Genomic DNA, 56,218 nt, shown 5'->3' on the forward strand with positions numbered 1-56,218 from the left:
GGATAAAACCGCCGGTCGGGCGGGTCATCTGGGTGCCTTCGGGAAAATACTGCTGCACGGCCAGCTGGAACGCGCTGAGGTTCTTGCGGTACTCCTGGCGGATATAGCGCAGGTGGCGGTCGTAACCGCCATTCTCCAGGTACGCCGCCGTGCCCATCTGGGTCACGCTGCAGGCCGAATGGGTGCTGAACATTTGCAGGCGCTGGATTTCCTGCTGGTACTTGCCGGCAATCATCCAGCCAATGCGAATGCCCGGTGACAGGGTCTTCGAGAAACTCGAGCAATAGATGACCCGGTCCAGACGGTCGTAGGCTTTCAGGGCCTTGGTGCGGCCCAGTTCGAACATCAGTTCGCCATAGATATCGTCCTCGACCACCTGGATATCGAAATCCGAGGCCAGGCGCAGCAACTGTTTCTGCCGCTCTTCGGGCATGGTGCCGCCCAGGGGATTGCTCAGGCGCGTGGTCAGCACCAGGGCCTTGATCGACCATTGGTTGGCTGCCAGTTGCAGGGCTTCCAGGCTCATGCCGGTGGCCGGGTCGCTGGGGATTTCGATGACCTTCAGGCCCAGCAGATCCGCCAGTTGCAGCAAGCCGTAATAGGTCGGTGATTCGGCGGCGATCAGGTCGCCGGGGCGGGTCAGCACCCGCAGCGACATCTGCAATGCATCGACACACCCATGGGTGATCACCACTTCGGAGGGGTCGACCACCACCCCGGCATCGCGCATACGGATCGCCACCTGGCGCCGCAGCGGCTCGAAACCCGGGCTGAACATGTAACTGAACGCCCGCGGGCTCTGGAAACGCGTGACCTTGGCCAGTTGCTGATGCAGCGCGCGCACAGGCAGGTAGTCGACACTCGGCACGGCGGCGCCCAGCGGGAACACGCCTTCGCGACGGGATTCCACCAACACCTGTTGAATGATGCTGCTGCGGGTGACCAACCCTGGACGCTCGACCCGTGCGATGTCCGGCGTGGGCGCAGTGAGCGCCGGCGTCTGGTGCACGTAATACCCGGACTGCGGCCGCGCGCGAATCAAACCCTGGTCTTCCAGGTTCGCGTAGGCCTGCAACACGGTGGCGTGGCTGACGTTGAGCTGGGAGCTCATTTTGCGTACCGAAGGCACGCGCTCGCCCGGTTGATAGACACCGCGGCGGATATCCTCAGCCAGCTGCTGGGCGATACGTTGGTAGAGCAACAGATTGGTCATGACGCAGCACTCGATTTCACGGGTATTTTATTTTTGTGTGAAACATACCGGCACAGTTTAGAAGTGTACGGGGACAGTTGCCACAATAGTCGAGCGCGGGCGGCAGTGATAGAAAAAACTGTAAGGGTTGCGAACTGAATCGCGGGCATAAAAAACCCGATCATTGATCGGGCTTATGTGGGAGCTGTCGAGCTTCAGCGAGGCTGCGATGCAGGCGCTGCGGTCTCGCAGGTGCACCGAGGCGATCCTGTCGCAGCCTCGCTGGGGCTCGACAGCTCCCACAGGAATCAGCTTTCACCTTGAGAATCAGGTTCAGCGAGCAGCGCCCAACTGGCCTTTTTCGTCGGAGAACACAATTTCTACCCGACGGTTCTGCGCCCTGCCCCGCTCAGACGCGTTGGCCTCGACCGGATACTGATCGCCGTAGCCTTCGACCTGAATGCGTTTTTCGTCGATCCCCAGGTCGCTCAGTACATCCGCAACCGCTTGAGCGCGGTCCCGGGACAGTTTGATATTTTCCTGTTCGCCGCCGGTATTGTCGGTGTAACCCTCGATGCGCACCACGCGCTTGGGGTTCAGTTGCAGGAACTGCACCACTTTGAGCACGGTGCGGTTGGCCGAGTTTTGCAGCTCTGCATCACCCGTATCGAACAGCACGTCACCCAGGGTCATCACCAGCCCGCGATCAGGCTGGACGGTGGTCAGGCTGGATATCTGCGCCTCAATCCATTTGCCCTGTTGCTGAACGCTGGAGAGCTTGGCTTCACGCAGGGCCAGTTGCAGGCGCTGGCGTTCCAGCTCCAGCTTGACCCCACGCTCCTGATTGAGTGCCTGCTCGGTGTGTTCCCGGGCAATCGCGCTGTAGCGCTGGCTCAGGTAGGCGTAATGCGCCACATCGGCGCCGCTGCCCCAGAAGCTGGAGAAACGGTCGGCACGGGCCAGGGACTCACCGGCGCGAATCACGTCCTTGGGTGCGATACGCAGCACATTCGAATCTTCCTTGACCTTCTGGAAGTCAGTGCTGGCCTGTTGCAAGGCGAGGTTACTGTCGGGGTGCGTCGCACAACCACCCAGCGCACTGCCCAGCAACACCACACAGCTCAACCCACGCATCAACGGGCTCATTGGGCGTCTCCCAACTGCAACTGCTTGCGCAGGCGGGTGATGCGGGTGTTGAGCACGTTCAGTTGCTCCTGGCTTTTGCGGGTCAGCACCCGCGCTTCCGCCAGGCGGGCGTCCAGCTCGGCTTCTTCAGCCTGCATGCGGGCGTCCTTGTAGGATTCATCGGCCATGTCGGCACGGGCCTGGGTGAACTTGTCTTCCGCCAGCTTCAGCTCGGGCGAATCGCTGGCAACGGCGCCCACGGCGCTGGCTTGTTCCAGGGCTTGCTGGGTCAGGCGCATCTGTTCATTCGGCGCAGGATCGGCTGCACATCCCGCCAGAGCTACAACGGCGAGGGCCGCGAAAAGAGGTCGAATAGTCACTGAAAATCCCTACTTTGTTGGGGTGCCGACGGGTTGCTGCAACTGCGCTTTCCAGCGCTCAAGATTGCTCTGCAGCGCGGTTTCCGCCAGACCGGACGCGGGCAATTCTGTCATCTTTTTGGCGAGCTGTCCGCGCAACCACGGATCGTTGCAGGCGGAGTTGTGGGAAATGGCCAGGTACAGGCCCGGCTGGTCGATGGGGATTTCGCGCGCCACCAGGTCGTTGCTCATGCCCAACGTCTGGGCCATGGCCATGCCGGAATAACGTCCGGCGAGCACGTAGTCCACTTCTCCCAATAGCAGTTTCTGGAACGCCGGGGTCAGGCTGGGCAGGCGCTGCAGGGTCAGTTGCTCACCGGCGAAGGTTTCAAAGTCGCGGCTCAGGCGCGCCCTTTCCGACACCGCGCCCTTGTGGCCCTGCAGGTCGCTGGCCTGGCTGTAGGCCAGGGAGGAATCCTTGCGGGTCCAGACCAGGTAATCGGTTTGCACCAATGCCGGGTGGATGTAGTCGAGGGAGTCCAGGGCGTCGAGGGTCAATGGCGCGTCGGCGAGGATGTCCATGCGCCCGCTGCGCACTTCTTCCAGCGCCAGGGAACGTTTGCCGCCGTACAGCAGGTCGATTTTCACCCCGAGGTCCTTGGCCACTTGCTGCAGCATGTCGGCGGTGGCGCCGATCAAGTGCGTGGGGTCCTGGGGATCACGCCACAGATAAGGCGGGGCGTCCGGGCTGCCGGTGATCACCAGGCGATCACATTTGCCCGCCGCCAGCGACACCGTCGGCAGCAGTGACAGGGCCAGCAGTACAGTCCAGGGACGCAATTCCATGGCAGGGTTCTCCAGTTGAAAAATTACCGGGCAAAAAAAAGCCCGGTCAAAAGACCGGGCTCTTTATAAGTGAAGCGGCTGGATTAGACCAGCTTCTCCAACTCGGGTACGGCTTCGAACAAGTCCGCCACCAGGCCGTAATCAGCCACCTGGAAGATCGGTGCTTCTTCGTCCTTGTTGATCGCAACGATCACCTTGGAGTCTTTCATACCGGCCAAATGCTGGATTGCGCCGGAGATACCGACGGCGATGTACAGCTGTGGCGCAACGATCTTGCCGGTCTGGCCGACCTGCATGTCGTTCGGTACAAAACCTGCGTCGACGGCAGCGCGGGAAGCGCCGACCGCAGCGCCCAGCTTGTCGGCCAGGGCGTACAGGTGCTTGAAGTTGTCACCGTTCTGCATGCCGCGGCCGCCGGAAACGACGATCTTGGCAGCGGTCAGTTCCGGACGATCGGACTTGGCCAGCTCTTCGCCAACGAAGCTGGAAGTGCCAGCGTCGTGGGCAGCGGCCACAGCTTCAACCGCAGCCGAACCACCTTCAGCAGCAACCGGGTCGAAACCGGTGGCACGCACGGTGATGACTTTTACCGACGCAGTGGACTGCACGGTAGCGATGGCGTTACCGGCATAGATCGGACGCTTGAATGTGTCGGCGCTTTCTACCGAAACGATCTCGGAGATCTGGTCAACGTCCAGTTGCGCAGCAACGCGCGGCAGGATGTTTTTGCCATTGGAGGTGGCGGCAGCCAGGATGTGGCTGTAGCCAGCGCCCAGCTCTGCAACCAGCGGCGCAACGTTTTCCGGCAATTGGTGAGCGTAGGCTGCGTTATCGGCAACCAGTACTTTGCTCACGCCAGCGATTTTGGCAGCGGCTTCAGCCACGGCGCCAACGTTTTGGCCGGCGACCAGCACGTGGATATCACCACCGATTTTGGCGGCGGCGGCAACAGTGTTCAGGGTGGCCGGAGCCACGACCTTGTTGTCGTGTTCTGCGATTACCAAGATAGTCATGGTTAGATTACCTTCGCTTCGTTTTTCAGTTTCTCGACCAGTTCAGCCACCGACTTGACCTTGATGCCCGCGCTGCGTGCAGCCGGCGCTTCGACTTTTACGGTCTTGTTGGTGGAGGCGGTGGAAACGCCCAAAGCATCCGGAGTCAGCACTTCGAGAGGCTTCTTCTTGGCTTTCATGATGTTTGGCAGGGACGCGTAGCGCGGCTCGTTCAAACGCAGGTCGGTGGTGACGATGGCTGGCAGTTTCAGGGAAACCGTTTGCGCGCCGCCGTCGATTTCGCGGGTCACGGCAACCTTGTCGCCGCTCACTTCGACTTTCGAGGCGAAGGTGCCCTGACCGTAACCGGTCAGTGCAGCCAGCATCTGGCCAGTCTGGTTGTTATCGCTGTCGATGGCTTGTTTGCCGAGGATCACCAGCGATGGCTGTTCCTTGTCGACAACGGCTTTCAACAACTTGGCAACGGCCAGGGAAGTCAGCTCTTCAGCGGATTCGACGAGGATGGCGCGATCGGCACCCAGCGCCAGGGCGGTACGCAGCTGCTCTTGAGCAGTGGTCGGACCGATGGAAACGACGACGATTTCAGTCGCAACGCCTTTCTCTTTCAGGCGTACGGCTTCTTCCACGGCGATTTCGCAGAAAGGGTTCATCGACATCTTGACGTTAGCGAGGTCGACGCCGGAATTGTCCGCCTTGACGCGAACTTTCACGTTGTAATCGACAACGCGTTTGACAGCTACAAGAACCTTCATGGATTCCTCGTTACTCTCCGGTGAAAAGAAAGTCGCCTAGGCGAACCTGGCGGTTTGATGCTCATCGGCACACAAGGGCACCTCCAAAAACACCGGCAATCGTCGGCGGGGGACCTTGCTCACGGGAGTGATGACCGTTCGTCAGCGGTGACTGAGAGGTCATTCATTATCGTGGCGTGTAAACTGCGCGCCATCGTGGCTCGCGCGTCACCCTTATTTGCCTTCAGCCTGTCTTTCGAGGTGGCCTTGAAACCCACAGTCTGCCTACGGGATGCGCAAAACCGACCGTATATTGACCGGAACGCCTATTCCGGTCAATACGCCAAAATGGTCAGTTATAAGCCGCGTTGCTTTGATTTACCTAGCTTGCGGGCAATTCAAACAAACGTTTGTATTGGACGCTGAGAGTGGTGTAGATATAATGCGCCACCTAGAGAGAAAGGTGGGTCGTCCCCTGCCCTTTGCATGAGATTGATGCAGGCATTGTGGGACGGATCACCGAACCTCCACCCATTAGAAAAAAAAGCCGTTGAGCCTTGAGTAGGAGATAGCCTGTGGAACGCGAATACATGGAATTCGACGTGGTCATCGTCGGCGCTGGCCCGGCAGGCCTGTCTGCCGCCTGCCGATTGAAGCAGAAGGCCGCCGAAGCCGGTAAGGAAATCAGCGTCTGCGTGGTCGAAAAAGGCTCCGAAGTCGGCGCTCATATCCTGTCCGGTGCCGTGTTTGAACCCCGTGCCCTGAACGAACTGTTCCCGGACTGGAAAGAACTCGGTGCACCGCTCAACACCCCTGTTGTGCGTGATGACATCTATGTACTGCGCTCCAGCGAAGCTTCCACCAAAGTGCCTGACTTCTTTGTGCCCAAGACCATGCACAACGAAGGCAACTACATTATTTCCCTGGGCAACCTGTGCCGCTGGCTCGCCCAGCAGGCCGAAAACCTGGGTGTGGAAGTCTACCCAGGCTTCGCCGCCCAGGAAGCGCTGTTCGACGAAAACGGCGTGGTGCGCGGGATCATCACCGGTGACCTGGGCGTCGACCGTGAAGGCAACCCGAAAGAAGGCGTCTACACCCCGGGCATGGAACTGCGTGGCAAGTACACGCTGTTCGCCGAAGGTTGCCGTGGCCACATCGGCAAGCAACTGATCCAGCGCTTCAACCTGGACAGCGACGCCGACGCCCAGCATTACGGCATCGGCCTGAAGGAAATCTGGGAAATCGACCCGGCCAAACACCAGCCAGGCCTGGTGGTGCACACCGCCGGTTGGCCGCTGGACATCATGAGCGCCGAGAACACCGGCGGTTCGTTCCTCTATCACCTGGAAAACAACCAGGTGGTCGTCGGCCTGATCGTCGACCTGTCCTACAGCAACACCTTCCTGTCGCCATTCGACGAGTTCCAGCGCCTCAAGCATCACCCCGTGCTGGCCCAGTACCTGGAAGGCGGCAAACGCATCAGCTACGGCGCCCGTGCCATCTGCAAAGGCGGCCTGAACTCGCTGCCGAAAATGGTGTTCAAGGGCGGCGCGCTGATCGGCTGCGACCTGGGCACCCTGAACTTCGCCAAGATCAAGGGCAGCCACACCGCGATGAAGTCCGGCATGCTCGCCGCTGACGCCGTGGCAGACCGCCTGTTCGCCGAATCCGAAGGCGGTGACGAACTGACCGCTTACGTCGACAGCTTCAAGAACAGCTGGCTCCACGAAGAACTGTTCGCCAGCCGCAACTTCGGCCCGGCGATGCACAAGTTCGGCCCGATCATTGGTGCCGGCTTCAACTGGTTCGACCAGAACATCCTCGGCGGCAAAATGCCGTTTACCCTGCACGATACCAAGCCGGACTACGCCTGCCTCAAGTTGGCCAAGGACAGCAAGAAAATCGACTACCCGAAACCCGACGGCAAGCTGAGCTTCGACAAGCTGAGTTCGGTGTTCATCTCCGGTACCAACCACGAAGAAGAACAACCGTGCCACCTGAAGCTGAAAGACCCGAGCATCCCGATCGGCACCAACCTGCCGCTCTACGATGAACCGGCGCAGCGCTACTGCCCGGCCGGCGTGTATGAAGTGATCACCAAGGAAGACGGCGAGAAGCGCTTCCAGATCAACGCCCAGAACTGCGTGCACTGCAAGACCTGTGACATCAAGGACCCTTCGCAGAACATTACGTGGGTGACGCCGGAAGGTGCGGGTGGGCCGACTTACCCGAATATGTAATCCGCTGCTTGAACAGAAGGCTCCCAAATGGGGGCCTTTTTTTGTAGCCCGGAAAAAGACCCATCGACTCGGTCAAATGTGGGAGCGGGCTTGCTCGCGAAAGCGGTGTATCAGTCACAGATGTTTTGGCTGAACCACCGCTTTCGCGAGCAAGCCCGCTCCCACCTTTTTGACCGAATTGTGCCTGGGAGAGTTATGCCGCCCGCTCATCCCCGGGGCTGCGCTCGAAGTAGCGCTTGTATTCCCGGCTGAACTGCGACGTGCTCTGATACCCCACACTGTGGGCCGCCTGCGCCACGCCCATGCCTTCCACCAGCAGCAACTGCTGTGCCTTGAGCAACCGCAGACGCTTGAGGTACTGCACCGGCGACAACAGCGTGCAGCGCTTGAAGTGTTCGTGGAAGGTCGACGCGCTCATGTGCGCATAACCCGCCAACGTCTCGATATTCAGCGGCTCGGCGTAATGGGCATGCAGGTGATTCAACGAAGTCGCCACCCGGGAAAACTGCCCCTGCTGCTCCACCAGCGCCCGCAGCACATCCGCCTGTGGCCCGCGCAATGCGGTGAACAATAACTCCCGCACCCGCGCCGGGCCCATGATCCGGCTCTCCAGCGGATCGTGCAGGCACTGCAACAGGCGTTCGACACAGCCGCGCATGGCGTCGTCCAGCACCACCGAACTCATCGACTCCAACGTCTGCGCCGCCGGCGGTGGCCCGCTCTGGATCCCCATCGCCATCACCAACTCACCCAGCACCACCCGATCAATGCCCACCGTCACACCCAACAGCGGTGCATTCGGCATGGCAAAAGTCTCGCATTCGAACGGCACCGGCATCGCCTGGATCAGGTAATGCCCCGCGCCGTACTCCAGGGTACGCGGGCCCAGGTACGCGACCTTGCTGCCCTGGGCGACGATCATCAGGCTCGGTTCATAAATCTGCGGGCCCCGCGCCACATCGCAACTGGCACGCAATACCTGCACGCCCGGCAGGTTCGTGGGCGAGAACCCATCACGGGGTGTCAGGGGTTCGATCAAGGCAACCAACGCGGCATTGGCATCGACATGGCGGGTCAACAACATGGCAAAAACTTCGCGAAAAAGGGGATGAGACCATCATCGCAGGTCTGGCGCCACAACGATCCAATCCAGGTGCACTCCCGGACGAATAGGCATGAGACTCGGAGCAATCGCCATGGCCGCACCCAGGCACGGCGCGGAGAATGCGCCACCTCACCTGTTACTGCACCTGCGAGGTTTCTCCATGTACACCGCCATCGGTTATGCCGCTCAATCGGCCACCACTCCCCTCGCCCCCATGTCCTTCGAACGCCGTAGCCCGCGCGCCGATGACGTGGCGATCGAAATTCTCTACTGCGGCGTCTGCCACTCCGACATCCACCAGGCACGCAACGAATGGGGCATCGCCGTGTACCCGCTGATGCCGGGCCACGAGATCGTCGGTAAGGTCACCGCTGTCGGCGCCAGCGTCACCGCGCACAAAGTCGGTGACCTGGTGGGTGTTGGCTGCATGGTCGACTCCTGCCGTCACTGCGACGCCTGCCACGCGGACCTCGAGCAATACTGCCTCGAAGGCCCGACCATGACCTACGCCACGCCAGACCGGGTCGATGGCAGCAACACCATGGGCGGCTACTCCGACAGCATCGTGGTCAGCGAGCACTTCGTGGTGAAGATCCCGGCCAAGCTCGACCTGGCCAGCGCCGCGCCGATCCTCTGCGCCGGCATCACCACTTACTCGCCGCTCAAGCATTACGGCGTGAAGGCTGGCGACAAGGTTGGCGTTCTGGGCATGGGCGGTTTGGGCCATATGGGCATCAAGTTCGCCAAGGCCATGGGCGCGGAAGTGACGCTGTTCACCCGCTCCGCGAGCAAGGCTGAAGAAGGCCGTCGCCAGGGCGCCGACCACGTGATCGTGTCCACCGACGAAGCCCAGATGAAAGCCGCTGCCGGGCATTTCGACTTCCTGCTGGACACCATTCCGGTGCAGCACGACTTGAATCCCTACCTCGACGTACTGCGCTTTGACGGCGTGCACATCCTGGTAGGTTTGATCGAGCCGGTCGACCCGCCCGTCAACGCTGCCAAGCTGGTGCTGGGCCGCAAAGTGCTGGCCGGTTCGTTGATCGGTGGGGTTGCCGAAACCCAGGAAGTCCTGGATTTCTGCGCCGAGCACGGCATCACCTGCGACATCGAGATGCTCGACATCCGCCAGATCAACGAAGCCTACACCCGCATGATTGCCGGTGATGTGAAGTACCGCTTCGTGATCGACATGGCGACCCTCAAGGCCTGACCAAGATCGTTCCCACGCTCTGCGTGGGAACGCATGCTGTGACGCTCTGCGTCACCGTTGCGCAGGGCTCAAGTGCTGGACGCGGAGCGTCCGAAGCGGCATTCCCACGCGGAGCGTGGGAACGATCACGGCCTGATCAGGCCTTCGCGCCCAACTCCGCTGACAGCCGTGCTGCGACCTGTTTGATCACAGGGATCAGCTCGGCCATTTTCTCCAGCGGCATGTAGGGCACGGTACTGGCGATGCTGATGCCGGCGACGATTCGCCGGCTGGCATCGCGCACCGGTGCCGCGACACAACGGATCGACGGTTCGTTGTCTTCCAGGTCGAACGCATAACCGCCCGCCACGTATTCCTGCATGCGCTGTTCAAACTGCGCCCAGGATTGTTCGGGGTGCTGCGGCCACTGCAGATTCTTCCCGCCCGTCGGCAGGCTGACCTGATACAGGCGCTGCCACTCTTCCACGCTGTCATCCAGCAACAACGCCTTGCCGATCCCGGTGCGCGCCAGCGGCATGCGATGGCCTACACGCGAGCGCATTTCCGGGCCGTTGCGGCCAGGGTTCTTGTGCAGGTACAGCACGTCATCGTATTCGCGAATAGCCAGGTGGATGGTATCGCCGGTCAACGCCGACAACTCGTCCAGATACGGCACTGCCAGGCTGACCAAAGGCAGTTCTTCACGGGCCTGGAAACCCAGCTCGATCAATTTGGGACCCAGCAGATAACCGACTTGCGGCACTACGCGCAGGTAGCGTTCTTCCACCAGGCAACTGGCCAGGCGGTGAGTGGTGCTGCGGGTGGTGCCGATGCGCTTGGCGATTTCCTTCAGATCCCGCGCACCGGCCGCCACTGCCTGCACCACGCCCAGGCCACGAAGCAGGGTTTGAGTGCCGGTGGGCGCGGCTTCTTTGACGGGAGTTTGGGCGTTTTCCTGCATATCGGGCCTATTGGGAAGTACGAAAACGGCGAGCATTATGGCAAATGCGGACCAGCAAAACAGAGGAGATCAAAATGTGGGAGCGGGCTTGCTCGCGAATGCGGTTTTCCAGTTAATGCATACGCTGACTGACACACCGTTTTCGCGAGCAAGCCCGCTCCCACATTGGTCGTGTGGCGCCCTTTTTATCGTTGTTTCATCCTGTCGATAATCACCGCCAGCAACAGGATCGAGCCGCGAATCACGTATTGGTAGAAGGTGTCGATGTTCTTCAGGTTCATCGCGTTTTCGATGATCGCCAGAATCAGCACCCCGGCAATCACATGCCGGATCATCCCGATCCCGCCGCTCAGCGACACCCCGCCCAGCACGCACGCCGAGATCACCGTCAACTCGAACCCCTGGCCAATCATCGGTTGCCCCGAGGTCATCCGCGACGCCAGGATCACCCCGGCCAACGCCCCGATTACCCCGTGCACGGCAAAGATGATGATCTTGGTGCGATCGACATTCACCCCGGCCAACAGCGCCGCTTCCTGGTTGCCACCGATGGCCATGGTGTTGCGCCCGTAGGTGGTGTAGTTCAGCAACCAGCCAAAAAACACAAAGCACAGCACGGTGATGACGATTGGCACCGGCACGCCAAACAGCTGGCCGTTACCAAAGACGAAGAAGTTTTCGTCCATCACGCCGACCGCCTTGCCGTTGGAAAAGATATACGCCAGCCCACGCACGATCTGCATCGTCGCCAGCGTCGTGATCAACGCGTTGATCCGCAGCTTGGCGATCACGATGCCGTTGATCAGCCCCACCACCAGGCCCATGGCCAACGCAGCCGACACGCCGAAGAACACGCTGTCGGTGTCGCGAATCACGATCCCCGCCACCACGCCCGAACAGGCGATCACCGAACCCACCGACAAGTCGAAGTGCCCCGACGCCAGGCAAAACAGCATGGTGCAGGCCGCAATCCCCACAGTGGAAATCGCCAGCCCCAGGCCACGCATGTTCAGCGGCGAGAGGAAGTTGTCGATGAAGATGGCGCTGAGCACAAAGATGCTCAAGGCCGCCAGCAGCATGACCCAATCATCGAGAAACTTGCGCTGGTTGAACCCCGGCCAGAAGCTTCTTGCAGTTTTTACCTGTGACATACCCACCTCGTATTCTTCAGTCCCGCGTACGCGGAAGAGCCAGTTGCAGCAGCCGTGCTTCGTCCGCTTGATCGCGGGTCAATTCGCCGGTCAGGGCGCCTTCGCTCATCACCAGGATGCGGTCGGAGATGCCCATCACTTCCATCAGGTCGCTGGACACCACGATCACCGCGATGCCACTGGCCGCCAGGTTATGAATGATCTGGTAGATCTCCGATTTCGCACCGATATCAATGCCGCGGGTCGGCTCGTCCAGCAGCAACACTTTCATCGGCATCGACAACCAGCGGCCGAGAATCGCCTTCTGCTGATTGCCGCCCGACAGGAACAGAATCGGCTGGTCCGCCGACGGCGTGCGCACGTTCAGCGCGCTGATCTGCCGCTGGGCGTTGGTGCGTTCCCAGCCGCCCTGGATCAGCCAGCCGAAGCGCGCATGGTCACGCCGCGCACTGATATTGATGTTCTCCGCAACACTCGCGCGGGGTACGATGCCTTCCTTCTTGCGGTCCTCGGGGCAGAGCAACACCCCCGCCGCAATCGCATCCCGTGGTGTCTTGAACGTCTGCGCCTGGCCATGCAGCACCAGAGTCCCCTGGGTGCTGCGGGACAGCCCGGCGAGCAGGCGCAACAACTCTGTGCGCCCGGCCCCCACCAGGCCGAACAGCCCGAGAATCTCGCCCTTGTTCACCTGCAGGCTCACCGGTTCCTGCAACCCCGGCCCGAGCAAACCTTCGACTCGCAGCGCTTCACCGCAGTGCTCGCGCGGCCTGTAGTCGTAGATATCCTGGATATCGCGCCCGACCATGCAGTTGACCAGTTGGTCGACGTTCAACTGCGTCATGTCCTCGAACGTGCGCACGAAGCGCCCGTCCTTGAACACCGTCACCGCATCGCAGATACGGAACACTTCTTCCATGCGGTGCGACACGTAGAGGATCACCCGGCCTTCATCCCGCAGTCGGGCGATGATCACCATCAGCCGCTCGATCTCACGGGCCGAGAGGCTGCTGGTGGGTTCGTCGAACGCAATCACATGGGCGTTGCGCGACATGGCCTTGGCGATTTCCACCAGTTGCCGCTGGCCGAGGGACAGGCTGCCCAGGCGCATGTTCGGATCGATTTCATCCGCCAGGCCCTTGAGCAGTTCCCGTGCCTTGCGCACCATCGCCCCGCGATTGACCACGCCAAAGCGCGACGGCATATGCCCCAGCAGCAGGTTCTCGGCGACGGTCATTTCCGGCACCAGTTGCAGCTCCTGGTGAATCACTGCGATGCCGCTGGCGATGCTGTCGGCCGCCGACTTGAAACTCACGCTGCGTTCGCCCAACTGCAAGCTGCCGCTGTTGGGCGGATAAAAACCGCCGAGGATTTTCAGCAAGGTCGACTTGCCCGCGCCGTTCTCGCCCATCAGCGCATGCACCGAATGGGGCCGCGCTTCGAAGCTGATCTGCGCCAGGGCCTTCACCCCGGGAAACTCCTTGCCGATGCCGTTGAAGCGCAGGCTCTCTGCAGCGGCGCTGTTCATTTCCACAGACCGATCTTGCTCAACTCTTCCTTGAAGTTGGCGCGGGTGATCAGGGTCACGTTATCCAGTGCGGTGAACTTGGCAGGCTCAGTGCCTTTGGTCACCCACTCGAACATCGAGGTCGCAGTTTTATAGCCGGACGCATCGGGGCTGAGCAGCATCGAGCCGTAGAAACCGGTGTCGGATTTCTTCAGTTCTTCGATGGCGTCGGTGCCGTTGATGCCCACGCCAATCACGTTTGTGGCCTTGAAGCCGGCGCTTTCGGTGGCGCGTACGCCGCCCAGTACGGTGCTGTCGTTCATGCCGCCAATCAGCAGGTTTTTCGCGCCACTGGGCAGTTTCACCAGGGCCGAGTTGGTGGAGTCCATGGCGCCCGGCACGTCGAGGGTTTTCTGTGCGGTAAACAGGATGTGGTCAACCGGCAGGCCGGCGGCCTTGAGGCCTTCTACCGAACCGTCGGTGCGCTTCTTGCCGGTTTCCAGCTCGTCGAAGGTATTGATGACGGCGTAGGTGTCCTTCCAGTCCCAGTTGCGATGCTTGGCTTCGGTGGCCATGGCCTCGCCTTGTTTCTGGCCGATCTTGTAGGCGTCCAGGCCGACGTAAGGCACGTCTTCCATGGGCTTGCCCTTGGCGTCGACGAAGCGGTCGTCTACCGCCAGCACTTTGAGGTTATTCAGCTTGGCCTTGGCCATGATCGCAGGGCCCAGGGACACGTCCGGCGGGCAGATCACGAAACCCTTGGCGCCGTTGGCGGCCAGGGTGTCGATGGCGGACAGGGTTTTCTCGCCGTCGGGCACGGCGATCTTGATCACGGTGAAACCATGGTCTTTGCCGGCTTTTTCAGCGAAGGCCCATTCGGTCTGGAACCAGGGCTCTTCCGCCTGCTTGACCAGGAAGCCGATCTTTACTTCTTCGGCAGAGGCCAGGCCGCTGAGCGCCATCGTGAGGGCAAGGGTGCCTAGTGTTTTCTTGAGCATGAACCACCTCTTCTTGTTATTTGGAAAAGTTTTAATCGTGGTACATCACCGACCGCCCACCATCGATCATCAGGCAGGTGGCATTGATAAAGGGCGCCTCATCGGTCGCAAGAAACAGTGCCGTCATCGCCACTTCAATCGGCTGGCCGATGCGCTTGGGCGGGTGCAGGTCGAAGGCACGCTGGCGCTCGGCGTGCGGGTCGGCAAAGCCGTTCCAGTAATCGACGTTGAGTTGGGTTTCGATATAGCCCGGCGCGATGGCATTTACGCGGATGCCCTTGGGCGCGTATTCGATACCCAGGGCGCGGGTCAGCCCGAGCAAGCCGTGCTTGGCCACCGGGTACGGGAAGCAGCCGGGAATGATGTGGCTGGAGTGGGTGGAGGCGATGTTGATGATGTTGCCGATGCCTTGCTCGATCATGTGCGGCAACACGGTACGGCAGCCGTACCAGGCGCCGTCGAGGTCGATGGCGAAGCAGCGGCGCCAGTCTTCGTCGGTCATTTCCAGCGGGTCGCGGAACACGTTGACGCCGGCGCAATTGACCAGCACATCGACGCGGCCAAAGCGTTCGATAGCTACGTCCACCAGGGCGCGCCATTGATCCTTGGAAGTGATGTCGACAGGTTGTGCGTAGATCTCGGCGCCGTGTTCGCGCCAGTGGGCGGCGACCTGCTCGACCTTCTCGCCCTGGATATCACCGATCACCAGGCGCGCCTGCTGAGCCTGGAAGCAGGCGACGATAGCCTCGCCAATGCCTTGGGCGGCACCGGTGATGACCACGACTTTGTTCTTCAGTCGCTCGCCGTAAGTCGGCTCGGGCACCGGAGGTAACGACAACGGTTGTGCCTGCATCGCTTCACCTGTTTTGTTTTTGGTAGTGAGTGCTGATGCGCAAGACTATAAACCCAGAAACCGGAACATCTCAATATATAAATTATCATCCCATATAGTGAGCAAATATATAAAAAAACCGGCTTTAAAAGCCGGTCCTTTATGCACACTTAACCCTGTGCGAAATCCCTGAGGGCGTCGCCTTCCATGCGGTAGCGTACCCACTCTTCCTGGGGCTGGGCACCGATGGATTTGTAGAACGCGATGGCCGGCTCGTTCCAGTCCAGCACGCTCCACTCGAAACGCCCGCAGCCGTTGTCACAGGCGATTTTCGCCAGGTGGCGCAGCAACTTCTTGCCCGCCCCGCCACCGCGTTGCTCGGGGTTGATGTACAGGTCTTCGAGGTACAGGCAGTTGCTGCCCAGCCACGTGGAATAGCTGAAAAAGAACACCGCAAAGCCGATCGGCAAACCGTCGCGCAGGCAGATCAGGCCGTGGGCGGTGGCACTTTCACTGAACAGGCTGCGCTCGATGTCCACCACGCTGGCGATCACTTCGTGCCGGGCTTTTTCATAGTCGGCAAGCTCGGTGATGAAGGTCAGGATCTGCGCAGCATCGCTGGGCACGGCGGGGCGAATCTCGATGGTCATGGGCAGGCCTTGTCAGGGAAAGAGAGCACACATACTAAGGCGCTTTAATGACCGATTGCAGTGCAATTTGATTCGCGGCTAACCTGCAGGCCATCGACCTTTGAGAATCCCCATGCCCTTCACGCCCTTGACCGACCTCGCCGCGACGTTATTGCCTCACGCCCTTGAGCCTTCGGAAGACGGCGCCCACGACCTGTCCCACTTGCAACGGGTGTGGCACAACGTGCGGTCGATCCAGGCAGAGGAAGGTGGCGATCTGGAGGTGCTGCTGGCGGCGGTGCTGCTCCATGACTGCGTCGCGGTGGAGAAGAATTCGCCGTTGCGTTCCAAGGCCTCAACATTGGCGGCGGACAAGGCCGGGCAGATTTTGCAGGGGTTGGCGTGGCAGCCCGAGACGATTGCAGCGGTGACCCACGCCATCGAGACCCACAGCTTTTCGGCGGGCCTGACGCCGGTGACGCTTGAAGCAAAGATTATGCAGGATGCCGACCGTTTGGACTCCCTGGGCATGATCGGCGTGGCCCGCACATTTTACATCGCCGGGCGCATGGGCAGCGGGCTGTATGACCCGGCTGACCCAACGGCGCAGCATCGCGAGTACGACGACAAGCGCTTTTGCCTCGACCATTTCCAGACCAAGCTGCTGCATCTGGCGGGCGGATTTCAGACGCCGACGGGGCAACGCATGGCCCTGGCGCGCCATGAGCGGTTGAAGGGTTTCATGAACCTGTTCATCGAAGAAATAGGCACGCCATACTCCGCTGCGGGCTAACGCAAGCGCCGCGAACCACAGAACAATCCCACGTGCCGTGCATGGTAAAAAGTTGGGCATAAATCCAACAGACGCAAGGCTCCCCCATGCACGCCTCACCTGCGGTCGGCGGAAAACTGTTCGCCCTTTTCTGCCTCGCCAGCTACCTGCTTTCCCTGTCCTATGGCTCGACATTCTTGCTGTCGCTGCTGATCCATTCGCGCGGCGGCAACGAACACGACGCGGGCAGCGTGATATCCATGGCGATGCTCAGCACCTTTGTGGCGGTGCTGGTTTCCGGGCATCTGGCCGACCTGCTGGGGGCTGCCAGGTCGATCGCCCTGCTCGGCGTATTGCTGGTGGTGGCGTGCGTGGGCTTTGCGCTGGCGCCGGGGTTCGGCGAGGGCTTGATGCTTTTTGGCTTGTCATTGGGGTTGGGCTGGGGCGTCTTCTATACGCTGGGGCCGATCATCGTCGCGATGCTGGTGGAACCGGCGCAACGGGCCAAGTATTTTGCCCTGCTGTCGGGCAGCATGATGACCGGAATCGGCTCCGGGCCACTGCTGGGGCGGGCGGCAAGTGCCCTGGATTTTTCGCTGACGGCGGCCTTTCATATAGCAGCGCTGGCGAGCCTGGTGGGTGTGCTGATTTTCTGGCGACTGGGTCGCGCGCTGAGTCAACACACCGCGCCGGTGGCGAAGATTTCCTGGTCGGCCACGCGCCAGGTGCTGTCATCGAAAGCGGTGTTCGCGATCATCATGGTGGGCCTCGGCGGTTGCGTGTTTGGCGGGCTGTCGAGTTTCCAGACCAGCTACGCGGCGTTGCACGGGCTGGACTATTCGCTGTTCTTCCTGGGCTTCATGAGTGCGGCGATTACCAGCCGCCTGCTGATCGCCGGCATCGTGGTCAAGCGTGATCCGTATTGGGCGGCGTGTGTGTTGTCGGGGTTGATGCTGGTGTCGATTTTCCTGTTCGGGTTCAGGGTCAGCGGCAACTACAGCTACCTGCTGGCAGCCGTCACCCTGGGCGTCGGTTACGGCCTGACGTATTCGGTGATCAATGGTTTGGCTGCGAACGAGGCTCCCGCCGGCACCACCTCCCAGGCGTTGCTGTTGTTCAGCCTGGCGTACTTTATCGGGGTGTTCGGTTTCCCGTTGCTGGCGGGCAAGGTCATCGTCGAATACGGCATGCCGACCCTGTTGATGAGCGTGCTGGCGGTGGCGCTGCTCAATTGGCTGATCACGGTGGCGCGGTTGATCTGGCGCCGAATTTCGTCACACAAAATCTTACAAGCGACCTAAGACCGTTCGTCGGTATCGAGGCACGAATCACAAACGAGGGCGGACCAATATCAGGTAAGGACATTAATCATATGGAGACACCATCATGACGACTTCCAAATTTGCCGCCCTCGCCCTCACCGGTTTGCTGTCTGCTGTTTCGCTGAGCAGCTTTGCCGCCTCCACAGGTTCCAGCACCGGCCCGACCGACCCTGTCGGTAGCCCGCCCAACCCGGCCGCCCAGGAGTCGAAGGACTCGATGGGTACCGGCATGGACACCAACGGCGGCGCCATCATCGACAACAGCAGGGACCCACGCACCCAGGGCGACGACACCAATCGCAACAGCGGTGCGGTGCCCAACGGCAAAATGGGACCAGGTGCCACTTCGCCCTCGATCAATAAAGGCGATGACTCCAACATCCCCGGCGCGCCAAAACAGCCAGCGCCTTAATGCGCAAGAAAGACGAACACCCAACCATTTCCCAGTGAAGAGGTATGCATGAACGTCGATCACAACCTTGAAAAAGAAGTCCTCACCCGTCTGCTCCACGCTCATCCCAGTGGGTTGGGCAAAGAAGTGCTGGACAACTACCGAGGTGAAAAAGTGGTGGCCAGCGCCTTGGCCACCTTGCAGGACCGCGGGTGGATCAAGGAAGGCCATGTGACCTGCAACGATGCCGGTGAACATTCGCTGAACCTGCCGATCAAGCTCACCGCGTCCGGCGTGGAAGCGGCTCGCAAGCTTGAAAGCGAAGCGAGCCAATAACACACCTTGCCTGGTCTGGCCCTTGTATCTTGTATGAGGGCCAGAAGGAGTATCGCAATGCCTCGTGGAAGCAAAGCCAAATACACCACCGAACAGAAGCGCAAGGCCGCCCATATCGAAGAGAGTTATGAGCACCAGGGCTTGTCGAAAGAAGAAGCCGAGGCGCGGGCCTGGGCCACCGTCAACAAGCAGTCTGGCGGCGGCGAAAAGGCCGGCGGTTCAGGCCAGCGCAAGGCGCCGGCAAAGAAGTCCCAGGACCGGCATGAGTCGGCCAAGCGGGCTGCTGCCAGCCGTGAGGGGCATCCGCGTAACAGCAGGGTTTCGCTGGGTACGCAGACCAAGGAAAGCTTGCTGAGAGAAGCGCGTGCCAAGGACATTCCCGGGCGCTCGACCATGCGCAAGGATGAGTTGATTGAGGCGCTGAAAAAGGCCGGTTAACGCGGAACAAAATGTGGGAGCGGGCTTGCTCGCGAAAGCGGTGTATCAGTGCCAGATTCATTGGCTGAGCCACCGCATTCGCGAGCAAGCCCGCTCCCACATTTTTGGTCGGGTTTTCACCCAAGGAATCAGCGGTGGGCGGCCACCAGTAGCATCATTGGGCGTTCAAGCTCTTCTGCCAGTGCGGGGCGGGCTTTCAGGTCCGCTTCGCTCGGGCCCCACTCGTCGACATGAGTCAGGGTAAACCCCGCCTGGATCAACAGCGTCAGCAACGTGCCCACGGTGCGATGTTGCTTGATCACACCCTCCGCCAGCCAGTTTGTCACCCGTGGTCCTTGCAACTGGTAGCTGTCCACCGGCCAGCTCTTGCGCCCTTGCTCATCAATCAGCCAGCCCGGCTGCCGGGGCGCCATGAAGATCGGATGCTCGATGGAAAATACCAACCGCCCGCCCGGGACCAACGCTTGATGGATACGCGCGAACAGGCCCTTAAGATCGACGATGTAATGGAACGCCAATGAGCTATAGGCCAGGTCGAAAGTGGCATCCGGAAGCTCGAGTTTTTCCAGGTCGGCAATGGCGTAGGTGATGGCCGAAGAGGACGTCATCTCCCTTGCCCGCGCCAGCATCTTTTGCGAGACATCCAGCCCCAGCACCTGTTCGGCGCCCTGCTCCTGCGCCCAGCGACTGAACCAGCCGTAGCCGCAACCCAGGTCCACCACTTTCAACCCCGGCACCGGCGGTAGCATGGCTTGCAAAGCCGGCCACTCCGGCGCGCCGGCGAGGCCTTCTACCGAGCGGCCCATTTTGCTGTAGCCCTCGAAGAAAACCTCGGTGTCGTAGATGTTCTGAGTCATGACGCTGCTCCGTGCTGAATGGCGACTATTCTGCCGAATCAGCCCTCGCTCAACAACGCATCCACTTCAGCCGTGCCCGGTGACGTGGCCGGCCCCCAGCGCGTGACCGCCAAGGCCGCCGCCGCGTTCGCGCGACGTGCCGCGACAGCTGGCGCCAAACCATTGGCCAGGCCAGCGATAAACACCCCGGCGTGAGCATCGCCGGCACCGTTGCTGTCCACCGCCTTGACCTTGAATCCCGGCACATGCTCGGCCTGGCCATTACGGCTGATCCAGCAGCCATTCGGTCCATCGCGCACCACCAGCAAGGTGTCGGCGGGCAAGTGCTCGTTGAGCTTGAGCAATGCCCCCGCCAGATCGCTCGCGCCGGTAAAGGCCAGCGCTTCCGGACCGTTGCTGGTCCAGATATCGATACGCGGCAACAGGGCGACCATCAAGGCCGAGTCCGGTGCCTTCACCAGCGGGCCCGGATCGAACACCACCGTGATCTGGCGCGGCAATGCCAATAGCCAATCGAGCAACGCCTGGGCCTTGCCTTCCAGCAGCAGGCTGTAGCCACTGACGTACACGTAGTCGTCGTCGCGTGGTACCGCATTGGCCAGGTCTTGCGCCAGCAAGTCACCCTCAGCGCCAATATGGGAAATGAAGGTGCGCTCGGTAGTGGCTTCGGTCAGGGACACACACAGGCCTGTGTCCTTGTCGTCGCTGGCGGCCAGGGCCATTTCAATGCCCTCGGCCTGCATCGCCGCGCGCGCCAGGTCGCCGAAGCGGCCGGTGCCATGGCGGCCCAGGTAGACCACCGGCAAGCCGTTGCGTCGGGCCGCGGCCATCACGTTGAAGCCACCGCCGGCTTCGAAGCTGGCGGAGTTGGCCAATACATCGCCACCGGTGGCAGGCAATGTGTCGAGGGACATGACCAGGTCAACGATGACCTGGCCGCTGTGCAGCAATCTAGACATTAGCGCTCTCTACCAAAGCCGGGCGACGATCAGCCGCGCCACCCAGTACCGCATAAATCCCGCCGGCCACCAGGAAGGTGACGATCCAGCCCAGGCCGTTGTGGCCCAGCCACGAATCGGACAGCGGACCGGCGAACCAGATGTTCTCGGCCGTGGTGCCGATGGTGGTGAAACTGAAGCCCAGCACGATCGCAATCGCCCAGGCGCCGAACGCACGCCATTCAACCCCGCCGCGATACCAGTAGGCGCTGCTTGGCGTTACGTCCAGCAGGTCTTTGGGGCTGTAGTAGTGACGATGAATCAGGTCGACCACAAAGATCCCGACCCAGGCGGTGATCGGTACCGCCAGCAGCGAGATGAAGGTGATGAACGGGCCGTAGAAACTGTCGGCGATCAGCATGAAGTAGATCGAACCGGCGAAGATCGCGACGATGTCGACGATCACCGCGTGTACGCGCTTGACCTTCAAACCGAGGGTCAAGGTAGTGAGGCCCGCCGAGTACACCGACAGGTTATTCGACAGCAACAGCCCGCCAAACGCGGTGATCAGGTACGGCACCGCCATCCACGTCGGCAGCATGTCGCGGATCGCGATGATCGGGTCAGTGGCCGACGCCAGGTCGTTGTTGCCCACCGACAGCAAGCCGCCGAGGGTGATCAACAGCACCAGCGGAATCCCCGCACCGAATGCCGCGGAGGCCACCAGGCGCACGGCCTTGACGCTGCGATGCTGGTAGCGCGACATGTCGGCACCGGCGTTGGCCCAGCCGATACCGGTACCGGCGGCCATGGTGCCGACGCCGATGATCATCGCGCTCAACGGCGCAGGCGTGGCGTTGAATACCGCGCTCCAGTCGATGGTGGCGCAGAGGAAACCGCCCACCAGGATATTCAGTGCGCCGAATACGTAGGTGGCCCACTTCTGGATCACCAGCAAGGTGGCATGGCCCAGGCCCGACACGGCGAGGGTCAGCAGCACGAAGATGCCGATGAACAGCAGGGTCAGTACCGGAGCGCTTTTGGCGGCAACCGGCGAGTTGAAGAGGATCGAGCACAACGACAACAGCACGAACGCAGCCGTAGTGGTGTTGACGGTTTCCCAGCCGAGGCGCGACATCAGCGACACCAGCGTCGGGCCGATATTGCCGCGTACGCCAAAGATCGCCCGGGACAGGGTCAGGCTCGGTGCACGGCCACGACGGCCGGCGATGGAGATGATGCCGACCACCGCAAACGAACCGGCAGCGCCGAGGATTGCGACGATGATCGCCTGCCAGATCGCCAGGCCGCGAAACGCCACGAGGGTCGCGCCCAGGGGCAAGCCGAGGATGCTGATGTTGGCCGCAAACCAGACCCAGAACAGTTGCAGCGGATGGCCGTTGCACTCGCCTTCCGGGACCGGCTCGATGCCGCGTGTTTCCAATTGCCCGGCGCTTTGGCCGGAAGAGGACGTACTCATGGTGGGGTGCTCCTGATGCCTGTTTTTTTGTGGTTGTGGCAGGTTGGCAAGTTGAATCTGTGTTTCGGTCTTCCTGACTCGACTGGATCAATGTGGGAGCTGGCTTGCCTGCGATAGCGTGGTGTCAGTCGATGATTCACCAACTGATCGACCGCTATCGCAGGCAAGCCAGCTCCCACATGTTTCGATCTGCGGTGCTCAGCGCAGCTCGAGCAGGCCTTGGACCAAGGGTTCCAGGTCCAGGCGGTTAACCTGCTTGACCTGTTCGATCATCGCCTCAGGCCAGCACTGCATCCCCAGGCACGCACCGAGCATCGCGCCGAGAATCGCGGCGATGGTGTCGGTGTCGCCGCCGAGGCTGGCGGCCATGCACAGGGCTTCGATGGCGTTCATTTCACCCACCGCGACTTGCTGCGCGAGGGCAAACGACACCACCACCGATTCCTGGGACGCCACGGAGGTGCCGATCAATTCGTAAAGCAGGTCGGTAAACAGCGCCTTGTCGCCGCTGTCGACACTCAAGGTGCGCGCCCAACTGATGCGGGTGGCGATGCGCCCGCCGGCAATCCAGTGGCCGTGGTTTTCCGCCTGCTGGGCGATCTGCGTGCCGATGTTCAGCGCTTCGCCCAGATCGACGCCGTTGATCCCTGCGGAAACCACCGCCGCCACCGCCGCCGCGCTGGAGATGCCCAGGTTGGTGTTGTGGGTGACCTGGCACGCCTGGATCACCGCCTGGATAAACTGCGCCGGGTCGTTGACGTCCGCCGCGATGCCCACCGGGGTGATACGCATGGCGGCGCCGTTGGTGGTGCCGTAGCGCCCGGACTCTTCCGGGGTATGGCCCGCCAGGATCATGTCGATCGCCCGTTTGGTTGACGGGCCCAGCAAATCCTGGGAACCCTTGGCGCGCATCACCGCTTCCCAGTCGATCAAACGTTGGGCGAGTTCGGTGGGTTCAATCCTGCCCTGCCCGTCCACCAGCAACTGGCCGACGAGGATGGCCTGTTCGGTGTCATCGGTGATCGAGCCCTTGGGCATGTTCGGCGCGATCGGCTGATCGGCGTCGGCATCTTCCAGGCCGGTGATCGCGCCGAAACGCGCCTTGACCTGCTCGCGGCTCAGGGACTGGGTGGGCATGCCCAACGCATCGCCCAGGGCCAGGCCGTAGAAGGCGCCGAGGGCGCGGGTGGTGGCGGTCATGTCGGTGTTCCAAATTGAAGGTGCAAGCGGAAATGCAGAGGGTCGAGCAAGCTTTCGACGGACTCCATGAAGCGGTCCTGGCGGTCGTAGGTGGTGCGCAGGGCCTTGAGGAACACCGTGCCCACCGGGCGCCCCAGGAGCTGGGCGTCTTCTTCGTTCAGAGGCTCGGCACCGATCCATTGGTTGCCGGTGGCGCCGACATAGCCATAGGCCGCCAGGGTGATGGTCAGGGAATTATCGATCAGGCCGACTTGCGGCAGGCTTTCGAGGCCACCCGAGGCCGGCATCAGCGAGCGCTCCAGGGACACGAACGTGCCGTCGGCAGCGCGACGGCGGCGGTCGAGGGCGATGAATTGGTCGCTGCCGTGACGGCTGAGCAGGTCCGGGCGGGTGACCGCTTCCAGGCGCAGGATTTCGGAGGTCACCACCGCGCCGGTGTCGGCCAGGGCTTGGGCCCAGCCGCTGCGCTGGTCGAGCACCATGCCGTCGAAGGTGACGATGGAGCCGACACCGCTTTGGGTGGCGATGTAGCTGCGGCGCTTGAGTTCGGCCAGGGCTTCACGCAGGGTGCCGCGGCTGACGGAAAACTCTTCGGCCAGTTGGTGCTCGCCCGGCAGCAGGACACCGTCAGCCATCACTCCACCCTCGATACGGCGGATCAGCTCGTCGACGACGCGTTTTTTCTTATCAAATCGGACATGTCTAATCATGTACAAATTGATAACCGAAAGCGCCCGGCTACAGCAAGCGATTTATTTCAGGGAGAGCGAGAAATCAGCCTCAGGGCTCCAGGCCGATGGGGAAAAATACCCCGCCGCTCCAGACGCCAAGCCAGTTCTTACCGTTGATCGGACGGGTCACCGCCAGCTCCACCAACTGGTAGAACGCATTGCGGTGAACCAGGGCTTCGAGGTTGGTGCGCACCCGCAGGTATGGCGAGGGTTCCTGGGTGTCCGGGTCGATCACCACCCGCAGCGGATGCTCGATACCGGCCTCGACCTGCTCATCCACGTTGGTGGTAAAGCGCAGGACCTGGCTTTCGCCCTGCCCTTCGACTTCCAGGGTCACGGCGACGAAGGGCGCGTCATCGACCTTGATCCCGACCTTTTCCACCGGGGTGATCAGGAAATAATCATCGCCATCGCGGCGGATGATGTTGGAGAACAGCTTGACCATCGGCTTGCGGCCAATCGGCGTGCCCATGTAGAACCAGGTGCCGTCACGGGCGATGCGCATGTCGATATCGCCGCAAAACGCCGGGTTCCACAGATGCACCGGCGCGGGCCCCTTGCCCTTGGGCAATTGCGCCAACAACTCATTGGCCTTGGCCGAATCGGTCATGCTGCTCTCCTTGTGTCTTACTGATCGCTCATGCCCAACAGGCTGCGCGCGTAGTGCGCCAGGGGCTTGCCGATCAGATCTTCAGGCTTGTTGTCGTGGAACGTCAGTAAACCGCCACGGCTATGGATGCGCACAGTATCAATCAAATATTGGGTACTGGTCTCGATCAACATGACCTGGATGGTTCCGGTGTCGATACCCAGGCGATCCACCGCCTCCTGGTCAGACCATTCATCGGCGTTGCCGATACGGTCATCCGCCTGGGCGAAGCGGCAGTACAGCAGGTAATGCGCACCCGCCGCGCGGGCTTCCGACATCGCCTGCTCGAGGCCTTCCGGCTTGCGGGCGCGGCGGACCATCGGGAAATATTCGACAAAGCCGTTGAAGGCTTCCTCGGCCACCACGTTAGGCCGTGGATAAGCACTGCCCGGCGGGGTGAAGGCGCCCTGGGCGATGAAGACGAAGGAGTCCGGCTGTATGCGGACCGAATTGACGCGGCGAGTATCGCTGTGGTCCAGCAGCCCGGCATCGCTCATCTGATAGCGCGTGCCTTCGGCCATATCACTGACGGTCATGCAGCCACCCAGCGCGAGTGACGCCAGCACCAAAACCAGACTACGCATCCTAATTCTCCAGAGGCCGGTGACGGAAAACCGGCGAATGGGCACGAGATGCAGATTTTGCGCCAGCTTGCGGGACTAGCCGCCGATGATCTTCATGATGGTGGCGCCGCCGGAGAAGGCCACTTCCTGCTTGTCACCCAAGGCCTTGACCAACAAGCGCTGCAAGGCCGGCAGGGCCTGGTGGCGGGGTTTGTCCAGCAGGTCGCCGACGTAGTGGCGGTTGCTCGACGACAGGCAGCCATGCAGCCAGCCGGTGGACGACAGGCGCAAACGCGAACAGGTCCGGCAGAACGGCACGCTTTCGTTGGCGATGACACCGAAGAAACCTTTGCCGGGCACTTCGTAGCGCACGGCAGTGGCGTCCACCGGGGCGTTGGCTTGCAGGTATTCGTACTGTTCGCCGATCAGGCTGAGCAATTGCTGGAGGCTGACGAATTGCTGCAGGAACGCGTTGGAATCGGTGGCCAGGTGGCCCATGCGCATCAATTCGATAAAGCGCAACTCGTAGCCACGCTCCAGGCAGTAGTCGAGCAGCGGCATCACCTGGTCGAGGTTCTGGCCGCGCAGCGGCACCATGTTGACCTTGATCTTGATTCCGGCGGCGCTCGCCTGGTCCATGCCATCGAGCACGGTGGCCAGGTCGCCACCGCGAGCGATGCTGCGGAAGGCGTCGGCGTCCAGGGTGTCGAGGGACACGTTGATCCGGCGAATCCCGGCGTCCACCAGCAGCGGCAGTTTGCGCGCCAGCAGTTGGCCGTTGGTGGTCAGGCTGATATCACTGAGCCCCATCTGCCCCACCGCGCCCATGAAGGCTTCCAGCTTGGGGCTGACCAACGGTTCACCGCCGGTAATCCGCAGGCGCTCGATGCCGGCGGCCTCGATCAGGTACTCGACACCCCGCGCCATCGCCTCGGCCGACAGTTCGTCCTGCGCAGCCACCAGCCGCTTGCCGTTGGGCACGCAGTAGGTACAGGCGTAATTGCAGGCTGAGGTCAGGCTGATCCGCAAATTGCGGAATCGCCTGCCTTGACGATCAACGATCATGGATCACTCCGGCAGAGGATAATTCGGGCGCACTAAAACCTGACTGAAAAATCAAGTTTTAGCAAGGTCCTTGCCTGAGTATATTCCTGGGTTACTGCGCTGGGCAGGAAATCATATCGCCATCACGCTGGCGAATGATTCAAGTGGCCGGCGTTTCGGCGTTCGGCAAATCAGTGCTGTGCTTGCGCTTGTTGCCCATGCGCACGCCGATGTCCATCAGGAACTGGAAGAAACCTTCCTGATCTTCCAGCACATTGCTCCAGAACGGCGAGTGGTACAACGCCACGGCGCCGTGCACCAACGCCCAGGCGGCGCAGTAGTGGAAATACGGTGGCACGTCTTCGAGCTTGCCTTCGCTGATACGGCCCTTGATCAGCAGGGTCAGGCGTTCGAAGTTCGAGGCACGGATCTTGTGCAGCTCCTCGACCATTTCCGGCACCTGATGGCCCTTCACCACTTTTTCTTCCAGGCGATCAAACAAGCGGTAGCGCTGCGGGTCACGCATTCGGAACTCGAAGTAGGCGCGGGACAGCGCTTCCTTGTCCTTGTCGACATCGGCCGAGTGCAGCAGCTCGTTCAGGTCGCGCTCGTAGTCGAGCATCAGGCGCAGGTAGATCTCGGCCTTGGACTTGAAGTGCTTGTAGATGGTGCCTTTGCCGATACCCACGGCATCCGCAATCATCTCGACGGTGACGCTGTCTTCACCCTGGTCGAGGAACAGCTTGAGTGCGGTGTCGAGAATTTCCTGCTCGCGGCGGCGAAACTCACGGACCTTGCGGGGTTCTTTGTGCATAAGAAAAAGGTCTGCAGAGATGGATATTGGAAGGGCGTTCGCTCCCCAAGCCGTGCTTGTCGGAACGTTTTACCCGGTGCGCGGGATTATCCCGACTGAACGGTCGTTGGGCAACGCCTATATGAACAACCTTTGCACTTAACTTACAGCACGCCAACGAATGTGCCGATTCGAGTCAGAAATAAAACAGGCGATTGGCGCGTGTGCATCGCATCCAATGAGAACTCAACCGAAGCGGGCGTATTCCAAATCTGTTTAAAAAACGATCAGATGTGGCTGGACTGAATCGGATACTGATCAATACTTGAAATGTCGGCGTGGCATCTCCCCCAAGTGACGCGTCGACCTGGGTACCGACGGACTGCGTACCCTTGTTTTACTCCTAATGGTCTTAGCCCGGATTCACCCCCCAGAACCCGGGTTTTTTTTGCCTGCGATTTAGTGGCTGACGTGGGCCAGCGGGAACAGGCGCTTGAAGTTCTCGGTGGTCTGTTCGGCAAAGCGCTCGTAGGACTCGCCCCGCAGCATCGCCAGGTAATCCGCCACATCCCGTACGTATTCCGGCAGGTTGGGTTTGCCGCGATGGGGAATTGGCGCCAGGTACGGCGAATCGGTTTCCACCAGCAGGCGGTCTGCCGGGACCTGGCGCGCGACATCGCGCAGGGCATCGGCGTTGCGGAAGGTCACGATGCCCGACAAGGAAATGTAGAAACCAAGGTCCAGCGCGGCCTTGGCCATGTCCCAGTCTTCAGTGAAGCAATGCAGCACACCAGCCTGGGGCAGCGCGGCTTCGCGCAGCAGGGTCAGGGTGTCGGCACGGGCGCCACGGGTGTGGACGATCACCGGCTTGCCAGTCTGCTGGGCGGCTTGCAGGTGCAGACGGAACGACGCCTGCTGCAACTCGGCAGCTTCCGGTTCGTAGTGGTAATCCAGGCCGGTCTCACCGATGGCCACCACGCGCGGGTGATTGAGTTCACCGAGCAGCCAGTCGAGGGCCGGGGCTTCGCCGGGCTTGAGGTCCAGCGGGTGAATGCCCACCGAGCAGTCGACATCGGCATAACGATCGGCCAGGGCTTTGACGTCGGCGGCGTTTTCCGCGCTGACGCCGATGCACAGGAAGTGCCCTACCCCGCGCTGGCGCGCAGCTTCAAGGGCGGCGTCGAGGGAGCCGCCGTGCTGGGCCAGGTCGAGGCGATCAAGGTGGCAATGGGAATCTACGAGCATAGGGATCTACAACTTGAGTCACGGAAAGTGTCTGGCCAACGATACACCCGTCGGCCACTGAAATTAACGGCGGCCGAGCAAACCGACCCACTGCACCAGCAAGGCCTCAAGCAACAGCACGCGATTGAGGTTGGCCTTGCCGAGGACCTTCTGGCGTTGGGCGAGGATCCAGTCCTGGATGTTCAGCACCTTGTCCTGGGCGCTCTTCTGCGCCAGGTATTGCACGACTTTGCGCATGTCCGGCAGCCCAAGGCCGTTTTCGTCCTGGGTCAGCTGGTAGCGCAGGATCAGGCTCGACCAGTCGCAAAACCAGTCGAACAGCAGCAGCAAGGGAATGTCTTTCCAGGCGCTTTCGGCCAGTTGCGTGGCCGACACTTCCTGCTTGAGCAGTTTCTTCACCCCGCCCACCACCAGCGCACGCTGTTCACGCACGCCCTGGGCCTGGAGCTTGACCGCCGCCAGAGGCGAACCGGCCGCCAGGGTCAGCAACTCGACGCGCTCTGCCTCGCCGCAGTCCGGCAACGCCTGCGCCAGCCACTGCAGGCTCATGGCTTCGCTCGGCAACGGGCAGGCCTGCTGCACGCAGCGGCTGCGAATGGTCGGCAGCAGGCGGCTGGACTGGTGGCTGACCAGCAGCAGCACGGTATCGCCGGACGGTTCTTCCAGGCTCTTGAGCAAGGCGTTGGCGGCGTTGATGTTCATCGACTCCACCGGTTCGATCAGCACCACCTTGCGCCCGCCCATCTGCGCGGTCTGCACCACGAAGCTGACCAGATCACGCACCTGGTCGACCTTGATCGCCTTGTCGGCCTCTTCCGGTTCCAGCAGATAGTTGTCCGGGTGGCTGCCGGCCTTGAGCAGCATGCAGGATTTACATTCGCCGCAGGCTTCCAGGCCGTTGGGCCGCTGGCACAACAAGCTGGCCATCAGCCGCTCGGCCAGGGCGCGCTTGCCGATGCCCACCGGGCCGTGGAGCAGGTAGGCGTGGGCGTGCTGGGCACGGCCCGCCAGTTGCTGCCAGAGGCTGTCCTGCCACGGGTAGGCTTCAGCCACGGACACGCTCCACAAGCTTCGGCAACAGGGCGTCAATGCACTGCTGAACCTGAGTCAACGGTTGTGCGGCGTCCAACAGGTAGTAACGGGCGGGGTCGGCTTCGGCGCGCTTGAGAAACGCGCCGCGCACAGCTTCAAAAAAGACTCGGGTTTCCAGTTCGAAACGATCGAGGCGACCCCGGGCGGAGGCACGGGCCATGCCGACTTCCACCGGGAGATCGAACACCAGGGTCAGGTCGGGCCGCAAATCGCCCTGGACGAAGGTTTCCAAGGCCGCAATGCGCTCCAGGGACAAGCCACGACCGCCGCCCTGATAGGCATAGGTGGAATCGGTAAACCGGTCACAAATCACCACGGCGCCCCGGGCCAGTGCCGGGCGAATGACTTCGGCCAGGTGCTGGGCGCGGGCGGCGAACACCAGCAACAGCTCGGTGTCGGGGTTCATCTGTTCGTCGCCCGGGGTCAGCAGCACTTCACGGATACGCTCGGCCAGTGGCGTGCCGCCAGGCTCACGGGTCAGCAGCACCTCGATACCTTCGGCGCGCAGGCGCTCGGCCAGGTATTCACGGTTGGTGCTCTTGCCGGCGCCTTCCGGGCCTTCCAGGGTAATAAACAAGCCAGTCACAGGCAGTCCTTAGTCAGAGTCATTGCGGGCTTTGCGGTGCGGCGTCATCGGGTGCCGGAGCCGGCTCGGCGGGCGTATCCAGCGGCGCGTCCGCAGGCTTTGCCGCCGGCGCCGGGCTGGAACGGTAATCGGCGCGACGCTTCATCTGGAACTCACGCACTGCTGCGTTATGCGCATCCAGGTTATCCGAGAAAATATGGCTGCCATCGCCGCGGGCAACGAAATACAGGCTGCTGCCCGCCACCGGGTTCAGCGCAGCATGAATCGCCTCCCGCCCGACCATGGCGATCGGCGTCGGCGGCAGGCCGGCGATCACGTAGGTGTTGTAGGGCGTGGCTTCCTTGAGGTGCGCGCGGGTCAGCTTGCCGGTGTAGCGCTCGCCGAGGCCGTAGATCACCGTCGGGTCGGTTTGCAGCAGCATGCCGATCTGCATGCGCCGCACGAATACCCCGGCGATCTGGCCGCGCTCTTCCGGCACGCCGGTTTCTTTCTCCACCAGCGAGGCCATGATCAGCGCTTGATAGGGGTCGGTGTACGGCGCATCGGCCGCGCGCTTGCTCCACTCCTGGGCGAGGACATCGTCCAGACGGTTGTAGGATTTTTTCAGTAGTTCAACGTCGCTCATGCCACGCACGAAGCGGTAGGTGTCCGGGAAGAAGCGCCCTTCAGGAAATACGCCCGGGTGGCCGAGTTTTTCCATCACCTCGCTGTCACTCAGGCCGGACAGGGTCTGCTCGATCTTTTCATGCTTGGCCAGGGCCGCGCGCACCTGGCGGAAGTTCCAGCCTTCCACCAGCGTAATGCTGTACTGCACCACTTCGCCACGCTGCCACAGGCCGATCAGGCCCTCGGCGGTGAGGCCCGGGGTCATGCGGTATTCGCCGCTGTGCAGCGGCTGGCCGTCGAGGTTGAAGCGCCAGTAGAGACGCAACCAGAACGCATCCTTGAGCACGCCGTCATTTTCCAGGCGATTGAAGGTGCCGGTGGGCGTCGCGCCAGCCGGTACGTCCAGCAATTGCTCCTGGGTCAGATTCAAGGGCTGTTCAAGGGCCGAGTTCAGCTTCCAGGCCGAAGCGCCCAGCAGCAAACCCGCCAGGACCAGACCGATCTCCAGCAACAATACAAATTTACGTCTCAAATCAAATATCCAATAGTGCGCGAACAATGCCCTGCAGTTTACGGGTGAGCGGCCCAACCGACCAGCTCATCGCAGCACATCCGCGCACCGGCCAAATGCCATATACGCTGTTGCACACCAAGACTTCATCGGCCTGTTGCAGCTGCTCAAGGCTGATATCGGCCACGCTCGTCGGAATGCCCAACGCCTGCGCCTGGGCCAACAGCTCGGCCCGCATGACGCCGGCGACGCCGCAGCGTTTCAGATCAGCGGTCAGCAACACGCCGTTACGCACCAGAAACAGGTTGCTGAAGACGCCTTCGATGACTCGACCGGACATATCCAGCATCAAACCTTCGGCGTGTTCGGCATCCTGCCATTCGGCGCGGGCGAACACCTGTTCCAGTCGATTGAGGTGCTTGAGGCCTGCGAGCAACGGTTGCTCGGACAAACGCGTGGTACACGCAAACAGGCGGATGCCTGACGCTGCATGTTCCGGGGGATAAGTGGCAGGTGGACTGCCTTGCAGAATGCGCCGCGCCGGAGCGCCAGCACTGATGCCATAACCGCGCTGGCTGTCGCCACGGGTCAGGATCAACTTGAGTACACCGTCACCGAGGGCGGCGGCGTAGGCCAGCAATTCGCTGCGGATCAGGGGTTGATCCGCAACAATCGCCAGCCGCCTGCAACCTTCTTCAAGGCGCTGCAGGTGGCGGTCAAGCAGCACGGGCTGCCCGGCCTTGACGGCAATGGTCTCGAACAGCCCATCACCGTATGCCAGGCCACGGTCTTTCAGGGGCACTGCGCCCGCCGGCTGACCGTCGACCCAGCTCTCCATCACTCGGCGAACCGGCGGAACACCAGGGAACCGTTGGTACCACCAAAACCGAACGAGTTGGACAGCACCACGTCGATCGGCATCTTCTGCGGCTCGTGAGGCACGAAGTTCAGGTCGCAGCCCTCATCCGGTTCATCGAGGTTGATGGTCGGCGGAGCGACCTGATCCTTGATGGCCAGCACGCTGAAGATTGCCTCGACCGCGCCCGCCGCACCCAACAGGTGCCCGGTCATGGACTTGGTGGAACTGACCGCCAGCTTGTAGGCATGCTCGCCGAACACCGACTTGATGGCCTCGGCTTCCGCCAGGTCGCCGGTCGGGGTCGAAGTGCCATGGGCATTGATGTACTGCACCTGGTCAACGTTGACCTTGGCATCACGCAACGCATTGGTGATGCAGCGTGCAGCACCCGCGCCGTCCGACGGAGGCGAGGTCATGTGGTACGCATCACCGCTCATGCCGAAACCAATCAGCTCGGCGTAGATAGTTGCGCCACGGGCCTTCGCGTGCTCCAGCTCTTCGAGTACCAGCGCACCGGCACCGTCGGCCAGAACAAAACCGTCGCGGCCCTTGTCCCACGGACGGCTGGCACGGGTCGGCTCGTCATTGCGGGTCGACAACGCACGGGACGCGCCGAAGCCGCCCATGCCCAAACCGCAGGCGGCCATCTCGGCACCGCCGGCGATCATCACGTCGGCCTCGTCATAGGCGATATTGCGCGCCGCCATGCCGATGCAGTGAGTGCCCGTGGTGCACGCCGTGGAAATGGCGTAGTTAGGCCCCTGGGCACCCAAGTGGATGGACAGGAAACCGGAAATCATGTTGATGATCGAGCCAGGCACGAAGAACGGTGAAATTCTGCGAGGGCCGGACTCATGCAGGGTGCGGCTGGTTTCTTCGATATTGGTCAGACCGCCAATACCCGAACCCATGGCCACGCCGATGCGCTCACGGTTGGCGTCGGTGACTTCCAGGCCGGCATTACGCACCGCCTGAAAACCGGCTGCCAGGCCGTATTGAATGAACAGGTCGAGTTTGCGGGACTCTTTGACCGAGAGATATTCCTCGACATTGAAGTCCTTTACCGAGCCGCCAAAACGGGTGGAATAGGCAGAAAGGTCCGTGTGTTCGATCAGACCAATACCACTGCGGCCAGCCAGAATGCCCTGCCAACTGCTCGGCACATCCGTACCCAGTGGCGACAACATACCCATACCGGTGACTACGACGCGTCTACGCGACACAGCACTCTCCTTTTTCTAATGACGACACTTTGCATCAGGCTTAAAGGAAAAAACCGCACGCCATAGGGCAGTGCGGTTTTTCCATCACAGCAAGCGACGATTACAAACTATTACGCCTGGTGGCTAGTAACGTAGTCGATAGCAGCTTGAACGGTAGTGATTTTTTCAGCTTCTTCGTCCGGGATTTCGGTCTCGAATTCCTCTTCCAGAGCCATCACCAGCTCAACGGTGTCAAGGGAGTCGGCACCCAGGTCTTCAACGAAGGAAGCGCTGTTGGTCACTTCTTCTTCTTTAACGCCCAGTTGCTCGGCAACGATTTTCTTGACGCGCTCTTCGATGGTGCTCATACCTTGTTTTCACTCCTAATGGACAAATTCAGGCAGCTGGCCAGTGGGTAAGTGTATAGAAAGACTTTTCAGCTTTTCAACTGAAAGCTTCACCCTCGTACCCTATTGGCCATCTGCCTATAAATAGATTGCAGCTTTATAACGGATTTTAGACAGCTCGTATGACATTTTTTTGAAGCGATCCGTCACAATTTAACTCATGTACATCCCGCCGTTCACCGGGATTGTAGCCCCAGTCACGTATGCCGCACCGTCGGATGCCAGGAAAGCGACCACATTCGCGATCTCTTGAGCCTGGCCCAGACGGCCCAGCGGAATCTGCGTCAGCAACGCTTCACGCTGCGCTTCAGGCAATTCGCGGGTCATATCGGTGTCGATGAACCCTGGGGCCACCGAGTTGACCGTAATCGACCGCGAGCCTACTTCACGCGCCAATGCACGGCTGAAACCTTCCAGACCGGCCTTGGCGGCTGCGTAGTTTACTTGGCCTGCGTTGCCCATGGCACCCACAACAGAGCCAATATTGATAATTCGACCCCAACGAGCCTTGGTCATGCCGCGCAAAACACCCTTGGACAGGCGAAACAGACTGTTCAGGTTGGTATCAACGACGTCATGCCACTCGTCGTCTTTCATACGCATCATCAGGTTATCGCGGGTAATACCGGCATTGTTCACCAGAATAGCCGGTGCACCGAATTGCGCCGTGATTTCAGCCAATACGGCCGCCACGGACTCATCGCTGGTCACGTTAAGCTCAAGACCGGTGCCCTGGACGCCGTTTTCCTTCAGCGTCGCGGCAATACGTTCAGCGCCGGCGGCGGAGGTTGCGGTACCGATGACCACAGCGCCCAGACGGCCCAGCTCCAGGGCGATCGCCTGGCCAATGCCACGGCTTGCGCCGGTGACCAGTGCAACTTTACCTTGCAGACTCATGCAGGCTTCTCCTAGGTTCGGAAATTAACGTCAGGCCAGGGCTGCGCGAGCGGCAGCGAAGGCATCCGGGGTATTGAGGTTGGAAGTCGACACGCCTTCGGCGCAACGCTTGTTCAGGCCGGCGAGGACTTTGCCCGGGCCGCACTCTACCAATTGGGTGGCGCCGTTGGCGGCCAGGGTCTGCACCGACTCAACCCAGCGAACCGGCTTGTACAGCTGTTCCAGCAGATCGCGCTTGAGGGTTTCCAGGTCAGAGGCCACGGCGGCACTGACGTTCTGCACCAACGGAATCTGCGGCGCCTGCCAGTTGATCGCAGCGATCGACTCGGCGAAACGCTCGGCAGCCGGGCGCATCAGTTCGCAGTGGGACGGCACGCTGACCGGCAACGGCAACGCACGCTTGGCGCCATGGGCCTTGCAGCCTTCGATGGCGCGCTCTACCGCCGCCTTGGCGCCGGCGATCACCACCTGGCCAGGGGAGTTGAAGTTCACGGCGCTGACCACTTCGCCCTGGGCCGCTTCGGCGCAGGCGGCAATCACGTCAGCATCTTCCAGGCCGAGAATGGCAGCCATGCCGCCCTGCCCGGCAGGAACCGCTTCCTGCATCAACTGGCCACGACGCTCCACCAGCTTGACCGCTTCACCGAGGGTCAGGCTGCCGGCAGCCACCAGGGCGCTGTATTCGCCCAGGCTATGACCGGCAACGTAGGCCGGACGTGCACCACCTTCAGCCAACCACAGGCGCCACAGGGCGATGGAGGCGGTGAGGATGGCGGGTTGGGTCTTGTCGGTTTGATTGAGCAGCTCTTCCGGCCCTTGCTGGGTCAGTGCCCACAGGTCGTAACCCAAGGCATCGGAGGCTTCCTTGAAAGTGTCCAGGACCAACTGATGTTCCGCGCCCAGCTCGGCCAACATGCCGAGGGACTGCGAACCCTGCCCTGGAAAGACGAATGCGAGGGATGTAGACATGTAACAAGCCCCTAATGATCTGGTCGTCGGAAATTGGCGCCCCACACGTGGGAGCGCAAGAAACTGACAGATTGGATGGTCAATTGAACTGGCCGGTCACATTTAAGCATTTCCGGCCCGATTCGCCTAAGGCAACAGATCCTCAAGGCGGCCGTGCAAGCGTTGCGGCAGGTTTTCCTGGATCTCGATCAAGGCGCGCTGGATGGCACTTTGAAAACCCTGCACCCCCGCCGAACCATGACTTTTCACCACGATGCCCTGCAACCCGAGGAAACTCGCACCATTGTGCCGCGCCGGAGCCAGGTCAGCCTGCAAGCGCCGCATCAAGGGCAGCGCCAAGGCGCCCACCAGGCGTGACGCCAGGTTGCGCTTGAACAAGGCCTCAATGCGCGCAGCAATCATCGTCGCCAGGCCCTCGCTGGACTTGAGCAGGATATTGCCGACAAAACCGTCGCACACCACCACGTCGGCTTCGCCGCGGTACAGACCGTCACCCTCGACAAAGCCGATGTAGTTCAGGCCTCGCGCGCTTTGCAACAGCGTCGCCGCCAGCTTGACCTGCTGGTTGCCCTTGATGTCTTCGGTGCCGATATTCAGCAGCGCCACCCGAGGCCGGGCCACGCCCAGCGCTTCGGCCGCCACCGAGCCCATCAGGGCAAAGTGCAGCAGATGCTCGGCACTGCAATCGACGTTCGCCCCCAGGTCCAGCAACTGGCAATAGCCCTGCTGGGTCGGAATAGCCGCAACCATCGCCGGCCGGTCAATGCCCGGCAGGGTCTTCAGCACATGCCGGGACAACGCCATCAACGCCCCGGTATTGCCGGCACTGACACAGGCCTGGGCCTTGCCGTCGCGTACCAGCTCAAGCGCCACCCGCATCGAAGAATCAGGCTTGCCGCGCAAGGCCTGCGCAGGCTTTTCATCCATGGTGATGGTTTCGCTGGCCGGTGTAATAGTCAGGCGCGCGCGATCCACCGCCGGATGGCTGGCAATCAGTTCTTCAAGTAAGGAGGGTTGACCGACGAGGGTCAGGTGCAGCGAGGGCGTGGCAGACAGGCAAGCAATGCAGGCCTGAACAATGCTGCGGGGACCGAAGTCCCCGCCCATTGCGTCAATCGCGATGACTTGAGCAGACAAGTGATTACTCGTCAGCGCCCTTGTCGATCACTTTACGGCCACGGTATACGCCTTCTGGCGATACGTGGTGACGCAGGTGAACTTCACCGGTGGTTTTTTCTACAGACAGAGTGCTTGCCGTCAGGGCGTCGTGCGAACGACGCATGTCACGGGCAGAGCGGGATTTTTTGTTCTGCTGAACAGCCATAATTGATTAACTCCTAAACGTTTGGGTCACGCTTTAACTGCGCCAATACACTGAACGGGTTGGACCGCGTTACCTCGTCCTCGCTCGGTTCGGGCTCATCGAGACCCGCCGGCTGCTGGCATTCTTCCGGATGATGAGCAGGCACAATGGGCAAGGCGAGCAAAAGCTCCTCCTCGATCAGTGACTGCAGATCCAAAGGATCTTCGCCCAGTTCCAGCACGTCATAACCTTTCGGCAACGACTGGGTATTCGCACCCTCTTTCACCACAGCATAACTGCATTCGCTGTGGATCGGCAGGGTGACCAGCTCAAGACAACGCTGGCAAACCATTTTGACTTCGGTGTCGATAAAGCTGTGGATTACCACAGACTTACGTTCATCTCGTTCAAAAACGAATTTAGCCTGCACCGTACCGACAGTGTCGGAAAGCGGGTCGCAGAGTCTCTCCAAATCGGCCAGGAGCAGCTCACCTTGAAGGGTGGTGCCACGATCAGCCAATTTGCGCGGGTCAACGTGAGGTGGAATCGGGTCATTCAACATAGGCGCAGCATTATAGGGATGCACCCGGCCATGTCAAAGGAAATTCAGCCCTGTCCGTCACCGGGCCTCCCCGCTAGAATCCGCGACTGCCTTGAGGAGACGCCCATGCTGCCTTTATTACTCGCTTCCAGCTCGGTTTATCGCCGGGAATTGTTGAACCGCCTGCACCTGCCGTTCATCTGCTGCTCGCCGGATATCGACGAAAGCCACCGCCGGGACGAGTCCGCTGTGGAGCTGGTCAAGCGCCTGGCCGAGGAAAAGGCCCGCGCCCTGGCTGACAGCCATCCGGGCCACCTGATCATCGGCTCGGACCAGGTCGCCGCGCTCGACGGCCAGATCATCGGCAAGCCCCACACCTTCGAGAAAGCCCGTGAGCAACTGCTGGCGGCCAGCGGCAAGCGCGTCAGCTTCCTCACCGGCCTGGCTGTACTGAACAGCGCCACCGGCCATTGCCAGGTCGACTGCATCCCCTTCACCGTACACATGCGCACGCTGGACGCCGCACGCATCGAACGCTACCTGCGCATCGAGCAGCCCTACGACTGCGCTGGCAGCTTCAAGGCCGAAGGCCTGGGGGTGAGCCTGTTTCAAAGCACCGAAGGGCCAGACGCCACCAGCCTGGTCGGACTGCCGCTGATCCGACTGGTGGACATGCTACTGGCCGAAGGCGTACAGATTCCCTGAGAACATCACAAACAAATGTGGGAGCTGGCTTGCCTGCGATGCAGACACCTCGGTACATCAGTTGCACCGAGGTGATGCTATCGCAGGCAAGCCAGCTCCCACATTTCGAGCCATGTCGCGCTCAAGCTCTCAGCGCAGGGTCGGACCCTGAAAGCCCATGTATAGCGCCAGCTTCTCAGCCACGCTGGCACCCAGCTTCTTGGAGAACCGGTCAAACGGCGATTCCTGAACAGTGAAGTCCACCAGTTCTTTCTCGCCAATCACGTCCCGCGCCACCGAACTGGCACTGCCCAGGCCATCGATCAAGCCCAATGGCAGCGCTTGCTCGCCAGACCAGACCAGACCGGAGAACAGCTCCGGATGCTCCTTATCCTTGAGCCGGTCACCGCGCCCCTGCTTCACACTGGCAATGAACTGCCGATGAGTGGTATCCAGCACACCCTGCCAGAACTGGGTTTCATCCGCCTTTTGCGGCTGGAACGGGTCCAGGAACGACTTGTGCTCACCTGACGTGTAGGTACGACGCTCAACCCCGAGCTTCTCCATGGTGCCGACAAAGCCATAACCGGCCGCCGTCACACCAATCGAACCCACCAGACTGGCCTTGTCGGCGTAGATCTGGTCGGCGGCACTGGCGATGTAATAGGCACCCGAGGCACCCAGGTCGGAAATCACTGCATACAGCTTGATGTCCGGGTGCAAGGCGCGCAGGCGACGAATCTCGTCATACACATAACCCGACTGCACCGGACTGCCGCCCGGGCTGTTGATGCGCAGGATCACAGCCTTGACCTTGGAGTCCTCGAAGGCCGCCCGCAGACTGCTGACGATGTTGTCTGCACTGGCAGACTCCTTGTCGGCAATCACTCCGCGCACTTCGATCAACGCCGTGTAATGACCGCTTCGGGTGGCGCTCTTCTCCATGTCCATCAGCGGACTGAACAGCACCAGCATGCCCAACAGATAAATAAAGGTCAGAAGCTTGAAAAAGATCCCCCAACGCCGGGAGCGGCGCTGCTCCTGAACACTGGCCAGCAAGGTCTTCTCCAGCAACTTCCAGCTTCTGTCATCGCCATTGTTATCGGCATTGGCCTTCTCAGGCGCTTTCCACTCATCGGTCATGCCATCTACCCCAGCAAAGACTTAATGGGCCCGGCTGAGCCAGGCCTGCAATTCAGAAAAACGGTCAATTGTCAGGCGCGGCTCGTAGGCCTGCAACGCCTGGGCAGATTGGGCGCCGTAGCTGACCGCCACGGAGTCCATGCCAGCATTACGCGCCATCATCAGGTCGAACGACGCATCACCCACCATCAACGCCTGCCGAGGCGACACGCCACATTGAGCGAGGATCTGCTCGAGCATCAGAGGGTGGGGCTTGCTGGCGGTTTCATCCGCCGCACGGGTGGCGTCGAAATAATCTTCCCAGCCATGGGCCTTGAGCACCCGATCCAGGCCGCGACGGGCCTTGCCGGTCGCGACCGCAAGGTGATAACCGTCGGCGCGAAATGCTTCCATGGCCTGCGCCACGCCTTCAAACAGCGGCGAAGGCTGGGCGTCGAGCGCCATGTAGTGATCGGCGTAGTGCTGACGAAACGCTATCAGCTCGTCATCACCAATCTCCGGGTACAGGGTGCGGATCGCTTCCGGCAGGCCCAGGCCAATAATGCCCTTGACCGCCAGGTCGTCGCACAATGCATAACCGGAACGGGTCGACGCAGCGTGCATCGACTCGACAATCCGACCAATGGAATTACACAACGTGCCATCCCAGTCAAAGATCAACAGCTTGTAGTCAGGGTGCGACACTCAGGCGCTCCACGGTCTTGGCCCACATTTCATCGACAGGCGCTTGCAGCTTCAATTCGCCACCATCGGGCAGCGGCACGGTCAGCATGTAGGCGTGCAGGAACAGGCGTTTGCCACCCAGGTCGCGGATTTCCTTGGAGAAATCTTCATCGCCGTATTTGGTATCGCCGGCAATGCAGTGCCCCGCATGCAGGGTGTGCACACGAATCTGGTGGGTACGGCCAGTGACCGGCTTGGCCTCGACCATGGTGGCAAAGTCACCAAAGCGGCGCAGCACCTTGAACAGGGTCAGCGCCTCCTTGCCCTCCTCGTCCACCTCGACCATGCGCTCGCCGGAGCGCAGGTTGCTCTTCTGCAACGGCGCGCGCACGCTCTTGATCGAGGTGGCCCAGTTGCCACGCACCAGCGCCATGTAGCGTTTGTCCACGCCATCACCGCGCAGGGCGGCATGCAGGTGGCGCAACATGCTGCGTTTCTTGGCGATCATCAACAGGCCGGAGGTGTCACGGTCCAGACGGTGGACCAGCTCCAGCTCCTTGGCATCCGGGCGCAACTGACGAAAGGCTTCGATCACCCCGTAGTTGAGGCCGCTGCCGCCATGAACCGCGATGCCACACGGCTTGTTGATCACGATCAGTGCCTTGTCTTCGAAGACAATCGACGCTTCAAGGCGCTGCAACAGGCCCTGGGCCAGTGGGACCGGTTCGTCACGCTCAGGCACCCGCACCGGCGGCACGCGGACGATGTCGCCCGCCTGCAGCTTGTACTCGGGCTTGATCCGGCCCTTGTTCACGCGCACTTCGCCTTTACGCAAAATGCGGTAAATCAAGGTCTTGGGCACGCCTTTGAGCCTGGCAAGAAGAAAGTTGTCGATGCGTTGGCCGGCATATTCCGGCGAGACCTCGAGCAGCTGGACGCTGGGGGTCTGGGGGGCGGTAGTCGTCATGGCGGCGATGATAACAATTTTTTATGGAATTGAAGCACTTAATCATTGCTGCTATAGTCGCGAACGCCGCCAAAAGCGGCCTGGACAGAGGACTAGCGGCAAACTGCCGGCCCTGACCATCGCAATTCATCAGGACGCGAGGCCGTCCTACGGGGCTTTCGCCACCCTGGAAGGCTCGAGATTGTAACAAGCGCAGGTGACATGAGGCCTGAAGCGAGTGCAAAAAGCAGAGTGATTACTCGCCTTTTGCGCCGATATTTACGGCCAGTTCACAAAGTGCAGTCAGTCTGGAGCCAGACCACGGCGAATGCTTCGGAAACAACGCCTGTTACGAGCTGAGTGAGAGCACAATCGCCCACACCCGGTCTTGTTTAGCCATGAGCGTGGACTCCCCATTGGAGAACACGGTAAATGCCAACCCGCTGCGGATTCTGCGCGCGGCAGCACCCGAATTATCAGGGATACGTGTAGGGTGGAGATGCACAACCGTCGGACTGTGTAGCACTAGGCTTATATTTAGACGCTTCATCTCGTCCACAGTCGCCGGTTGATTCCTCCTCCTGACTGAGTGCTTAAGTCACCACAGCAAGCAGGAAGCGTACGTCGCGATACCGCCCATTTTGGCGGGTATTGCTGGACACTGGAGTGGCCAACCACTCTTGACGCACCTGACACCGACCGTGAGAAGTCGTGTGTGCCGAACGCCGTTTCCGGCAGCCCGGAAACCGACGGTACAACATGAAAAGAATGCTGATTAACGCAACTCAACCCGAAGAGTTGCGTGTTGCACTGGTAGACGGCCAACGCCTCTACGACCTGGACATCGAGTCCGGTGCACGCGAGCAAAAGAAGGCCAACATCTATAAAGGCCGGATTACTCGCATCGAACCAAGCCTTGAGGCTGCCTTTGTCGATTTCGGCTCCGAGCGCCATGGCTTCCTGCCCCTCAAAGAAATCTCCCGCGAATACTTCAAGAAATCCCCTGAAGGCCGCGTGAACATCAAGGACGTCCTGAGCGAAGGCCAGGAAGTCATTGTTCAGGTAGAAAAAGAAGAACGTGGCAACAAGGGCGCCGCCCTGACCACCTTCATCAGCCTGGCTGGCCGCTATCTGGTCCTGATGCCGAACAACCCGCGTGCCGGCGGTATCTCCCGTCGCATCGAAGGCGAAGAGCGCAACGAACTGCGTGAAGCGCTGAACGGCTTGATCGCTCCGGCCGACATGGGCCTGATCGTGCGCACTGCCGGCCTGGGCCGCAGCAGCGAAGAAATGCAGTGGGACCTCGACTACCTGCTGCAGCTGTGGACCGCTATCAAGGAAGCGTCCCTGGATCGTTCCGCGCCATTCCTGATCTACCAGGAAAGCAACGTGATCATCCGCGCCATCCGCGATTACCTGCGCCAGGACATCGGCGAAGTGCTGATCGACAGCGTCGAAGCCCAGGACGAAGCCCTGACCTTCATCCGCCAGGTGATGCCGCAGTACGCCAGCAAGATCAAGCTGTACGAAGACAGCGTTCCGCTGTTCAACCGTTTCCAGATCGAAAGCCAGATCGAAACCGCTTTCCAGCGCGTCGTCGAACTGCCTTCCGGCGGCTCCATCGTGATCGACCCGACCGAAGCCCTGGTGTCCATCGACATCAACTCGGCGCGTGCCACCAAGGGTAGCGACATCGAAGAAACCGCCCTGCAGACCAACCTGGAAGCGGCTGAAGAAATCGCCCGCCAGCTGCGCCTGCGTGACATCGGCGGCCTGATCGTGATCGACTTCATCGACATGACCCCAGCCAAGAACCAGCGCGCCGTGGAAGAGAAAGTCCGCGAATGCCTGGAAGCTGACCGTGCCCGCGTACAGGTCGGCCGCATTTCGCGCTTCGGCCTGCTGGAAATGTCCCGTCAGCGCCTGCGTCCATCCCTGGGTGAAAGCAGCGGCATCGTCTGCCCGCGTTGCAACGGCACCGGCATCATCCGTGACGTTGAATCGCTGTCGCTGGCGATCCTGCGCCTGATCGAAGAAGAAGCCCTGAAAGACCGCACTGCCGAAGTGCGCGCCCAGGTGCCGATCCCGGTCGCTGCGTTCCTGCTCAACGAAAAACGCAACTCGATCACCAAGATCGAACTGCGCACCCGTGCCCGCATCGTCATCCTGCCGAACGATCACCTCGAGACACCGCACTTCGAAGTTCAGCGCCTGCGTGATGACAGCCCGGAAGCCCACGTCAACCAGTCCAGCTACGAAATCGCTGCTGCCGCTGCCGAAGTGGAAGAAGTCCAGCCAGCCGCTGCGACCCGCACCCTGGTTCGCCAGGAAGCCGCCGTCAAGACCGCGCCAGCCCGTGCCAACGCACCGGTTCCGGTCGAAGCTGCCGCGCCGGTTGCCGCACCAGCTGCCCTGCCTGAGCCAAGCCTGTTCAAAGGCCTGGTGAAGTCGCTGGTCAGCCTGTTCGCCACCAAGGAAGAGCCAGTGGCTCCAGTTGTGGTCGAGAAGCCTGTGACTGAACGCCCTGCACGCAATGAAGAGCGTCGCAACGGTCGCCAGCAGAGCCGCAATCGCAACGGTCGCCGTGACGAAGAGCGCAAGCCTCGTGAAGAACGTGCACCCCGCGAAGAACGCGCCCCACGTGAAGAGCGCCAACCGCGCGAAGCCCGTGAAGAAACACCAACCGTAGCCCGTGAAGAGCGTGCACCACGCGAAGAACGTGCACCGCGTGCTCCACGCGCTCCACGTGAAGACCGCAAGCCACGTGGCGAGCGTGAAGAACGCGTGCGTGAATTGCGCGAGCCGCTGGATGCCGCTCCAGCCGTAGCCGCTGCTGCTGCCACTACTGCCACTGCTGAAGAGCGTCCAGCTCGTCAGCCGCGTGAAGAACGTGCGCCACGCCCTCCTCGTGAAGAGCGTCAACCACGTGCCGAGCAAGCGGCTCCCGCCGGTGAAGAAGAAGAGCTGCTGTCCAACGAAGACCAGCAACAGGAAGACGGCCAGGACAACGCCGAAGGCGATCGTCCACGCCGCCGCTCCCGTGGCCAGCGTCGTCGCAGCAACCGTCGTGAGCGTCAACGTGATGCCAACGGCAACGAAATCGAAGGTTCGGAAGAGACCGGCGAAGCCAACGCAGCCGCTACCGGCGAACCGACTGGCGCCGAACTGGCTGCCGGCCTGGCCGTTACCGCGGCTGTCGCCAGCTCGGTCATCAGCGCACCTGCTGAAGCCCAGGCCAACGAGCAAGCTGAAGCAGCCACCGCTGCCATCCAGGAAACCCCTGCTGTAGAGACGCCAGCCGTCGAAGCACCTGTGGTTGAAGCGACGACGCCAGTCGAAGCCCCGGTTGTTCCGGAAGTGGAAGTAGCGCCAGCTCGTCAAGTTCGTGAAGTTCGCGAACCTAAGCCTGAAGCTGAAGTGGTTGCCGAGCCTGCCGCTGTTGTTGAACAACAGCCCGTGGTTGAAGCCGCCGTTGAAGCACCGGTTGCCGAGCCAACCCCTGAAGTGCGTGAAGTTCGCGAAGAACAGACCGCCTTCCAGTGGACTGCCGAACCTGCCCCAGTGGTCGAAGCGGTTGAAGCACCAGCGCCTGCTCCAGTGGTCGAAGAAGCTCCAGCGCCAGTCGCTGAAGTGGTCGTCGCCCCTGAACCTGTGGCCGTGGTTGCCGAGCGTGCTCCAGTGGTTGAAGCACCAGTGGTTGCCGAAGTGGCAGCCCCGGTGGTTGAAGCCGCTCCGGCCAGCGCCCTGACCGAAAATGGCCGTGCGCCGAACGACCCACGCGAAGTGCGTCGTCGTCGCAAGGAAGCTGAAGCGGCTGCCGCTGCTGCCAAGGCCGCTGCCGAAGCCGCTCCAGCCGTCGCTGAAGTTGCCGAGGCAGCCCCTGCTCCGGTCACCGAAGCCGTGGTTGAGCACAGTGCCCCTGCCATCGACGAGAACGTACGTTCCGTTGAAGAAGTGGTAGAGCACCACCCTAAGGCCCAGGAAGAAGAGCACGAGCCTAAACCCCTCGTCTGATTCCATCGGCCACTAAAAAGCCCCGCCTGAGTGATCAGGCGGGGCTTTTTTATGCCCGTTACATCAGTTAGCGGTAGTCCAACAACCCCGGCACATCGACGTCCCACAACACACCGGGATCATCGACTACGACTTCCTGCACCGAAGCCTTGGCAAATAACGGTTTTGCTCCGCGGTCTCCGGTCAGCGCGATCAAGGCCGGGCCGAATGAACGGCCAAACCCCACGGGGTGCCCGTACTGACCTGCATGCACCGGGGCGCTGATACCGTCTTCCTCCAGGCCTGCCATCACTTGCTCGATACTTGCCGGCAGGATAAACGGCATATCCCCCAACACCACCAGCCAACCAGCCGACGGCCCACTGGCCGCCACCGCTGCTGCGATGCTGTCACCCATGCCCGGCGAGCGCAAAAGCAATACTTCGCAACCGTGCACCTTAGCCAACCGAATCACTTCGGTGCGATCCGGTGACGTCACCAGCCAACGTCTCGTAGCCACAGGCGGCAAATTCACCAATACCTGCTCGATCACCGGCCGCGTGATGCCATCCCGGCCCACGCAGGGCGCCAGCAACTTGTCCTGATCGGCCCCCGCCACGGCCCGAAAACGACTGCCCTGCCCCGCCGCCAGGATGATTACGGCGATGCCCGTCAACTGACCGCTGCCTGCAACGGCTTTTTCTGCAGCAGATCGATCCCGTTCTTGATGGCGACGATTTCCGCCATCAACGACAAGGCGATTTCCGCCGGCGTATGGCTGCCGATATGCAGGCCAATCGGCCCATGCAGCCGCGCAATGGCGTCCGCACTGAGTCCCAGTGCCGCGAGGTTTTCCCGGCGCTTCTGGCTGTTGACCCGCGAACCCAGCGCGCCTATGTAGAACGCCCGGGAATTGAGGGCCGTCAGCAACGCCATGTCATCCAGGCGCGGGTCATGGGTGAGCGCGACAATGGCAGTGCGTTCATCGGTCTGGATATTCAACACCGCTTCATCCGGCATACCCGGCACAAAGCGCCCGTGCTGCTCCTCCCAGCCATAAACAAACTCCTGGCGCGGGTCGCAGATCAGCACTTCGAAATCCAGCAACCGAGCCATTTCCGCCACATAACGTGACAGCTGGCCCGCGCCGATCAGCAGCAGGCGCCAGCGAGGACCGTAGATCGCGCGCAAACGCTCGCCGTTGAAGCTGACCACATCGGTCTTGCTCGCACCGCTCAACACCACCTCGCCGGTGGCCAGGTCCAACTCACGGGCGACAATCTCGTGGGCCTCACAGCGCGCCAGCAGTTCAGCTACCCAACCCGGATCACTCACCCGCTCTTCGGTGAGACGCAGGGTGCCGCCACACGGCAGGCCAAAACGCGCCGCTTCGTCCCGGGTGACACCGTAGGTGACAAGCTGCACCGGCGGCCCGTCGTCAGGCAGCCGACCGTCCTGCAACCGGGCGATCAAGTCGTCCTCGATACAGCCGCCGGACACCGAGCCAATCACCACCCCGTCGCCGCGCAAGGCCAGCATCGCCCCCGGCGGACGCGGGGCGCTGCCCCAGGTCTGGACCACGCTGTACAGCACCACTCGCTGCCCGGCGAGGCGCCATTCCAGCACGCTGCGTAATACATTCAGATCAACACTGTCCATCAGGCTTTCGCCTCCCGCCAACCTTGCAACTGATTTTGATAAACAGCATCTATGGGTTGATCAAAAATATCGGTAGTCAGCTAAGTTAACTCACCGGCAATAAAAAAGCCCTGCAATGCAGGGCTTGGTGCGTCAAAAAACAAGCTTAGTTCAATAGCGATTCGGCTCCATTTCCAGCACCACCTTGAAGCGCTTTTCGATGTCCTGCTGGATACGCAGCGCGAGCCCGGCAATGTCCTGGCCGCTGGCCGCGCCGTAGTTCACCAATACCAGCGCCTGCAATCGATGCACGCCGGCATCGCCATCGCGAAAGCCTTTCCAGCCGGCCTTGTCGATCAGCCAGCCGGCGGCCAGTTTCATCTGCCCGTCGGCCTGGGGGTAAGCCACCAGGTCCGGGTATTGACGCTGCAACTCGGCAGCCAGTGCCTGGGACACCAGCGGGTTCTTGAAGAAACTCCCCGCATTGCCGAGCACCGCCGGGTCGGGCAGTTTCTCGCTACGAATGCTGCAAATCGCGCGGCTGACATCGCTGGGCGTGGCCTGCGCGATGCCTTGCTCGGTCAGGCGCTGTCGCACCGGCCCGTATTCAAGTTTCAGATGCACGGCGCGGCTCAGGGCAAAACGCACCCGCAGGATCAGCCAGCGCCCCACTTCGTGCTTGAACAGGCTGTCGCGGTAGGCAAAGTTGCACTCGGCCAGGCTGAAATCCCGCAGTTCGCCGGTCTGGCGATCAAGGGCGGTCAGGCCGCTGAATACATCCTTGATCTCTACACCGTAGGCGCCGATGTTCTGCATCGGTGCGGCGCCGACCGTGCCGGGAATCAGGCTGAGGTTTTCCAGGCCGGAAAAGCCCTGGGCCAGGGTCCACAGCACAAACGGATGCCAGGCTTCGCCCGCTTCGGCCTCAACCACGACCTGCACGCCATCGTCGTGCAACACCCGGATGCCCTGGCTGGCCATGCGCAGCACCAGTGCGTCAATATCCTGGGTCAACAGCAAGTTGCTGCCACCGCCAATCACCAGCAACGGCAGTTGTTGCTCGGCGGCACAGGCCAGGGCCTCACGCACGTCGGCGTCATTGTGGGCCTCGGCAAACAGCCGGGCACGCACGTCGATACCAAAGCTGTTGAACGGCTTGAGCGAAACCTGTGCCCGTACCTGCAAAGTCATAACCGGCCCTTCAATTCAATCACCAACAGGTCACAGGCGCGCTCGATCAGGTCGAGGACAGTTTCAAAGCCCTGGTCACCTTCGTAGTACGGGTCCGGCACTTCATCCACCACCGAGTCGTAGCGGCGCAGGAACAGGTCCAGGTCCGCCTTGCCCTGAGCCGGCTGCATGGCCTTGAGGTTGCGCAGGTTGCTCTGGTCCATGGCGAGGATCAGGTCGTAGCGGGAAAAGTCGGCACGCGACACCTGTTGTGCACGCTGGGCCGACAGGTCGTAGCCGCGTTGCAGCGCTGCACGCTGGCTGCGCTTGTCCGGTGGATTGCCGACGTGCCAATCACCGGTACCGGCAGAGGCCACTTCAACCTGATCGGCCAGGCCGGCTTCGCGCAATTTGTGGCGCAGAACGCCTTCGGCCGTGGGCGAACGGCAGATGTTGCCCAGGCAGACGAACAGAACCTGCATCAGGCCCCCAGCAGGCGACGGACGCGCTCGAGGTCTTCAGGGGTGTCGACGCCCGCCGGCGGCGCTTCCAGGGCATCGCCCACATGAATGCGCACGCCGTGCCACAGGGCACGCAGTTGTTCCAGGGATTCGGTATTTTCCAGCCAGCACGGGCCCCAGCTCACGAAGTCGTGCAGGAAACCGGCGCGGTAGGCGTAGATGCCGATGTGGCGACGGTACGGCACGCCAGCCGGCAGCACGTCAGGCTGTTTGGCGAACGCATCCCGCGCCCACGGCAAGGTGGAGCGGCTGAAGGTCAGCGCCAGGCCATTGATGTCGCTGACCACTTTCACCACGTTGGGGTTGAACAGGGTCTCGATGTCTTCAATCGGCTCGGCCAGGGTCGCCATGCGCGCTTCGCCATGGGCTGCCAGGTTGGCCGCCACCTGATCGATCACGCTGGGCGGAATCAACGGCTCGTCGCCTTGCACATTGACAACGATGGCGTCCGCCGCCAGGCCCAGCTTGGTGGCCACTTCGGCCAGGCGGTCGGTACCGGAGTTGTGGTCTTCACGGGTCAGCACCGCTTCGGCACCAAAGCCTTTGCAGGCCTCGATGATGCGCGGATCGTCGGTGGCCACCACTACCCTTTCGGCGCTGCTTTTGCAGGCCTGTTCCCACACCAGCTGGATCATCGGCTTGTTGCCGATCAGTTGCAGCGGCTTGCCGGGCAGGCGGGTGGAGGCGTAGCGGGACGGGATGACAACGGTGAAGGCGGTGGTCATTTATCCAGGCGCTCGTCGGTGGTCAGGGTGCGGGCTTCGCTTTCGAGCATTACCGGAATGCCATCACGAATCGGGTACGCCAGGCCGGCGCCCTTGCTGATCAGCTCGGTTTTGTCGGCGCTGAGCTTGAGCGGCCCCTTGCAGATCGGGCAAGCGAGGATATCGAGCAGTTTGGTGTCCATGAGTATGTCCTGGAGAGCAGCGTTTTAAGGCAAAAGGCGAGCGGGCAGCAAGCGCATCAACTGCGTGTCGAACCAGGCGATAAACGCCGGTGACGGTGCCGCGTCCACCGCAAGGTACCACCAGTCGGGCCTGGCAAAGGCGCGGCACTTCACCGCGTCCTTTTCAGTCATGACCAACGGCAGTGCCGGTGTGAAATTCAAGACCTCGGCGCTGTACGGCGCGTGGTCGGCAAAAGCATGGGGTATTGGGCGCCAGTGTAGCGTTTCAAGGGTATTGAAGAAACGTTGCGGGTTGCCGATGCCGGCCACCGCATGTACCTGCTGCCCCACCGGGAAGTGTTCGACGGGTTTACGCTCGCCGGTATGCAGGTTGACCAGCGCGGCAGGCAACAGACGGAAGGCAAAGCCGTCGTCACGGTCAGAACCTGCGCCGTTGTAAAGCAGCGCATCGACGCTCTGCAAACGCTCGACCGGCTCACGCAACGGCCCCGCCGGCAGGCAGCGACGGTTACCCAGCCCGCGGGCGGCGTCAATCAACACCAGTTCCAGGTCACGGGCCAGGCGGTAATGTTGCAGGCCGTCGTCGGAAAGGATCAGGTCGAGGGTTTCGCTGGCCAACAGCGCCTTCACGGCGCGGCTGCGGTCGGGGTCGATCATCAGCGGCACGCCGCTGCGCTGCACGATCAGCAAGGGTTCGTCCCCCGCCACCGCTGCGGCTTGATCGGCCTCTACGCGCCATGGAAACTGTGGCGGCTTGGCGCCATAACCGCGGCTGACCACACCGACGCGCAAACCACTGCGCTGGCAATGGTCGATCAGCCAGAGAATCATGGGCGTCTTGCCGGTGCCACCCACCGTGATATTGCCTACCACCACGACCGGCACCGGCGACTGATAGATCTCGCCCTCGCCCGCCAGGAACCGTGCGCGCTTGCGCTGCACCACCCGGCGATAGAGGGATTCCAGCGGCTGCAATAACGCAAGTGCAGGATGGCCTTCGTACCAGGCCTTGAGCAAACGATCAGTCATGGCCATCAGGGTTGGCTCGCCGCCTCGACGGTGGTCATGCGCAAATGGCTGAAGCCGAGCTTGCCGGCAGCGTCCATCGCCGTGATCACGGCCTGGTGCTTGGTGTTGCCATCGGCGCTGATGGACAGTGGCAAGTTAGTGTCGCCACCGGACTCCTTCTGCAGTGCTTCCATCAGGCTGGCCAGGTCGTTTTTCTCCAGCAACTGGTTATTCACCGAGAACACGCCATCGGCGCTGATGGCGATGTCCAGTTGCTTGGCCTGCTGGTCTTCCGCCGGCGAACCGCTGACGGCTTCCGGCAGGTCGACGCGCAGCTGGGTTTCCCGGGTAAAGGTGGTGGTGACGACAAAAAACAGCAGCAGGATAAACACCACGTCGATCAACGACGCCAGGTTGATATCGACGTTTTCCCGTTGCTTGCGACGAAATTTCACGCGTTGCCCTCAACCAGGTCCACGTCACGGTCGCCCTGTACCACTTCCACCAGCTTGATGGCTTCCTGCTCCATGCCCACCACCAGTTCGTCGATGCGCCGTTGCAGGAAACGGTGGAAGAACACCGAAGGAATACCGACCATCAGGCCCGCCGCCGTGGTGATCAATGCCTTGGAAATACCACCGGCCAGCACTGCGGCGTTGGTGGTCATGCCCGACCCCATGAATGAGCTGAAAATATCGATCATGCCCAGTACCGTACCGAGCAGGCCGAGCAACGGTGCCATGGCGGCGATGGTGCCCAGGGCATTGATGTAGCGCTCCAGCTCATGGATGACCCGGGCGGCGGCCTCTTCGATGCACTCCTTCATGATCTCGCGACCGTGCTTGGAGTTGGCGAGGCCGGCGGCGAGGATTTCACCCAGGGGCGAGTTGGCGCGCAGTTCCTTGAGCTTTGTCTTGTCGAGCTGCTTGTTCTTGATCCAGCCCCAGACCTGGCCCAGCAGGTGGTCAGGCGTTACACGGCTGGCACGCAGGGTCCATAGGCGTTCGGCGATGATGCCGAGTGCGGCGATGGAACTCAAAATGATCGGCAACATCATCCAGCCGCCGGATTTGACCAATTCCCACACAGTGAATGTCCCCTCGAAAAAGTGCGCCACTTTACCATAAGGGTCCGGTGGAAGGGCTGGCCTGCCCCAGAGCATCCTGACGCAGGGGCCGGTCTTTGGTAACGCTGTTTTGCGGCGGGCGCTCGCGCCAGAAACGCCGCTGGCTGCGCGCGGCCAGCGGCGGCTGGAACGTGCCCAGTTGCAGGCGGAGTGCGCCTTGCTCGGCACTGTCATAAATCGCGCTGCCCATGGCCTGGTAACGCTCCAGCACCTGTGGATGCGGGTGGCCAAACCCATTGCTGCGCCCCCGGGAAATCAACACGGCCTTGGGTGCCAGGCGCTGTAGAAAGGCCCATGACGACGAGCTGCGGCTGCCGTGGTGCGGCGCTTGCAGCCAATCGACAGGAGCGCCCATGGGAGTGGCCAGCAATGCCCGCTCGGCGTCATGGTCAATATCCCCGGTCAGCAACAAGCGCTCGCCATTGGCCTGCACCCGCAACACGCAGGACATCTGGTTACCGTCCGTCGCATCAGGCCATTGCCATAGCTCGAACCTCACGCCGTCCCACTCCCACTGCTCGCCGCTGACACACGCCTGGGTACCGAGCGAGGCCGGCAGCCGTGCCGTCTCACCGCCCACCACACGCTTGACCGGCAACCCATGGGCGACGGCCAACGCGCCGCCGGCATGATCGGCATCGGCATGACTGAGCAGCATCACGTCCAGCTCTGCGACCCCCAGCTTGCGCAACGCAGGCAATACGACACGCGCGCCAAGATCGAACTCACCGGAGCGCGGCCCGGCGTCATACAGCAGTACATGGTTGCGGGTACGCAGGATGATCGCCAACCCCTGGCCGACGTCCAGTTGCACCACCTCGACCAGCCCATGAGGTATCGACTCCCGCGGCGGAAACACCGCCAGCAGCAACATCGGCCAACCCAGCAGCCGAAACGGGACGCCCTTGGGCAGCAATAACAGCACCGCCCCCAGCAGGCTCACCAGCCAATAGCCAATGGGCACTTGCGCCGGTATCCAGGCCGGCAAGTACTGCGCCAGCAGCGCCAGTGCCTTGAACAGCCCGTCCAGCGTGCCGCCCGCCAGCCATAACAACCCCTCTCCTATATAAGGCAGCGGCAATAACACCGTACCCAGTAAGGCCAGGGGCAGCACCACCAGGCTGATCCACGGCACCGCAACTAGGTTGGCCAGCGGCCCGCTCAGGCTGATGGGCAGGCCGAGCACCAGCAGCAGCGGAAACAGGCCGATGGCAATCATCCATTGGGCGCGGGTCCAGGCTTGCCACAAGGGCCAGGGGCCCAATCGGCCACTGAACGCCAAAATCAGCACCGCAACAGCCGCAAAAGACAACCAGAACCCCGGCTGCAGGCTGGCCAGCGGTTCGAGGATCAGCACCGCGTCCAGCGCCAGCAACAGCGGCCACCAGATTCCCAGGTGACGAAACCGCAGGCGCCACAGCAACACCAGGCCCACCATCACGCAGGCCCGTTGCACCGGCACCTCGAAACCTGCCAGCAGGCCGTAGCCCAGCGCTGCAGCAAACGCCAGGCCGCAGGCCCAGGGCAGCCACGGCAAAGGTTTCGGCCAACCCCCGTAGCGCGCAAGACCGGCGACCAGGCCATAGATCAACCCCGCCAGCAGGCCGATGTGCTGCCCGGATATCACCAGTAAATGCACGGTGCCAGTGGCTTGCAGGACCCGCCAATCCTCGGCGGCCAACCCGGAACCATCGCCGAGCACCAGCGCCGCCAGGCCCGCCTCTCGCCCCTGGGCATCCACTGCCAGCAGCCGCTGGCGAATCCCGTCGCGCCAGGCATGTCGTGCCGGTGCCAGCAGTTGGCCGTCCTTGACCGAGCCGGTGGCGCCAATCCGCTGGGCCAGCAGCCAGGCTTCATAGTCAAAGCCATCGGCATTGAGCAATCCGGAAGGACGCTTGAGAGTCACCGCCAGTCGCCAGCGCTCACCGCTCTTAACCGGTGGGCCGCCGCGCCAGGACACGCGAATGCGCTTGGGAAGCAGGTCCTTGCGTGACCGGCTGTCGGTCAGTTCGAAGCGCACACCGTCGCCCATCTGCTGCGGTAACCCGCTGACACGCCCTTCCACCCAGCGGGTCTGGCCATCCAGATGCGGGGCCAACCGGTCATCCAGCGCCCACTGCGCGCTGAGGCATGCCCAGCCCAGGCCAAGCAGGAAAAACCCCAGCGGATAGGTACGAAAAGGCAACAACATCAGGGCCAGCACCGGCATCAGCAACAGCCAGCCGCCGGACGGCAACGCGGGTAAAAAACGCAAGGCGAGCAGCCCCAGCGCGAGTGCGAACATCCCTGTTCTCATGGGTCTTTCCTTGAAAGCGACCCATTGAGTCTTAGCCGGGCTAGCGGTGTGGCCTATTATTATTTGTCACAAAGTCTGAATTTCACGTTCGTGGAATGCGGGCATACTTGCCCCTCGAACTGACCTGGACCCCTTATGCCACGGCGCTTATTCAAACGGTACATGCCCGATCCGACCAGCATTCGGGAACACAAGTCCTTACGCTTTCTCGGCAAGTTGCTGCATGACCCGAATCTCTGGCACCTCAATCGGCACTCGGTCGCGCGGGCCATGGCCGTTGGCCTGTTCGCGGCATTCATCCCCATTCCCTTGCAGATGCTGCTGGCAGCGGTCCTCGCCATCAGCGTGCGCGGCAACATGCCGATTGCCGTGAGCCTGGTCTGGCTGACCAACCCGATTACCATGCCGCCGGTGTTTTTCTGCACCTACATGACCGGGGCCTGGCTGATGAATGTGCCACCCCGCAGCATGCCCGACGAGCTGACCTGGGAATGGATCAGCGGGCAGTTATCGACGCTGTGGCAACCGTTCCTGCTGGGCTCGGTAGTACTGGGGCTGGTGATGGCGGTGCTGGGTTATTGCCTGACCATGGGCTATTGGCGCTGGTGGGTGGCCCGCCAGTGGAAAAAACGCAAACAGCGCAGGTTGTAACCGTTAGCGCGCCAGCAAGCGCATGTGCACACGTAAACCCTGGCCGGTATTTTCCGCCCACAGGCTGCCGTCCTGACGCTGCACGGCGTTGCGCGCAATACTCAAGCCCAGGCCAAAGCCGCCGTCGCCGGGCCTTGAGCCGTCCAGTCGGGTGAATGGCGCAAAGATTCGCTCCAACTCCACCTCATCGATCCCGCCGCCCTGGTCTTCCAGCCACAAGTGCCAGTGATCCCCCTCACGCTGCCCGCCCAATTGCACCGTTCCGTCTTGCGCAGAGTGCCGGATGGCATTGCGCAGGATGTTCTCCAATGCCTGGGCCAGCAGGTTCAGATGACCGCGCACCCAGCAGTCGGCCCCCAGCTCGCACTGCAAGCGTGAAGCCGGCCAGCCACTTTCAAAACAGGCGTTTTCCCGGAGCATGTCCCACAGCGCCTGCACCTGGATGTCTTCCTTGGGCAACGGCGCGCGTTCGGTGTCGAGCCAGGCCAGTTGCAGGGTGTCGTCCACCAGGCGCTGCATGCCGTCGATTTCCCTCCCCAGGCGCTCGCGCAGCTGGGTCAGGTCCTGCTCGCTGTCACTGGCCACACGCAGGCGGCTCAACGGTGTGCGCAACTCATGGGACAAATCCCGCAGCAGTTGCTGTTGCAGGGCCACGGTGCCTTGCAGGCGTTCAGACATCTGGTCAAACGCGCGGCCCAATTCCCCCAGTTCATCCTGGCGGCTGGTGGTGTCGCGGGAAAGCCGGGTGCCCAGTTGATCGGCACGCCAGGCGTTGGCCTGCTCTCGCAGGTGGTTGAGAGGCATGATCAACAGCCGGTAGAGGCCGATGCACAGCAGCAGGGTGAACAGGCCGGGAATCACGCCATTGGTGACGATCCGCCAGAACAGCTGGTTTTGCCCGGGCATGAAACGCCGCGGCAACTCGATCACCAGGGAGCCCGCACCCGGGTCGAGCGGGAACGGGATTTTCAACCACGGCAGGCCCTTGGCATGCCGGCTGACGGGCCAGTCCAGGCCGCGCAGGAAGGTCAGGCGCTGGCTCTCCTTGTCCGTCAGTGGGTAGCTGCTCAGGGATTGCAGGTCGTTGCCGATGACCCCCACCCAGGTGCGCTCGCGCTGGCCCAGGGTGTGCAACCATTCGTCCACACCGGCGTTGCCGCCCTTGTTCCAGGCCAGTTCCGCGCCAGCGGCATAACCGCTCAGGGTGGCGCGGGCCTCGCTGGACAGAAAGGCATTCTGCTCTTCCATATACCGGCCCCATGACCAACTGAGCCAGATCATCAGCAAGCAGAACGCGATCAGCAGGCAGGCCAGTTTCCAGAATAACGAATGCTTGCCCGGCAGCCGTTTGAACGCGGCTTTAAAGCCCGTCATCGTGACCGCTCAACACATAGCCCTTGCCCCACACCGTGCGCACTTCCCGCTCGCTGTAGCCGACAGCCTTGAGCTTGCGACGAATCTGGCTGATGTGCATGTCCAGGCTGCGGTCATGGGGCGCATAGCCGCGCTGGAACACATGCTGGTAGAGGAAGGCTTTGCTGAGGACTTCTTCGGCGTTGCGGTGCAGGGTTTCCAACAGGCGATATTCGCTGCGGGTCAGGCCGGCCCACTGCTCCCGGTGAAACACATCACACAGCTCGTCATCGAAACGCAGGCTGCGGGCATCGCCGCGCACCGCCGCCAGGGCCGGCAAAGGCCGCCGGTCCAGGGCGACCCGGCGCAGGATCGCTTCGATGCGCACCCGCAACTCGGCCATGCTGAACGGCTTGGGCAGGTAATCGTCGGCCCCCAGGCGAAAACCGCTGATGCGATCGGCTTCGGCCCCCAGGGCCGACATCAGGATCACCGGCATCGAATGGCTC

The 56,218-nt window shown here is 61.6% G+C and carries 59 protein-coding genes (2 of these 59 only partly in view); 10 read left to right on the forward strand and 49 right to left on the reverse strand.

The window, feature by feature from the left end:
• The 6 genes from C0058_RS23970 to C0058_RS23995 all read right to left on the reverse strand — a co-directional run.
• Positions 1-1,213, reverse strand: partial view of a PLP-dependent aminotransferase family protein gene (locus C0058_RS23970; protein ID WP_008434911.1) — the 5' portion only. The gene continues 227 nt to the left of window position 1, outside the view; 1,213 of the gene's 1,440 nt are visible here — the first part of the coding sequence; it begins with the start codon at positions 1,211-1,213; its stop codon lies beyond the left edge, outside the window.
• 312 nt (positions 1,214-1,525) lie between these two features.
• Complete coding sequence (locus C0058_RS23975) at positions 1,526-2,338, reverse strand: OmpA family protein (protein WP_004371220.1); 813 nt, start codon at positions 2,336-2,338, stop codon at positions 1,526-1,528.
• Positions 2,335-2,697 (reverse strand): DUF4398 domain-containing protein, encoded by a 363-nt coding sequence (locus tag C0058_RS23980; RefSeq protein WP_008434912.1) that lies wholly within the window; start codon positions 2,695-2,697, stop codon positions 2,335-2,337. The genes C0058_RS23975 and C0058_RS23980 overlap by 4 nt, the downstream gene beginning before the upstream one ends.
• 9 nt (positions 2,698-2,706) lie before the next feature.
• Positions 2,707-3,522 carry an ABC transporter substrate-binding protein gene (locus C0058_RS23985; protein ID WP_102369693.1) on the reverse strand — a complete coding sequence of 272 codons (816 nt, stop codon included), beginning with the start codon at positions 3,520-3,522 and terminating at the stop codon, positions 2,707-2,709.
• 83 nt (positions 3,523-3,605) lie between these two features.
• Positions 3,606-4,535 carry an electron transfer flavoprotein subunit alpha/FixB family protein gene (locus tag C0058_RS23990; RefSeq protein WP_004371223.1) on the reverse strand — a complete coding sequence of 310 codons (930 nt, stop codon included), beginning with the start codon at positions 4,533-4,535 and terminating at the stop codon, positions 3,606-3,608.
• A 2-nt stretch (positions 4,536-4,537) separates the two neighbouring features.
• Positions 4,538-5,287, reverse strand: coding sequence for an electron transfer flavoprotein subunit beta/FixA family protein (locus tag C0058_RS23995; protein ID WP_004371224.1), 750 nt, complete (start codon positions 5,285-5,287; stop codon positions 4,538-4,540).
• A gap of 554 nt (positions 5,288-5,841) precedes the next feature.
• Between C0058_RS23995 and C0058_RS24000 the strand changes: the two genes are divergently transcribed.
• Complete coding sequence (locus C0058_RS24000; RefSeq protein WP_087692763.1) at positions 5,842-7,506, forward strand: electron transfer flavoprotein-ubiquinone oxidoreductase; 1,665 nt, start codon at positions 5,842-5,844, stop codon at positions 7,504-7,506.
• A 193-nt stretch (positions 7,507-7,699) separates the two neighbouring features.
• Here the strand turns inward: C0058_RS24000 and C0058_RS24005 are convergent, their stop codons facing one another.
• Positions 7,700-8,590, reverse strand: coding sequence for an AraC family transcriptional regulator (locus C0058_RS24005; RefSeq protein WP_004371227.1), 891 nt, complete (start codon positions 8,588-8,590; stop codon positions 7,700-7,702).
• Between the two features lie 181 nt (positions 8,591-8,771).
• On the opposite strand from C0058_RS24005, the gene C0058_RS24010 reads away from it, so the two are divergent.
• Entirely contained in the window at positions 8,772-9,824 is a 1,053-nt protein-coding gene (locus C0058_RS24010) for an NAD(P)-dependent alcohol dehydrogenase (RefSeq protein WP_102370294.1), read from the forward strand.
• Between the two features lie 136 nt (positions 9,825-9,960).
• On the opposite strand, the gene C0058_RS24015 is transcribed toward C0058_RS24010, so the two are convergent.
• The 6 genes from C0058_RS24015 to C0058_RS24040 form a co-directional block, all read right to left on the reverse strand.
• Positions 9,961-10,764 (reverse strand): IclR family transcriptional regulator, encoded by an 804-nt coding sequence (locus C0058_RS24015; RefSeq protein WP_004371229.1) that lies wholly within the window; start codon positions 10,762-10,764, stop codon positions 9,961-9,963.
• 185 nt (positions 10,765-10,949) lie between these two features.
• The gene (gene araH, locus C0058_RS24020) at positions 10,950-11,915 is read right to left on the reverse strand and encodes an L-arabinose ABC transporter permease AraH (protein ID WP_004371231.1); all 966 of its coding nucleotides are present in this window, start codon (positions 11,913-11,915) and stop codon (positions 10,950-10,952) included.
• Positions 11,916-11,931: 16 nt separating this feature from the next.
• Positions 11,932-13,440 carry an L-arabinose ABC transporter ATP-binding protein AraG gene (araG, locus tag C0058_RS24025; RefSeq protein ID WP_004371233.1) on the reverse strand — a complete coding sequence of 503 codons (1,509 nt, stop codon included), beginning with the start codon at positions 13,438-13,440 and terminating at the stop codon, positions 11,932-11,934.
• A complete protein-coding gene (locus tag C0058_RS24030; RefSeq protein WP_008434927.1) occupies positions 13,437-14,417 on the reverse strand; it encodes a substrate-binding domain-containing protein in 981 nt (326 codons plus the stop codon). The genes araG and C0058_RS24030 overlap by 4 nt, the downstream gene beginning before the upstream one ends.
• Before the next feature lie 31 nt (positions 14,418-14,448).
• Entirely contained in the window at positions 14,449-15,270 is an 822-nt protein-coding gene (locus C0058_RS24035) for an SDR family oxidoreductase (protein WP_004371237.1), read from the reverse strand.
• 149 nt (positions 15,271-15,419) lie between these two features.
• A complete protein-coding gene (locus C0058_RS24040; protein WP_102369694.1) occupies positions 15,420-15,899 on the reverse strand; it encodes a GNAT family N-acetyltransferase in 480 nt (159 codons plus the stop codon).
• 112 nt (positions 15,900-16,011) lie between these two features.
• Between C0058_RS24040 and C0058_RS24045 the strand changes: the two genes are divergently transcribed.
• The 5 genes from C0058_RS24045 to C0058_RS24065 all read left to right on the forward strand — a co-directional run bounded on the left by C0058_RS24045 (position 16,012) and on the right by C0058_RS24065 (position 19,137).
• Positions 16,012-16,671, forward strand: coding sequence for an HD domain-containing protein (locus C0058_RS24045; protein WP_004371242.1), 660 nt, complete (start codon positions 16,012-16,014; stop codon positions 16,669-16,671).
• An 86-nt stretch (positions 16,672-16,757) separates the two neighbouring features.
• Positions 16,758-17,951, forward strand: coding sequence for an MFS transporter (locus C0058_RS24050; RefSeq protein WP_102369695.1), 1,194 nt, complete (start codon positions 16,758-16,760; stop codon positions 17,949-17,951).
• 85 nt (positions 17,952-18,036) lie between these two features.
• On the forward strand, positions 18,037-18,384 hold the full coding sequence (locus C0058_RS24055) for a hypothetical protein (RefSeq protein ID WP_008434934.1): 348 nt from the start codon (positions 18,037-18,039) through the stop codon (positions 18,382-18,384).
• Positions 18,385-18,432: 48 nt separating this feature from the next.
• Entirely contained in the window at positions 18,433-18,699 is a 267-nt protein-coding gene (locus tag C0058_RS24060; RefSeq protein WP_087692767.1) for a hypothetical protein, read from the forward strand.
• A gap of 57 nt (positions 18,700-18,756) precedes the next feature.
• Positions 18,757-19,137, forward strand: a complete 381-nt coding sequence (locus C0058_RS24065; RefSeq protein WP_087692768.1) for a Rho termination factor N-terminal domain-containing protein — start codon at positions 18,757-18,759, stop codon at positions 19,135-19,137.
• Positions 19,138-19,265: 128 nt separating this feature from the next.
• Here the strand turns inward: C0058_RS24065 and C0058_RS24070 are convergent, their stop codons facing one another.
• The 21 genes from C0058_RS24070 to C0058_RS24170 all read right to left on the reverse strand — a co-directional run bounded on the left by C0058_RS24070 (position 19,266) and on the right by C0058_RS24170 (position 37,631).
• Positions 19,266-19,994, reverse strand: a complete 729-nt coding sequence (locus C0058_RS24070; RefSeq protein ID WP_102369696.1) for a class I SAM-dependent methyltransferase — start codon at positions 19,992-19,994, stop codon at positions 19,266-19,268.
• A 38-nt stretch (positions 19,995-20,032) separates the two neighbouring features.
• Positions 20,033-20,953: a PfkB family carbohydrate kinase gene (locus C0058_RS24075; RefSeq protein WP_023659250.1), complete on the reverse strand. Its 921-nt coding sequence runs from the start codon at positions 20,951-20,953 to the stop codon at positions 20,033-20,035.
• Positions 20,946-22,412: a cytosine permease gene (locus C0058_RS24080; RefSeq protein ID WP_008434943.1), complete on the reverse strand. Its 1,467-nt coding sequence runs from the start codon at positions 22,410-22,412 to the stop codon at positions 20,946-20,948. The genes C0058_RS24075 and C0058_RS24080 overlap by 8 nt, the downstream gene beginning before the upstream one ends.
• Before the next feature lie 198 nt (positions 22,413-22,610).
• Complete coding sequence (locus tag C0058_RS24085) at positions 22,611-23,612, reverse strand: ADP-ribosylglycohydrolase family protein (protein WP_004371263.1); 1,002 nt, start codon at positions 23,610-23,612, stop codon at positions 22,611-22,613.
• A complete protein-coding gene (locus C0058_RS24090) occupies positions 23,609-24,322 on the reverse strand; it encodes a GntR family transcriptional regulator (RefSeq protein WP_080673275.1) in 714 nt (237 codons plus the stop codon). The genes C0058_RS24085 and C0058_RS24090 overlap by 4 nt, the downstream gene beginning before the upstream one ends.
• 70 nt (positions 24,323-24,392) lie before the next feature.
• A complete protein-coding gene (locus tag C0058_RS24095; RefSeq protein WP_102369697.1) occupies positions 24,393-24,953 on the reverse strand; it encodes a DUF1285 domain-containing protein in 561 nt (186 codons plus the stop codon).
• Positions 24,954-24,970: 17 nt separating this feature from the next.
• Entirely contained in the window at positions 24,971-25,576 is a 606-nt protein-coding gene (locus C0058_RS24100; RefSeq protein WP_004371272.1) for a DUF4823 domain-containing protein, read from the reverse strand.
• Positions 25,577-25,651: 75 nt separating this feature from the next.
• Positions 25,652-26,620, reverse strand: coding sequence for a GTP 3',8-cyclase MoaA (locus C0058_RS24105; protein WP_102369698.1), 969 nt, complete (start codon positions 26,618-26,620; stop codon positions 25,652-25,654).
• 139 nt (positions 26,621-26,759) lie between these two features.
• Positions 26,760-27,413: a TetR/AcrR family transcriptional regulator gene (locus C0058_RS24110; RefSeq protein ID WP_004371278.1), complete on the reverse strand. Its 654-nt coding sequence runs from the start codon at positions 27,411-27,413 to the stop codon at positions 26,760-26,762.
• Between the two features lie 438 nt (positions 27,414-27,851).
• Positions 27,852-28,637 (reverse strand): TatD family hydrolase, encoded by a 786-nt coding sequence (locus C0058_RS24115; protein ID WP_102369699.1) that lies wholly within the window; start codon positions 28,635-28,637, stop codon positions 27,852-27,854.
• A gap of 63 nt (positions 28,638-28,700) precedes the next feature.
• Positions 28,701-29,690, reverse strand: coding sequence for a DNA polymerase III subunit delta' (locus C0058_RS24120; protein ID WP_102369700.1), 990 nt, complete (start codon positions 29,688-29,690; stop codon positions 28,701-28,703).
• On the reverse strand, positions 29,683-30,315 hold the full coding sequence (tmk, locus tag C0058_RS24125) for a dTMP kinase (protein WP_004371284.1): 633 nt from the start codon (positions 30,313-30,315) through the stop codon (positions 29,683-29,685). The genes C0058_RS24120 and tmk overlap by 8 nt, the downstream gene beginning before the upstream one ends.
• Before the next feature lie 19 nt (positions 30,316-30,334).
• Positions 30,335-31,453 (reverse strand): endolytic transglycosylase MltG, encoded by a 1,119-nt coding sequence (gene mltG, locus C0058_RS24130; RefSeq protein ID WP_023659249.1) that lies wholly within the window; start codon positions 31,451-31,453, stop codon positions 30,335-30,337.
• 1 nt (position 31,454) lies between these two features.
• Positions 31,455-32,270: an aminodeoxychorismate lyase gene (gene pabC / locus C0058_RS24135; protein ID WP_102369701.1), complete on the reverse strand. Its 816-nt coding sequence runs from the start codon at positions 32,268-32,270 to the stop codon at positions 31,455-31,457.
• Positions 32,270-33,514: a beta-ketoacyl-ACP synthase II gene (gene fabF / locus C0058_RS24140; RefSeq protein ID WP_004371291.1), complete on the reverse strand. Its 1,245-nt coding sequence runs from the start codon at positions 33,512-33,514 to the stop codon at positions 32,270-32,272. The genes pabC and fabF overlap by 1 nt, the downstream gene beginning before the upstream one ends.
• Before the next feature lie 110 nt (positions 33,515-33,624).
• A complete protein-coding gene (gene acpP, locus C0058_RS24145; RefSeq protein WP_004371293.1) occupies positions 33,625-33,861 on the reverse strand; it encodes an acyl carrier protein in 237 nt (78 codons plus the stop codon).
• Between the two features lie 192 nt (positions 33,862-34,053).
• Positions 34,054-34,797, reverse strand: coding sequence for a 3-oxoacyl-ACP reductase FabG (gene fabG / locus C0058_RS24150; protein WP_004371297.1), 744 nt, complete (start codon positions 34,795-34,797; stop codon positions 34,054-34,056).
• A gap of 30 nt (positions 34,798-34,827) precedes the next feature.
• Positions 34,828-35,766: an ACP S-malonyltransferase gene (gene fabD / locus C0058_RS24155; RefSeq protein ID WP_102369702.1), complete on the reverse strand. Its 939-nt coding sequence runs from the start codon at positions 35,764-35,766 to the stop codon at positions 34,828-34,830.
• 126 nt (positions 35,767-35,892) lie between these two features.
• A complete protein-coding gene (gene plsX / locus C0058_RS24160) occupies positions 35,893-36,903 on the reverse strand; it encodes a phosphate acyltransferase PlsX (RefSeq protein WP_080673274.1) in 1,011 nt (336 codons plus the stop codon).
• Positions 36,904-36,907: 4 nt separating this feature from the next.
• Positions 36,908-37,090 carry a 50S ribosomal protein L32 gene (gene rpmF / locus C0058_RS24165; protein ID WP_004371305.1) on the reverse strand — a complete coding sequence of 61 codons (183 nt, stop codon included), beginning with the start codon at positions 37,088-37,090 and terminating at the stop codon, positions 36,908-36,910.
• A 13-nt stretch (positions 37,091-37,103) separates the two neighbouring features.
• On the reverse strand, positions 37,104-37,631 hold the full coding sequence (locus tag C0058_RS24170) for a YceD family protein (protein ID WP_004371317.1): 528 nt from the start codon (positions 37,629-37,631) through the stop codon (positions 37,104-37,106).
• A 105-nt stretch (positions 37,632-37,736) separates the two neighbouring features.
• On the opposite strand from C0058_RS24170, the gene C0058_RS24175 reads away from it, so the two are divergent.
• Positions 37,737-38,315: a nucleoside triphosphate pyrophosphatase gene (locus C0058_RS24175; RefSeq protein WP_102369703.1), complete on the forward strand. Its 579-nt coding sequence runs from the start codon at positions 37,737-37,739 to the stop codon at positions 38,313-38,315.
• Positions 38,316-38,444: 129 nt separating this feature from the next.
• On the opposite strand, the gene C0058_RS24180 is transcribed toward C0058_RS24175, so the two are convergent.
• The 3 genes from C0058_RS24180 to rluC are packed head-to-tail and all read right to left on the reverse strand — an operon-like array spanning position 38,445 to position 41,067.
• Positions 38,445-39,437, reverse strand: coding sequence for a S49 family peptidase (locus C0058_RS24180; protein WP_004371321.1), 993 nt, complete (start codon positions 39,435-39,437; stop codon positions 38,445-38,447).
• A gap of 21 nt (positions 39,438-39,458) precedes the next feature.
• Positions 39,459-40,121, reverse strand: coding sequence for an HAD-IA family hydrolase (locus C0058_RS24185; RefSeq protein ID WP_004371323.1), 663 nt, complete (start codon positions 40,119-40,121; stop codon positions 39,459-39,461).
• The gene (gene rluC, locus C0058_RS24190; RefSeq protein ID WP_004371325.1) at positions 40,108-41,067 is read right to left on the reverse strand and encodes a 23S rRNA pseudouridine(955/2504/2580) synthase RluC; all 960 of its coding nucleotides are present in this window, start codon (positions 41,065-41,067) and stop codon (positions 40,108-40,110) included. The genes C0058_RS24185 and rluC overlap by 14 nt, the downstream gene beginning before the upstream one ends.
• A 738-nt stretch (positions 41,068-41,805) precedes the next feature.
• Here rluC and rne point away from each other — a divergent pair.
• Positions 41,806-45,060 carry a ribonuclease E gene (gene rne / locus C0058_RS24200; protein WP_218274254.1) on the forward strand — a complete coding sequence of 1,085 codons (3,255 nt, stop codon included), beginning with the start codon at positions 41,806-41,808 and terminating at the stop codon, positions 45,058-45,060.
• 67 nt (positions 45,061-45,127) lie between these two features.
• On the opposite strand, the gene C0058_RS24205 is transcribed toward rne, so the two are convergent.
• From C0058_RS24205 to C0058_RS24250, 10 genes are all read right to left on the reverse strand, one after another.
• Positions 45,128-45,715: a nucleotidyltransferase family protein gene (locus C0058_RS24205; protein WP_102369706.1), complete on the reverse strand. Its 588-nt coding sequence runs from the start codon at positions 45,713-45,715 to the stop codon at positions 45,128-45,130.
• Positions 45,712-46,698: an XdhC family protein gene (locus tag C0058_RS24210; protein ID WP_008434978.1), complete on the reverse strand. Its 987-nt coding sequence runs from the start codon at positions 46,696-46,698 to the stop codon at positions 45,712-45,714. Before C0058_RS24210 ends, C0058_RS24205 begins: the two co-directional genes overlap by 4 nt.
• A gap of 150 nt (positions 46,699-46,848) precedes the next feature.
• Positions 46,849-47,868: a UDP-N-acetylmuramate dehydrogenase gene (murB, locus tag C0058_RS24215; protein WP_004371335.1), complete on the reverse strand. Its 1,020-nt coding sequence runs from the start codon at positions 47,866-47,868 to the stop codon at positions 46,849-46,851.
• The gene (locus C0058_RS24220; RefSeq protein ID WP_004371338.1) at positions 47,865-48,329 is read right to left on the reverse strand and encodes a low molecular weight protein-tyrosine-phosphatase; all 465 of its coding nucleotides are present in this window, start codon (positions 48,327-48,329) and stop codon (positions 47,865-47,867) included. The genes murB and C0058_RS24220 overlap by 4 nt, the downstream gene beginning before the upstream one ends.
• Complete coding sequence (gene kdsB, locus C0058_RS24225) at positions 48,329-49,093, reverse strand: 3-deoxy-manno-octulosonate cytidylyltransferase (RefSeq protein WP_008434982.1); 765 nt, start codon at positions 49,091-49,093, stop codon at positions 48,329-48,331. Before kdsB ends, C0058_RS24220 begins: the two co-directional genes overlap by 1 nt.
• Positions 49,090-49,275 (reverse strand): Trm112 family protein, encoded by a 186-nt coding sequence (locus C0058_RS24230; RefSeq protein ID WP_003174668.1) that lies wholly within the window; start codon positions 49,273-49,275, stop codon positions 49,090-49,092. The genes kdsB and C0058_RS24230 overlap by 4 nt, the downstream gene beginning before the upstream one ends.
• 24 nt (positions 49,276-49,299) lie before the next feature.
• The gene (gene lpxK, locus C0058_RS24235) at positions 49,300-50,310 is read right to left on the reverse strand and encodes a tetraacyldisaccharide 4'-kinase (protein ID WP_102369707.1); all 1,011 of its coding nucleotides are present in this window, start codon (positions 50,308-50,310) and stop codon (positions 49,300-49,302) included.
• The gene (locus C0058_RS24240) at positions 50,310-50,738 is read right to left on the reverse strand and encodes a biopolymer transporter ExbD (RefSeq protein WP_004371361.1); all 429 of its coding nucleotides are present in this window, start codon (positions 50,736-50,738) and stop codon (positions 50,310-50,312) included. Before C0058_RS24240 ends, lpxK begins: the two co-directional genes overlap by 1 nt.
• The gene (locus C0058_RS24245; RefSeq protein ID WP_004371363.1) at positions 50,735-51,370 is read right to left on the reverse strand and encodes a MotA/TolQ/ExbB proton channel family protein; all 636 of its coding nucleotides are present in this window, start codon (positions 51,368-51,370) and stop codon (positions 50,735-50,737) included. Before C0058_RS24245 ends, C0058_RS24240 begins: the two co-directional genes overlap by 4 nt.
• 31 nt (positions 51,371-51,401) lie before the next feature.
• Positions 51,402-53,693, reverse strand: coding sequence for a DNA internalization-related competence protein ComEC/Rec2 (locus tag C0058_RS24250; RefSeq protein ID WP_102369708.1), 2,292 nt, complete (start codon positions 53,691-53,693; stop codon positions 51,402-51,404).
• Positions 53,694-53,840: 147 nt separating this feature from the next.
• On the opposite strand from C0058_RS24250, the gene C0058_RS24255 reads away from it, so the two are divergent.
• Positions 53,841-54,356, forward strand: a complete 516-nt coding sequence (locus tag C0058_RS24255; RefSeq protein WP_004371367.1) for a DUF2062 domain-containing protein — start codon at positions 53,841-53,843, stop codon at positions 54,354-54,356.
• A gap of 3 nt (positions 54,357-54,359) precedes the next feature.
• Here the strand turns inward: C0058_RS24255 and C0058_RS24260 are convergent, their stop codons facing one another.
• Entirely contained in the window at positions 54,360-55,730 is a 1,371-nt protein-coding gene (locus tag C0058_RS24260; RefSeq protein WP_008434990.1) for a sensor histidine kinase, read from the reverse strand.
• Positions 55,717-56,218, reverse strand: partial view of a response regulator transcription factor gene (locus C0058_RS24265; protein ID WP_004371371.1) — the 3' portion only. Its footprint extends 227 nt past the window's final position; only the last 502 of its 729 coding nucleotides appear in the window; its start codon lies off the right edge, out of view; it ends in the stop codon at positions 55,717-55,719. Before C0058_RS24265 ends, C0058_RS24260 begins: the two co-directional genes overlap by 14 nt.

Origin of the sequence: Pseudomonas sp. NC02 (assembly GCF_002874965.1) — a bacterium.
Lineage (GTDB): Bacteria > Pseudomonadota > Gammaproteobacteria > Pseudomonadales > Pseudomonadaceae > Aquipseudomonas.

What these genes read in the sequence shown, in the direction of transcription:
- acpP (WP_004371293.1), bottom strand. Translation starts at nt 33,861, where the DNA reads ATGAGCACCATCGAAGAGCGCGTCAAGAAAATCGTTGCCGAGCAACTG.
- C0058_RS23990 (WP_004371223.1), bottom strand. Translation starts at nt 4,535, where the DNA reads ATGACTATCTTGGTAATCGCAGAACACGACAACAAGGTCGTGGCTCCG.
- C0058_RS24080 (WP_008434943.1), bottom strand. Translation starts at nt 22,412, where the DNA reads ATGAGTACGTCCTCTTCCGGCCAAAGCGCCGGGCAATTGGAAACACGC.
- C0058_RS24065 (WP_087692768.1), top strand. Translation starts at nt 18,757, where the DNA reads ATGCCTCGTGGAAGCAAAGCCAAATACACCACCGAACAGAAGCGCAAG.
- araH (WP_004371231.1), bottom strand. Translation starts at nt 11,915, where the DNA reads ATGTCACAGGTAAAAACTGCAAGAAGCTTCTGGCCGGGGTTCAACCAG.
- C0058_RS24040 (WP_102369694.1), bottom strand. Translation starts at nt 15,899, where the DNA reads ATGACCATCGAGATTCGCCCCGCCGTGCCCAGCGATGCTGCGCAGATC.
- C0058_RS24085 (WP_004371263.1), bottom strand. Translation starts at nt 23,612, where the DNA reads ATGACCGCCACCACCCGCGCCCTCGGCGCCTTCTACGGCCTGGCCCTG.
- C0058_RS24100 (WP_004371272.1), bottom strand. Translation starts at nt 25,576, where the DNA reads ATGCGTAGTCTGGTTTTGGTGCTGGCGTCACTCGCGCTGGGTGGCTGC.
- murB (WP_004371335.1), bottom strand. Translation starts at nt 47,868, where the DNA reads ATGACTTTGCAGGTACGGGCACAGGTTTCGCTCAAGCCGTTCAACAGC.
- C0058_RS24180 (WP_004371321.1), bottom strand. Translation starts at nt 39,437, where the DNA reads ATGACCGATGAGTGGAAAGCGCCTGAGAAGGCCAATGCCGATAACAAT.
- rluC (WP_004371325.1), bottom strand. Translation starts at nt 41,067, where the DNA reads ATGACGACTACCGCCCCCCAGACCCCCAGCGTCCAGCTGCTCGAGGTC.
- C0058_RS24220 (WP_004371338.1), bottom strand. Translation starts at nt 48,329, where the DNA reads ATGCAGGTTCTGTTCGTCTGCCTGGGCAACATCTGCCGTTCGCCCACG.
- C0058_RS24105 (WP_102369698.1), bottom strand. Translation starts at nt 26,620, where the DNA reads ATGATCGTTGATCGTCAAGGCAGGCGATTCCGCAATTTGCGGATCAGC.
- C0058_RS24210 (WP_008434978.1), bottom strand. Translation starts at nt 46,698, where the DNA reads ATGGACAGTGTTGATCTGAATGTATTACGCAGCGTGCTGGAATGGCGC.
- rpmF (WP_004371305.1), bottom strand. Translation starts at nt 37,090, where the DNA reads ATGGCTGTTCAGCAGAACAAAAAATCCCGCTCTGCCCGTGACATGCGT.
- lpxK (WP_102369707.1), bottom strand. Translation starts at nt 50,310, where the DNA reads ATGGCCATGACTGATCGTTTGCTCAAGGCCTGGTACGAAGGCCATCCT.
- C0058_RS24230 (WP_003174668.1), bottom strand. Translation starts at nt 49,275, where the DNA reads ATGGACACCAAACTGCTCGATATCCTCGCTTGCCCGATCTGCAAGGGG.
- C0058_RS23985 (WP_102369693.1), bottom strand. Translation starts at nt 3,522, where the DNA reads ATGGAATTGCGTCCCTGGACTGTACTGCTGGCCCTGTCACTGCTGCCG.
- pabC (WP_102369701.1), bottom strand. Translation starts at nt 32,270, where the DNA reads ATGGAGAGCTGGGTCGACGGTCAGCCGGCGGGCGCAGTGCCCCTGAAA.
- C0058_RS24170 (WP_004371317.1), bottom strand. Translation starts at nt 37,631, where the DNA reads ATGTTGAATGACCCGATTCCACCTCACGTTGACCCGCGCAAATTGGCT.
- C0058_RS24010 (WP_102370294.1), top strand. Translation starts at nt 8,772, where the DNA reads ATGTACACCGCCATCGGTTATGCCGCTCAATCGGCCACCACTCCCCTC.
- C0058_RS24250 (WP_102369708.1), bottom strand. Translation starts at nt 53,693, where the DNA reads ATGTTCGCACTCGCGCTGGGGCTGCTCGCCTTGCGTTTTTTACCCGCG.
- C0058_RS24015 (WP_004371229.1), bottom strand. Translation starts at nt 10,764, where the DNA reads ATGCAGGAAAACGCCCAAACTCCCGTCAAAGAAGCCGCGCCCACCGGC.
- C0058_RS24030 (WP_008434927.1), bottom strand. Translation starts at nt 14,417, where the DNA reads ATGCTCAAGAAAACACTAGGCACCCTTGCCCTCACGATGGCGCTCAGC.
- rne (WP_218274254.1), top strand. Translation starts at nt 41,806, where the DNA reads ATGAAAAGAATGCTGATTAACGCAACTCAACCCGAAGAGTTGCGTGTT.
- C0058_RS24055 (WP_008434934.1), top strand. Translation starts at nt 18,037, where the DNA reads ATGACGACTTCCAAATTTGCCGCCCTCGCCCTCACCGGTTTGCTGTCT.
- C0058_RS24060 (WP_087692767.1), top strand. Translation starts at nt 18,433, where the DNA reads ATGAACGTCGATCACAACCTTGAAAAAGAAGTCCTCACCCGTCTGCTC.
- C0058_RS24260 (WP_008434990.1), bottom strand. Translation starts at nt 55,730, where the DNA reads ATGACGGGCTTTAAAGCCGCGTTCAAACGGCTGCCGGGCAAGCATTCG.
- C0058_RS24110 (WP_004371278.1), bottom strand. Translation starts at nt 27,413, where the DNA reads ATGCACAAAGAACCCCGCAAGGTCCGTGAGTTTCGCCGCCGCGAGCAG.
- C0058_RS24175 (WP_102369703.1), top strand. Translation starts at nt 37,737, where the DNA reads ATGCTGCCTTTATTACTCGCTTCCAGCTCGGTTTATCGCCGGGAATTG.
- C0058_RS24095 (WP_102369697.1), bottom strand. Translation starts at nt 24,953, where the DNA reads ATGACCGATTCGGCCAAGGCCAATGAGTTGTTGGCGCAATTGCCCAAG.
- C0058_RS24035 (WP_004371237.1), bottom strand. Translation starts at nt 15,270, where the DNA reads ATGCAGGCACAACCGTTGTCGTTACCTCCGGTGCCCGAGCCGACTTAC.
- C0058_RS23995 (WP_004371224.1), bottom strand. Translation starts at nt 5,287, where the DNA reads ATGAAGGTTCTTGTAGCTGTCAAACGCGTTGTCGATTACAACGTGAAA.
- fabD (WP_102369702.1), bottom strand. Translation starts at nt 35,766, where the DNA reads ATGTCTACATCCCTCGCATTCGTCTTTCCAGGGCAGGGTTCGCAGTCC.
- araG (WP_004371233.1), bottom strand. Translation starts at nt 13,440, where the DNA reads ATGAACAGCGCCGCTGCAGAGAGCCTGCGCTTCAACGGCATCGGCAAG.
- C0058_RS24255 (WP_004371367.1), top strand. Translation starts at nt 53,841, where the DNA reads ATGCCACGGCGCTTATTCAAACGGTACATGCCCGATCCGACCAGCATT.
- C0058_RS24050 (WP_102369695.1), top strand. Translation starts at nt 16,758, where the DNA reads ATGCACGCCTCACCTGCGGTCGGCGGAAAACTGTTCGCCCTTTTCTGC.
- fabG (WP_004371297.1), bottom strand. Translation starts at nt 34,797, where the DNA reads ATGAGTCTGCAAGGTAAAGTTGCACTGGTCACCGGCGCAAGCCGTGGC.
- C0058_RS24075 (WP_023659250.1), bottom strand. Translation starts at nt 20,953, where the DNA reads ATGTCTAGATTGCTGCACAGCGGCCAGGTCATCGTTGACCTGGTCATG.
- C0058_RS24045 (WP_004371242.1), top strand. Translation starts at nt 16,012, where the DNA reads ATGCCCTTCACGCCCTTGACCGACCTCGCCGCGACGTTATTGCCTCAC.
- C0058_RS24115 (WP_102369699.1), bottom strand. Translation starts at nt 28,637, where the DNA reads ATGCTCGTAGATTCCCATTGCCACCTTGATCGCCTCGACCTGGCCCAG.
- kdsB (WP_008434982.1), bottom strand. Translation starts at nt 49,093, where the DNA reads ATGACCACCGCCTTCACCGTTGTCATCCCGTCCCGCTACGCCTCCACC.
- C0058_RS24090 (WP_080673275.1), bottom strand. Translation starts at nt 24,322, where the DNA reads ATGATTAGACATGTCCGATTTGATAAGAAAAAACGCGTCGTCGACGAG.
- C0058_RS23975 (WP_004371220.1), bottom strand. Translation starts at nt 2,338, where the DNA reads ATGAGCCCGTTGATGCGTGGGTTGAGCTGTGTGGTGTTGCTGGGCAGT.
- C0058_RS24005 (WP_004371227.1), bottom strand. Translation starts at nt 8,590, where the DNA reads ATGTTGTTGACCCGCCATGTCGATGCCAATGCCGCGTTGGTTGCCTTG.
- C0058_RS24070 (WP_102369696.1), bottom strand. Translation starts at nt 19,994, where the DNA reads ATGACTCAGAACATCTACGACACCGAGGTTTTCTTCGAGGGCTACAGC.